Origin of the sequence: Ancylobacter crimeensis (assembly GCF_023016805.1) — a bacterium.
Classification (GTDB): domain Bacteria; phylum Pseudomonadota; class Alphaproteobacteria; order Rhizobiales; family Xanthobacteraceae; genus Ancylobacter; species Ancylobacter crimeensis.
Genome location: NZ_JALKCH010000012.1, coordinates 1 through 57,141, shown reverse-complemented (window position 1 = coordinate 57,141; position 57,141 = coordinate 1). Strand labels below are relative to the sequence as shown.

Sequence of the window (57,141 nt, the reverse complement as noted above, 5' to 3'; positions counted from 1 at the left end):
ATTGCGGGCGCATCAGCGCGGCGAGGACGAGCAGCCAGTAGAGGACGAGCGCGATCATCCGCCCGAGGCCGCGCCGGCTGATGCCCGCCCCCTCGCGCGTGTGTGCGCCCGACAGCTGCGCCAGCGCGGCGAAGAACGGCACGCGGACGGCCGGGCGCCGCGTCTCATGCGCCGGCAGCAGCCAGTAAACCAGCACGGGCGCCGGCAGCAGTGCGGCCAGCCAGGGAAAGGCGAAGGAAAGATCAGCAAAGGAGAGATCGGCAGGGAATAGATGCGCGAGGGACGGCATGGTCAGCCCTCCACCCGATGACGCTTGACCCAGCGCCGCCCCGCCGCGAGCAACGCGTTGTCGCTGCTTGCCCGCACGCCCGAGACCGACGCAGCGAAGCCGCCGGCCTCAGTGAAATCATTGGTGCCGCCGGTGCGGTCGAGGAAGGCCAGCCAGGCGCTGCCGGTCAAGGAGGCTACCGTCTGGCGCGGATAGGCGGCCAGCGCGGTGCGCTTCAGAACGTCCGAGATCGCTGCGGCATCGGCGCCCGACCCGAGGCCCGAGAGTTCGGCCAGTGCCGCGCGGCGATAGGCGTCGCGCCGCCAGTGCCGGATCCCCGCCGCGATCAGTATGAGGAGCGCCGCGAGCAGCGCGGCGGCGATCATCCACCAGCCGGCCGCCGGAGGCCACCACGGCACCGGCGGCGGCACCGCGATGTCGGCGAGACGGGAAAGGTCCGCCGCATCCTCCATCACCCGGCCCTCGCCTGATGGCCCGCCGCAACCTTCCGCGCCATCCGCCGGCCGAGCAACTCGCGGAACTGGTCGGCGGTGTCGCGCGCGGTCGAGAGCGGCAGCACGGGAATGGCGCGCTTGCGGGAGAAGCCGTCGATCGCCGCGCGGCGATCGACGAAGCTTGCGGCGAAGCGCTGCCGTAGATCGCGGGCGGAACTGTCGACCTCGACCTGCCGGCCGGCGTCGGTGGCGACGATGCGGCCGATATCCGGCAGCTTGGCCTCGAGCGGATCGAACACGAAGACGGTGAGCACGTCGTTATGGGCGGTGATCTCCGTCACCAGCCGCACCGTCTGCGCATCCGCCCCGGCGGCGTCGGTGATCAGCGTCAGCAGCCCGTCATGCGGCAGCAACTGGGGCACCTTGGCCACCGCGGCGTTGAGCAGCGCCGGATCGGAGGGACGTGGATCGCCGGCTTTGAGCGCCCCGTTATGGCGCACCAGCGCCTCGAACAGCGGGCCGATGGCGGCTTGGCGGGCGCGCGGGCGGATCTCGTCAATACCGTTCTCGGAGAAGACGATGCCGCCGATGCGGTCGCCGAGCGAGGTCACTCGCCACGCCGCCAGCGCCGCCGCCTCGGCCGCGACCACCGATTTCATCGCGTGGCGGCTGCCGAAGAACATGCCGAGCCGCTGGTCTACCAAGAGCAGCACCGGCCGGTCGCGCTCCTCAGTATAGACCCTGAGCTGCGGCTCGCCGAGCCGGGCGGTGGCGCGCCAGTCGATGGCGCGCACGTCGTCGCCCTCGTAATAGTGGCGCAGCTCCTCGAATTCGAGCCCGCGCCCCCGCAGCCGCGAGGCGTGCCGGCCGGCCAGCAGCGAATGGACGGGTTGCTTCGGCAGGAAGCTGAAGCCCTTGGCGCGATGGTTCAGCCGCAACAGTTCGTCGAGGCTGACATAGGCGCGGGCGTCAGAGGTACGGGCTTCTGGGGCATGGACTGGTCGCTGAGCGTTCCGTGCCATCGCCGCCCCCGCTACAACGCCACCGCCACTTGGCGGATCAGCTCGTCGATGATGTCGTCGGCATGCTTGCCATCCGCGCTCGCCTTATAGGTCAGCGAGACACGGTGGCGCAGGCAGTCATGCGCGACGGCCTGCACGTCCTCGGGGGTGACATAGTCGCGGCCCTGCAGCCAGGCATAGGCGCGGGCGGTGCGGTCGAGCGCCAGCGTGCCGCGCGGGCTGGCGCCGATGGCGATCCAGCCCGTCAGCTGGTCGCCGAATTCCTCCGGCCGGCGCGTCGCGGCGACCAGCGCGACGATGTAGCGCTCCACCGCCTCGACCATCTTCACCGTGTCGATCTCGCGGCGGGCATCGAAGATGACGCTCTGCGCAACCTTGGCCGGCGGCGCCTCGGCTGTCCCCGCCTGCTCGGCGCGCACGAGGCGCAGTACCTTCACCTCGTCCGCGTCGTTGGGATAGGTGATGCGCACATGCATGAGGAAGCGGTCCATCTGTGCCTCGGGCAGCGGATAGGTGCCCTCCTGCTCGATGGGATTCTGCGTCGCCAGCACCATGAACAGGTTGGGGAGCTGATAGCGCGTGCCGGAGACGGTGACCTGCCGCTCCTCCATCGCCTCCAGCAGCGCCGACTGCACCTTGGCCGGGGCGCGGTTGATCTCGTCGGCCAGCACGAGATTGCCGAAGATCGGCCCCTTGCGGAATTCGAAGCTGCCGGCGCCGCCGCCATCCGTGCGGTAGATCTCGCCGCCGGTGACGTCGGAGGGCAGCAGGTCCGGGGTGAACTGGATGCGGCTGAATTCGCTTTCCAGCGCCTGCGACAGGCTCTTGATGGCGCGGGTCTTGGCGAGGCCCGGCAGGCCCTCCAGCAAGACGTTGCCATTGGCGAGCAGGGCGATGATCAGCCGTTCGACCACGCGCTTCTGGCCGATGACGGCGGCGTTCACGCGGGCCTTTATCTCGCGGATGGAATCGAGCGCCGCCATGTCACTGCTTCTTCTCGAACGGGTAGACGACCTTCCAGTCGTTCTTCATGTCGACCACGAGCCAGCCGCGCCTGGAGGCTTCGTCCAGCGCCTTGTCGAGCCGGCCGACCTTTGAGTCGCGGTCATAGGCCCATTCGCGCACCGCATCGGTGTGGTGCACGATCAGGCCGAAGCGTGCACCGTTGTTCATTGTCGTCCATTGCAGCATCTGCTGGTCGCCGTCTGAATTGCCGGCGGCGAACACCGGGCGGCGGCCGATGAAGCGGTTGATGCCGACCGGCTTACCGGGGCCATCGTCGATGAACTCGACCTCCGGCAGCTTGCGCAGCACGGGCGTGTCGCCGTCGAGCACGAACTCGGTCTTGCCGGAGGAGCCGACCACCTGCTCGGGCGGGATGCCGTACACCGCTTCGGTGAAGGCGCTCATGAACTCGACGCCGCCGCCCGACACGATGTAGGTCTTGAAACCGCTGGCCCGGAGCGTGGCGAGCAGCTCCAGCATCGGCTGGAAGACGAGATCGGTATAAGGCCGGTCGAAGCGCGGATGCCGGGCGGTCTTCAGCCAGTCGCCCACCTCGGCATTGAACTCTGCGACGGTGAGCCCGGCATGGGTGAGCCCGATGATTTGCAACAGACCCTTCTCCCCGAGCGCGGCGAGCGCTTTGGGGTCGCCCGACAAGGCCGATTTGTAGGGCTCCTGTCCGGCCAGCGCCGGATTGGCCTTCGCCAGATCCTGCAGTCGGTCGAGCGCGAAGGCGAACTGGAAATACACCGGCTGTTCCGACCACAGTGTGCCGTCATTGTCGAATACGGCGATGCGCTCGTCGACCGGAATGAAATTCGGACTCCCCTCCTGCACAACCCCCTCGATGAAGGCCCGGATGGACTGCTTGGCCGGCCCTTCGTTCCAGGAGGGGAGCGGGTCGATGCCCTGGGCGAGGAGCTCCGCAGGCGGCGCGACGACGAGGAACGACATCAGCGCGGCGGCAAGAAAGCGGCGGCGCGACGTGATCATGCGCTCTGTCATGGCACGTTCCCGTCATCTGGCCGCCGCACGCAGCGGAATCCGATATGGCTCATCGAACTGTCGACCGGCTCGGCATGGCGGGCCGCCGGACGGTAGCGCCGGCAATAGCTCGGCGCGCACAGATGCGAGCCCCCCTTCACCACCCGACGCGGAATGCGGATCGTCCGATGTGTGGGATCGAAGCTCGCCTCCTCAGGCCCGCCGCGCGGGTTCTGCGGGATGCAGCAGGCCTCGTGCGCCTCTTCGGGGTGGCGGGTCGACCAGAAGTCGCTCGTCCATTCCCACACATTGCCGATCATGTCGTAAAGGCCGTAGCCGTTCGGCTGGTATGACTTCACCGGCGACGTACGCTCATAGCCGTCGAGCGCGAGGTTCTGGAACGGGAACTCGCCCTGCCAGGTGTTGGCCATTTGCCGGCCCTCCGGCGTGAAGTCCTCGCCCCAGGCATATTCCGCACCGTCGAGTCCGCCGCGCGCCGCGAATTCCCATTCCGCCTCGCTCGGCAGGTCCTTGCCAGCCCAGCGCGCATAGGCCAGCGCGTCGGCATAGGCGATGTGGACCACGGGATGTTGGTCGAGCTCCTTGATGGAACTGCCCGGCCCGTAGGGCCTGCGCCAGCTTGCGCGGAAGCAGAACGCCCACCAGTGCCGCCAGTCGCGCAGATCGACGGGATGGTCGGGCGGGGTGAACACCAGCGAACCGGCTTTCAGCATCTCCGGCTTCGCGCCAGGATAGTCCTTCGGATCTGGTGCGATCTCCGCCACGGTGACATGGCCGGTCGCCTCGACGAAGGCGCGGAACTGGGCATTGGTGACCGGCGTCGCATCGATGAAGAAGCCGTCGATCGAGACGCGGTGCGCCGGCTTCTCCTCCGGATAATGGCGGTCCGAGCCCATGCGGAACGTGCCGCCCGCGATCCACACCATTTCATCCGCGGCCGGCGACATCAGGTGTGTGCGCCGGCGATGATCCCGGTTCATGGCGGCCTCGTCACTTGATACTCGTTAGTGGGTAGGCTTCGCTTCGGTTACCGCCAGCGGGAAGGCGAGAGTGAAATATCCCGCCGTTCCCTCCAGTCGGTTCACCGCGCCGAATTCGCGATAGACCTTGATCCGGGCGGACACCGGCGTCTGCCCGACCTCGAAATTATAGGCGATGGTGCCACCGAGCGCAGTCACTCGTCCTTCATAGGGGCCAAGCCGCGCGCCGGGCCCGCTGTCGCCGGTAATCTGGTCGTAATGATAGCCGACGAGGCCGATCGAGAGCTGCTTGGTCAGCGCCTTGGTCGCGGCCCACTCGACATGGAACTCGGTGCCGGTGGTGTAGTTCGTCACGTCGTTGGTGCCGTTGAAGGTGAGGCCGGCGACGGCGGAGAGCTCAAGCCCGCTCGCCGCATCGAGCCAGGTCACCGCGCCCGAGATGTCGCCGGCCCAGCGGTGGAAGGCAAGGTTGGCGATCTCGCCCTCGCGATAGTCGCCGACTGGGACATTCAGCAGGCCGGTGATGTTCCAGTGCCAGTTGCCGGAGTGCCAGCCGAGTGCGGCGGAGAGCACGGGATCGCCGAACGCCAAGGCATCATCCGTCACCCGCCGCTCGACGGGGGCGAAATTGGCCGGCGACACCAGTATGTCGGCCGAAACGTCCGGCCGGCCGAACGGCACGATTAAGCCGAGCGCCAGATTGCCGCCGAGAATCTCCTGCGGCAAGACCCAACTGCCCGTCACGAAGTCGGCCCAGATAGTGGCGTCGACGTCGGCGGTGATCTGCCCCCCTGCAGGAAAGCGCTTATTACCGCCCGACGAGCCGCTGTAAAAATAGACGTCGTTCTGTAAGTAGACGCCGGGTGGCGGGATATAGCCAGCCATCGGCCCGCGTCCGCCGAGCAGGTAGAAGCCTATACCATTCTCAGCGGCAATTGCGGGTGCGATGCCGGCGCCCGAGAGCGTCGCGCCGGCGACGGCAATTCTCAGAGACTGATTGAGAAGTCTCCTGGCGCTGACAAAACGGGCCGTCATGGCCGGGCTTGTCCCGGCCATCCAGGTCTTTCTGTCATGCCCAGGCGGCGACAAAAACGTGGATCCCCGGGACAAACCCAGGGATGATGACGCTCCCGGACTTTCCGCTCCGGCTCTCAGGGTCAAACTAGCTGTTCCCGGCATAGGATCCCCAGCCTCCATGCCGACGGACGAGGACGCCCGCCGGCCGATATGTGCGCCACGTCAGTTCGGCGCGCCGGCTTTGGCGGCGTTCGCCTTGATCTTCTCCTCGATGTCCCGGCTGATCTGGTCGATGGTGAAGCTCGCCGATTCCTGGCTCGGCGGATACTCCAGAAAGGTCTCGAGAAATGCGCCAGCGCCCATCGATGCCTTGAATAGCAGATAGCCGTTTTTCGTCCCCCAGTCGTAATACTGGTCGGAGACGACGTCGGCCCGCTCGAATGGATCCATGCGCAGGTTGAACAGCTTTGGCACGCGATAGCAAGTGAGCGGCTCCATCCACACCTCGAAACCGCCCGGCTTTTTCTGCTCGCAAAACACGGCCTTCCAGTCGTCGAAGCGATAGGCGACGAGGTCGCCGCCGTCGTCGAAATAAACAAAGCTGTTGCGCGCGCTCTTGGGCTGTTGGCCGGTCAGGTAGGGAAGCTGGTTGTAGCCGTCGAGATGCACCTTGAACGTTTTGCTGCCGATCGGCGTGCCCTGCAGCAGCTTGTCCTTGATGTCCGGGTCGCCCGCTGCCGCCACAAGGGTCGGGAACCAGTCGAGGCCGGAGACCATCTCATTCGAAACCTCACCGGCCTTGACGTGTCCCGGCCAGCGGATCATCGCCGGCACGCGGAAGGCGCCTTCCCAGTTGGTATCCTTCTCCGAGCGGAACGGCGTCGTCGCCGCATCCGGCCACGACCATTGGTTGGGGCCGTTGTCGGTGGTGTAGATGACGATGGTGTTATCGGTGACGCCGAGTTCGTCGAGCTTTGCCAGCAGCTTCCCAACGTCGCCGTCATGCTCGATCATGCCGTCGGCATAGTCGTTGCCGGGCATGCCGCTCTGCCCCTGCATCGAGGGCCTGATATGGGTGAAGGCGTGCATGCGCGTCGTGTTCATCCAGGTGAAGAACGGCTTGCCTGCTTTGACCTGTCGTTCGATGAAATCCATCGCCGCTGCCGTCGTCTCGTCATCGATGGTCTCCATGCGCTTGGCGGTCAGCGGCCCAGTATCGTCTATCTTGCCGTCAGCCGAGGTCTTGAGGACGCCGCGCGGATTATAGGCCTTGATGAAGGCGGGATCGCCCTTGGGCCAATAAGGGCGCTCCGGCTCCTCCTCGGCATTGAGGTGGTAGAGATTGCCGAAAAACTCGTCGAAACCGTGCTCGGTCGGCAGATATTCGTCGCGATCGCCTAGATGATTCTTGCCGAATTGGCCGGTAGCATAACCGAGCGGCTTCAGGACCTGGGCGATCGTCACGTCGCGGTCCTGCAACCCGACCGTAGCGCCCGGCACGCCCACCTTGCACAGTCCGGTGCGCTTGCAGACCTGTCCGGTGATGAAGGTGGAACGTCCGGCAGTGCAGCTGTTCTCACCATAATAGTCGGTGAAGCGCACGCCTTCGCGGGCGATGCGGTCGATGTTCGGCGTTTTGTAGCCGACGATGCCGTCGCCATAGGCGCTGATATTGGTGAGGCCGACATCGTCGCCGAAGATAACGAGAATGTTCGGCTTCGCCGTCTGCGGTGGTGTGGCGGGCGCCTGCGCGGAGGCGACGCTGAATCCACCACACAGTCCCGCAGTAATGATGGCTGCCGAGGCGAGAAGTCTTTTGATCCGCATTCAACCCTCCCTGACCGTCAGAACGAAACGACGTAGTTCATGATCGCTTCCTGCCGCAGAACCACCTGGCGGATGATGTGGGTGGCGGCGACGTGGTCGGTGTAGATGGCGGCAGTGCCGGCGCTGCCAGCGGGCAGGCTTGCTGCCACCGTGGCGTCATCGAGTTTGACGCGGACGACGAAGGGCGACGTCTCTATCTCCTTTGGAGCCACGGCACTGCCGGATGGAGCAGCCTGCCCGCTCGCCACGGCCTGGAGCACCGTTTCCACCGTGCCGGTGACGATTTCGCCCGGAAGATATTTGAAAGCAATCTCCACCTTCTGGCCTGGTCTGATATAGCGTGCGTAGATCTGAGGAATCTCGGCAACCGTCACTGTCTCGGACGTGTCGATGAACGCCATCGCCGGAGTCAGTGAGAGGTTGGATACGCGGGCGCCCTTTCGGAGCGCGACATTGGTGACATAACCATCCGCTGGTGCGCGCACCGTGGTCTTGTCAAGATTCCATTGCGCGCTTTTGACCTGCGCTTTCAATTGTTCCACTTCGGCCTGACGCTGCTCGACATTGAACTCCGGGGTCGCCTGTCGGCGCGCGAGCTGTGTCATCTCGGCGAGCCGTGTCTCGGCAAGCGAGAGTTGTGCATTCAGCGTCTCAAGCTGAGCACGATAGGGTGTGTCGTCGATGCGGAAGAGAACGTCGCCCGCCTTGAGCGATGTATTGGGTGCCACTGGCACCTCGATCACCTCGCCGGCGACATCGGGCACGATGGCGACGGATTGCCTACCGATGATAGCAGCCCCTGCCGGTGCGCCCCAACCCATTGGAATGAACAGACCAATGAGCAGGAGCAATAGAATGAAGAGCGGGGAGATCTTCCAGAATAGATTGCCCGGTATGACCTTCAGCCATATCAGCGCCACGAGGATGGCAATGTAGCTGTTGAGCAGGAAGACGATCACGAGCGCGCCTCCGGCTTTGCCGCGGACCTGACTGGCGCGTCGACATAGGCCCAGATGAAAGCGAGCGGCCACAGCACCAATCCGAAGATCAGCGTCACCCAGCCTGCGACGGAGACCGCCTGTGCCCACGGATGCCCACGCCGGCGCGCGACGTACCCGGGGGCGAGTCCCATTACGATGAAAATCGCCACGCCCGATCCGATCGCGACAATGAGGACGAAGATGGCGAAGATGTCGATCAAGGACATAGTTTATGGCCTCCGCATTTCCGGGACGGCGATGCCCAGAACGGTAACATCGCTCGAGATCGAAACAGCGGCGTCTCCGCATTGGATCGTTGAATTCGTGGTTGGCGGACCCGCTCCCTGCCAGGTCCCACGCCGTCCAGACCGCCGCTGGGGCGGCAGGAGGCGCCACCAAGCGAACATATCCCTTCCGGCAGGGCGGACGGTGACGATGGGATGTGGTCGCCAATGTTGGCCGGAAGCAAGCACGTTCGTGAAACAGGCCGATCCACGGCCAAGCTGTCTGATCCGCCTACCGCTATCGGGCAGTGCAATGCAAAAATACGTTGCGGCAGCTCACTCATTTCAGCCACGGCCATTACACGGTCGGACCAATATGATGTATTAGTTTTGGTTTCCTATCAGCAGAATGTCCCAAAATTCGTGGTTCTGTTCCATTACGATCGCCTGCCCTTTTCGTGGACATGAGAGAGTGCCAAGCGGTACTATCTGCACCGCAAAAAATTGAAGATGTTGCAGCCCGATTATGGACGTGAAGCCGACGAGGGGGTCTGCCTTTGGCAGGCGCGAAACTTCAGATCGAGTGTGACGGCCGCATGGGACAAAAATATCCGATCAAGCCATCCAACAGTTCGGGCATGCCGAACCGGGAGAGCGCGGACCTCCCAATCTTGCGCTTCTCGACGCAGGGACACGGACCTCGCGACCAGTTTGACCGATGGCGTGAAACATTGGAGACGATCGTCGACGCAAGGCTGCCGCCGGAAGTGAAACCATCGGACGGATACAAGGCGGAAATCACGGCCGTCCATTTTGGCAATCTGATCTTCTCGGCGGAAAGCTTTGATGCCGTCGAGTACGAACTGACTGCCCGTGAAGCCCGCCGCGGCAAGGTCGATCACTGGTTGGTCACGCTCAACAAGCGCGGACGGTTCGTGAGCCGGATGGGCGACGATACGATGGAAAGCTCGCCGGGTACGATCGGTGTTCGCTCCCTGACGCGGCCGTTCAAGGGCTACGCTTCCACCGTCGACATGATCTTTCTTTATATCCCGCGCGATCTGCACCCAAGTCTCTCGGCATCCCTCGACGCTTTGAACAACACGGCTATGTCGGGCGGAATGCAGGTCTTGTTGCGCGAATTCCTGCTTCTCCTCGAACGACAGATACTGAACCTTGCGACCGACGAACTGCCGCGCGTCGCTCGCGCCCTGGATGCGATGCTGACGGCCTGTCTGGTTGCCTCGCCCGACGCACTCGCCGAGGCAAAGCCCGAACTGATGGCGACGTTACGGGGACGCGCTCGACGACATATCCGCGAGCACATCCGTTCGCCCACCCTCTCGCCGGACGAATTGTCCCGGGTTCTCGGGATTTCGCGGACTCAACTCTACCGCCTATTCGACGGAGAAGGCGGGATCGCGAGGCAAATCCGCGTCCAGCGTCTTCTCCTTGCGCGCGCTGCCCTCCTCGATCCATCGAACCTCCGGCCCATCTATCAGATAGCGCAGGAGTTCGGGTTCGGCTCGCAAACCGAGTTCGGACGGTCCTTCCGGCAGCATTTCGGGTGCACACCGATGGATGCTCGACGCTCGTCCGAAGCAGTTATCTCATCTGTCTCTTGCTCGCCTACGCAGAGCTTCACAGATTGGATGTTGAATCTGGGACGATAATTCAGAGTGCCTCATCCATATCGACGAAATAAAGTAATTTACTTCGATTCCGATGCAAAGTCGCCCTGTCTCCCAGCCTCATTCTATCGAGGCATCGTGCGAAGAGGAGAGCAGCATTACCCAACGCAACAAGCTCCGTGCCGCGGCCGTCTTCGGGATCGACATCGGCAAGAACACCTTCCCATCGTCGGGCTGGACGACACCGGGGCGCCGATCCAGCGCGCTACGTTCGGCGGGAGGCCCTGCTGCAGTTCTTCGAGCGCGCAGCGCAAACCGTGGTCGGGATGGAAGCCTGGCCCGGCTCTCAGGGCTCGCCTGCAAATTGAAGGCGTTGGGCCACACGGTGCACATCGTCCCGGCTAAGTTCGTGAAGAAGATCGTCTCAACGAATTTCCGCACCAACATGGACATCATTGACGTTGCCAAGGCGGTGGAGGGCCAGAAGGCGACCATCGCCTGCTTACCACTGTCGACCGGCTCGCACGATCCGTCGCGTTCGCGTGGCGTGGCCTACACGCCCGATAACCGCTTCGCTGCGATCACCGGCGCGCCGCCCAAGGCCGGCCAAAACTCCAGCATAGTGTGGATCATCGATCTTCAGGACAAAAAGGTCGCCGGTCGCGTGACCCAGATCGGCTCGGAGAGCTACATGATCGGCTATTTCAGCGCGCCTTAAGCAGCTTGGCGGATCCACGACGAAAAACCGCCTGCCCTCGCAAGGGGCAGTTCGTTTTGGATGGGTAGCTCTACCAGTGTGCTGGTTTTGGCAGATGAGACGCCCCCGCGGCGAGGCCATCGCTGAACACGGAAAAGTTGAACGCCGCTTCCACCATCAAACGGACGGATCACGCCGTCCGATTTCGCATTTCAGGAGGATCGATTGAATCCAGCGGCACACAGCGCTATGTTCTGATCCATGAGCGCGCAGACCAAACCCGTCGTGAAAGATGTTCCTGCGATCGAGGAGGCTGTTGTTCGTGCGCGGCCGATGCTTGATGCTGAGGCGTTCGCCAGGCGCGTGCTCAAGCGCTGGCCCAAGGTGATGGCGAAGCTCGGCGAATAATCCGTGCCAGGCCCTTTCTTCGTCACAGCCGCCGACGTCATTACCCTCAATCAGATCTTCGTTGAAACCACGGGCGAGCCCTTTCACATTCGCGATCGCGGTCTGCTCGAATCTGCGCTCGCCGTTCCGATCAACTGCGTTGCCTATAACGAGACCACGCATCTCGACCAGCTCGCTCTACACCTGGCACTTGACCTGAGACCCTTTTCTCCTCCGTTCTGAGGGAGAGTCCTGGGTTTCATTTCTGGCCTCAGGCGGCCTGTTTTTCCAGCGTTGATTTGAGGGCGAACTCGGCGGGCGTCATGTTGCCGAGGGCCGAGTGAGGTCTTTGGCGGTTGTAGTCCTCCTTCCATGAAGTGATGGCGCTGCGCGCCTCGACGAGCGTCGAGAACAGCGTGTCGTTGAGGCACTCGTCCCGGAAGCGTCCGTTGAAGCTCTCGACGAAGGCATTCTGCGTCGGCTTACCGGGAGCGATGTGGTGCCATTCGACGCCGGTCTCCTGGCACCAGCGCAGGATCGCCATCGAGGTGAACTCGGTGCCGTTGTCGGACACGATCGTCTCCGGCCGGCCACGCAGCCGAATGACATCATCCAGCTCGCGAGCCACGCGCAGGCCCGAGAGCGAGGTGTCGGCGACGAGCGCGAGGCACTCGCGCGTGTAATCGTCGACGATGGCGAGCACCCTGAAGCGGCGACCGTCCGTGATCGTGTCGGAGAGAAAATCGAGGCTCCAGCGCGCATTGGCGCGATCAGGCACGAGCATGGGCCTGCGCGTGCCCAGTGCCCGTTTGCGGCCGCCGCGCCGGCGCACCTGCAACTTCTCCTCGCGATAGAGCCGCCGCAGCTTCTTCTGGTTCATCACCATGCCCTGGCGGTCCAGCATGATGTGGATCCTGCGATAGCCGAACCGCCGGCGCTCTCCTGCCATGGCCTTCATCGCCTCGCGCAACAGGGCATCGTCCGGCCGGGCGCTCGTGTAGCGCACCGTCGAGCGGTCGATCGTCAAGGCCAGGCACGCCCGACGCTGGCTCACCGCATGCACCGTGCAGGCATGAGCCACCGCCTTCCGCTTCGCATCGGGCGTCACCATTTTTTTGCGGCGACATCCTTCAGGATCGCGTTGTCGAGCATCTGCTCGGCCAGCAGCTTCTTGAGGCGGGCGTTCTCATCCTCGAGGGTCTTCAGCCGGCGCGCATCCGACACGTCCATTCCGCCATACTTCGCCTTGAACTTGTAGAAGGTCGCCGAGGAGATGCCGTGCTTGCGGCAGACGTCTGCCGTCGCAGCTCCAGCCTCCTGCTCCTTCAGCATCCCGATGATCTGCTCTTCCGTGAACCGTGAGGGGCGCATCGTCCGTCTCCGTGAGTGACGGACTCTACTCAAATCTGGAGGAAGATCAGGGTCTCAGGTCACACTCGCCATTGCGCGCAATCATCCCTTCACGCAGGGTAACAAAAGCACCGCCTGGGGCGCCATGCTGCTGTTCTGGAAGCTGAACGGTCTCGAACTCGCCAATCAGGATCATCCCTATTACGCTGAGGTGTTCATAGGGGTGGTCACTGGCGAGGTTGATTCCGAGGCACTGCTCAGCCAGCTCATTCTGGTGGAGAGCCGGGACTGACACGCCTGCCGCGTTCCATGCGCTGATCTAGACACCAAACGCCCACAGCACCGCCGGAATGAGGTCGAGACCAGGCCTCTCCGGCGGTGTTTTCGTTCAGGTCCACTCCTCGATGATAGAAAACACCGATGTTTCCATAGAAGCGCTCTATGCAACATAGCGGTGTTTGAGTACCGTATCTGTCAACATGGGCGTCAACATAGCGGTGTTTAAGCACCACTAACGAGCCGAAACCAGCCGGAGCAGACCCTTCGGCATCAACATGACATAACCAGAACGGAGTTAATTCAACCTACCTAATTACCGATATGTTGACGTATGTTGACGTATGTTGACAAAAACAGCCCCAAAAAGTGTTTTTTGAAAAATCGTCAACATGAGACGGATTGGAATACCGTCACAACCGTGATCGAGACAAAGCGACATAGAAGCGCGCACAGCGTCGTTTCACGCTCACATGCTCACAGATAGCTCTAGATAGATGGACGACGCTCACAGCTCACCCCTGTCGATCTGACACTCACGCCACAAACGATTGAGAACGCACAAACCAGTCAGCGAGAGCGAGCGACCTGTCAGAGAGACGCACAGCGATCGTATGAGAGAACCTCTCGAGACCGGAGACGCGAGAGCGCGAGATGGTGTGATGGATGCGAGGTGAGAGGTGTGTGTGAACAGATGACGGTGAGAGCGACACCTTCGGCTTAGAGAGCCATACATGCAGGTGAGACGGTAGATAGACGAGACCGTAGATAGATGACGGTGCCGCGCCCTCGGAACGCCTACACAGCCCTCGCAGTCATGGCCTCTCTGGACATTCACCTCGCCCGGCAAAGTCCATCATGAACCGGAACAGGGGAACGGCTCGCTTCGGTCCTGCGCCTCTTCAGGCCCATGGAACCGGATCGTCGGCGCGTCCTATGTCCGCATCCTGCGCCGGAACCTCAACCAAGAACCCTTGAAACCAGAGGATTTCCCGAGACCGGAACCGAAACCTCTCGTCCGAGACCAGAACCTGTTCCTCATGAGAAAACGGGCACGCCTTCACCGCCGGAGAGTGTGCGATCCCGATCCGTCTCTCGTTAAATATAGATACTCTTTCTTTCTTAGTTTCTTTCTTAATTTAACGAGAGACGGACTTCCTCCAGGGACGGGAACGGACGCGGACAAGGTACGGGTACGGATTCTGGATGAGGATCTCTCCGGCGATGGAAGAGGATCCGGTTCGGGGAACGGACGCGGATGAGGCGTGAGGATCTGGATGAGGATCTGCCCATGGTTCTCTCGTGGTTCACTCCCATGGAACTCTCCGGTCTCGTGCGGCGCGTCCGCATCCATGGGTCTCCGAGACGCCCCGTGGTCTCCCATGGCTCTCCGCAAGAACACATCTTCATGGTGACGGCTACGGGTTCGGTTTCTGGTGCCGGATCCCGGCTTAGTCCCAGATTGGACGGTAAAACGATAATAACAAACCTGAAAACGGCCGTTACGAGCCTGATTTCATCCATGCGTGAGCTGTCGTAATCTCTAAACATCAACGAAACGTTGATCGCGAAACACAAGCGCAACGCATAGGAACAGACAATGAACAACGAAGTTCTCTCCGCCTCCGACCTGCTCGCGATCGAAGACACGATCGCCGCCCTCGAGACCGAGATCGCGACCCTTCCGGTCCAACCGGAGAGCGAGACCGAGGTCCAGGTCCAGAGCGAGACCCGGAACGCCGCGAAGAAGCCGCGCCGCAAGACCACCGAGGCGAAGACCGCGGTACCCGTCGAGAGCGACGAGAGCGAGACGACCACCGAGGCGCTGCCCACCCTGCCCGTCCATGTGCCCGGTGACCTGAAGGAGATGATGGGCAACGCCAATCCCTCGCTGATCGCCGCCAAGATCACCGACACCGCCTACGCCCTCGAGACCCGCGCCGCCTTCGAGAAGGCGAAGAACCCCGCCAACGAGAAGATGCAGGCCAATCTCGCCTCCTACCGCAAGCGCATGACCAGCGAGATCGCCGCGCGGGTCATGATCGCCACCGACGTCGATCCCGAATTCGTCAATCGCGAGATCAGCACGGGCAGCCGCTTCAACGTCTACCCGTTGTCGATTTGGATGCTCAGGATCGGGCTCACGCCAGCCGGTTGCGGAATAGCCACGCGGCGAGCGGAAGTGTGATCGCGGCGACGGCGAGCAGCGGCACGAAATTGAAGGCGACATCCGCAAACGTCGCGCCTTCGAGGTAGACCCGGCGCACGAGGTCGACGCCGAAGCGCAGCGGATTGACATAGGTGACGACCTGCAGGATTGCGGGCATGTTGCGCACGGGTGTCAGCAGACCGGACATCCGCCCTGACATGCGCAGAATGACTGCGAGATGACTCTTGGCCGTAATGTCACCGTCATAGGCGGCCGAAACCGCTTCCAGCAGCTTGTCCCAGACCCCCGCGGCCCTCCAGCGCACGAAACGGTTGTAGAGGGTTGTGCGCGGTCCATAGCGCTCCGGCACATCCCGCCACGGCGCACCGGTGCGGAACCGCCAGAGGATGCCGTTGATCACCCGGCGGTCATCCACCCGCGCCACCCCGCGCACCTTGTTCGGCAGTAGCGGCGCGATAATCGCCCATTCCTCGTCAGTCAGCTCGTGGCGGCGCATCTGTTCGGCTCCCAGTTCGCGGAGCTTGAATCACGACACGCTCAGGCCCCCAAATTTATGGGGCCACTGCCTAGACGATCGTGTTGCGAATGCCGTTGGCCGACTTGCCCCGTGCGGGCAGTGTCGGCTTGCCCACTGCTTATGGGCAGCGAGACGCGCACACCAAATCGAAGTCCTAGAAGAACGGCGATGGGTGATGGGAATGCCTTTGCTGCCCCGGACGATCCGGGAGCGGATCCTCCGCCATCGGGACTCCATACCTGTAATCGGAAGCGGATATCCGGCGCTGACTGGAAGCCAGCACCGAACCACGGTGATCCGGTCCGTTTACACGGAGAATGCCCCTGATCGCCGTGGTCTGGACGCGGGACGAGCGACCAAGTCGGACTACGACCGCTTGGCTGCGGATCTCGCCGCAATCGGGCGGCCGAGGAGGGTAGCGAGGAACTGGACGAGGTGGTCGACGCGGACGACGTCATTTGATCGCCCACCCTACCCCGGGGGAGCCGGTGCTGTCCGTCGTTGCTATGACCAGTTTCGCGAGAAAGTTATAGCTCGCCGGCTTGGTCTCTCTGTGCTATGACCATATTGGTGGAAATGGTCACAACACGATGAAGCTGCTCGATCACAGCTACCGTACGCTCTACTCGGAACTCGCGCAGCGCACGCTGGACGCGCAGTTCTCGTCCGAGTTTTCCATCGAAGGCCGCTTTGTCAGCATGGAAAGCCGGAGCCGGCGCTACTGGTACTTTGATCTGGCGAAACCGGGAGGAGGCAAGCAGAGACGCTATGTCGGCCCCGTCGACGACCCTGAGATCAGTGCGCGGGTGGAGCACTTTGCCGATCTGAAGGCCGATCATCGCGCCCGTCGCAAGCTGGTCTCGACCCTCATCCGCGAGGCCTATCTGCCACGGCCCGATCCGCTTGCCGGCGATATCATCCAGGCTCTCGCAACGGCAGGGTTCTTCCGGCTGCGCGGGGTGCTGGTCGGAACCGTGGCGTTCCAATGCTACGCTGCTGTTCTCGGGGTGCGGCTGCCCAATACGGCGCTACAGACGGGCGATACCGACTTTGCCCAATTCCATTCGATCTCCGTTGCCGTCGAGGACGCAATGCCTCCGGTGCTGGATGTGCTTCGGGCAGTCGACGCGACATTTCGGGAAATCCCTCATCCGGCCGACGGTCGCGCTTCGACCCAGTTCGCGACCCGCTCTGGCTACAAGGTCGAGTTCCTGACGCCCAACACCGGTTCTGCCGAGTATGACGGGCGGCCTGCCGCCATGCCCGCTCTCGGTGGTGCAGCCGCGCAGCCGCTGCGCTTCCTCGACTTCTTGATCTACCAGCCGGTGCGCGCCGTCCTTCTGCATGGTTCCGGCGTGCCTATTCTCGTCCCTGCTCCCGAGCGGTTCGCCATCCACAAACTGATCGTCAGTGTGCGGCGGCGGACCGACAATGACGGTACGGCCAAGAGTGACAAGGACCGAGACCAAGCGGTCACCTTGATGGTCGCCATGATCGAGACCCGTCAAAGCGAAGCCCTCGCCGAGGCTTATATGGAGGCTTGGGATCGTGGCCCGGCGTGGCGCGACGCCATCGGTGCCAGCCTTCGGGCTTTGAGCGAGGATGCGCGCGCCCAGCTGATTGCCCCTCTCGCGGCTGCTATTCGTGCGCTCGGCGCCGATCCGGTAAGCTATGATCTGCCTGTTTGATACCGTAACTATGTCCGGGATATCGACACCGAGCTTCTGGAGCTGACCCTTCTCGGACTCTCAACGGGTCCGGTTTCTGGCTGTACGACTTGTCTGTCCCACGGGACCGTCTCTCCCACCGCGCGAGACCCGGTCCGCCTCAGGCCTACCGACGATCAGGTGATGGTGCCGATGACCTGAGACCAAATTGTCCTCCAGTCTGAGGGAGAGGCCTGGGTTTCATTGATCCGAGACCATTTTCTGGACCGCCGTAGGCTGGAGTTTCCGGCCAGTTTCACGGCGTTGGACTGGCAGCACCGCCGGAGTTCTGCAACGTAATCGGAGGCTTATGCCCGATGGCACCGTGCGGCCGATCGTGGTTGTAGTATCTGAGCCAATCCTCCATCTTTTCCCGTGCGTCGGCAAGGGTCAGGAACCGATGTGTGTTCAGGCACTTGCTTCGGAAGCGGCAATTGAACGCCTCGATGAAGGCGTTGTCGGTGGGCTTGCCCAGATCGCGCCAGAGGAGGTCGCGGCCATCCATTCTGCCGCTCATGAACTGCTGTCGGGCGTATGGACGGAAAAGGACGGTACGACGCGTCCCATGCGTCAGTCCGACATCATGGTGGTCGCACACTGTTGATTTCCGTCGAGAAGTGACCCTGGATTTTCACTGAGAAGTGACCCGGGCTGATGGTGGTCTTGGGTCATGTGGCGGTCAAGTTTCGCGGCTTGTCCCTGGTGGGTTTGGGTGGCTCTGCCGAGCTGTTCTTGAAGCGGAAGCTGTTGTTACCGGTCTCGAGGATATGGCAGTGATCCTGTCTCTGGTCCTCCAGCATGACGAGGAGGTCGTGCTCACCGCCGTTGAACTCGCCTTGCAAGCCGGGGTGCCGACCAAGACCCACATCCTCAACCTGCTGTACCGGCTGATCGACGACGCGCCGCTGAGCACGCCCACGATTCCAGCCCCTGCCGCCCTTACGCTGACCACCAAGCCTCAGGCCAATGTGAAGCGTTATGACGCCCTGCGCCGCGCCAGGGAGACACACCATGCCTCATGATCCGGCCAGCGGAGCTCTCGTCATCATGCTGAGAAGCCTCAAGATGTATGGTATGGCGCAAGCCGTCACCGAACTCACCGAACAGGGGTCTCCCACCTTCGAGACCGCCATGCCGATCTCGTCATTCTCGATGCGCTCGGCTACCTCCCATTCAGCCCCTCGGGCGGCGCCTTGCTGTAGCAACAAAATACCAACAAACTGCGATGCTGCCCCAACAGCGCTTTGCCAAGGATTGCTGCGCCTTGTCGCCAAGCTCGGCAATGGCGGCCGCAGCAGTAACCCGAGGAACTGCCCGCGCGCAGGCGCAGCACCATGTCGAGGTGGTTGCCTGGATCGCGGGCAATGTCCTGGAGAGCCTTGGCGCTGCCGACACGAGGTTTCAGACGGCGCACACGAAGGCACGCCTTAAGATTGGTCAGTCCCTGCCCATTATCTGAAGAGCGCGATCCAATTATCGGTGCGCCCTCAGACAAGTCTGCATGCATGCCGGCCGGCTAAGACTCTTCTCCAGTGGATGCGCCTCGCGACGGAGGCCCCAACAACCAAAGGAGAAGGACCCGTGGCCCCTGTTCCCGGTACCATGTCCCCCCGCCCCCGGAAGGTCATGTCGGCACTGTTCGCTCTTCTCGGCCTGTCGGTCGCCGCGACCGGCGCGCTGACCGGCCTGACGGTGAAGGCCGACGCCGCCAGCCCCGCCGCCTGCGAGGCGCTTCAGGCGAAATATTCCTCACTCAAGGGCAAGACGCTGGTCAACGCCATCAACCCGCACACTCCGGGCTATGAGACGATCGATCCCAGCGACCCGACCAAATATATCGGCTTCGACGTCGATCTGGGCGAGGCGCTCGGCGACTGCCTCGGCTTCAAGCTGACCTACAAGCCCGTCACCTTCGCCTCGCTGCTGACCACGCTGGAAGCCGGGCAGGCCGACATCGTGATCTCCGACATCTACGCCACCAAGGAGCGCGCCAAGGCGGCCGACTTCATCACCTATCTCAAGGTGTTCGACGGCGTTCTGGTGGCCAAGGGCAACCCGAAGAAGATCGACGGCATCAACCTGTCGCTGTGCGGCGCGGTGGCGGCCGAGAACACCGGCTATGTCGAGGTGCCGCTGATCCAGGCGCTCGAGGCCGAGTGCAAGAAGGCCGGCAAGACGGCACCGGAAATCCAGCTCTACGACAACAACGCCAACTGCATCCAGGCGATCCTGTCCGGCCGCGCCGACACCTACATCAACGACGTCAACACCGTCGACGGCGCCGTGAAGGCCTATCCCGACAAGCTCGACAAGGCGACGGCGGTCATGCTGCCCTATTCGGTCGGCATCGCAGTGCCGCGCGGCAACACCGAGTTCCGCGACGCGATCATGGCGGCGCTCATCGAGCTGCAGAAGAGCGGGATTCAGGCCGAGCTGATGAAGAAGTGGAACCTGCCGACCGACCAGCTCGAAACGCCGAAGCTCGTCCTCGCCGACTGAGGCGCCGCCGGGCGCGGGCTCTCCCCATGCTCCTCCATCCTGTACCGGCGGCGTCCGCGCCGTCGCCACTTCCCGCACGCGCGCCGCCGCCGACCACGTCCCGCACGCGCCGCCCCGAAGGACGCCGATGGACCTTTTCATCCATTACCTGACCATGCCCTACCTCGTCGGCGGGGTCGGCTTCACCCTGCTGATCACCCTGCTCGGCCTCATGGGCGGCCTCGTCATGGGCCTCGTCCTCGCGGCCATGCAACTGAGCCGCTTCCGTAGCCTCGCCGTCGTGGCCCGCGGCTATTCCATCATCTTCCGCGGCACGCCACTGATCCTGCAGATGGTGTTCTGCTACAACGCGCTGCCGATGATCGGCATCAAGCTCTCGGCCATCTCCGCCGCCTCGCTGGCGCTGGCGCTGAACGAGGCGCCCTTCATCGCCGAGATCCTGCGCGCCAACGTGCTCGGCGTGGATCGCGGGCAGGTCAGTGCGGGCCAAGCGCTCGGCATGACCCCCGCCGCCATCATGCGCCGGATCATCGCCCCGCAGGCGATCCGCTCGATGGTGCCGGCGCTCGGCAACGAGGCGGTGAGCGCGCTCAAGAATTCCTCGCTCGCCTCGGTGGTGGCCGTCCAGGAGCTGACCCTGCGCTCCACCCAGCTCGCCTCCGCGACCTTCGACTTCTTCTCGGTCTTCTTCGCCTCGGGCCTCGTCTATCTGGTCCTGACCGGGGCGATCGCGGTGATCCAGATCGTCGTCGAGATGCTGCTGGATCTCGACCGCCCGCCTCCGCGCGAGCAGTTCGCCCGCTTCTTCCGCATCCTGCTGCCGGGCCGCAATGCCGCGCCGGACACGACGCCGGCCGCCGCCCCGGCACCGGCGGACGTTCTGGAGGAGGCTGCCGCCGAGCCGCTGCCGCCGGCCTCGGCCAAGGTCCTCGCCTCAGCCCATGAGGACCGCGCGGCCCGCGCCGCCCGGCTCGCCGGCAATGTCGCAGCCGTCGAGGTCACCGGCCTGCGCAAGGCCTATGGCCCGACCGTGGTGCTGGACGGCATCGATCTCACCGTGCGGGCCGGCGAGGTCGTCGCGCTGCTCGGGCCGTCGGGCTCGGGCAAATCCACCCTGCTGCGCTGCATCAACCGGCTGGAGAGCTGGGAGGACGGCAGCATCAAGGTCGGCGGATGCTCGCTGAACGTCACGGATGAAGGGCACGCCCTCGCCCCGCGCGCCATCGCCCAGATGCGGGCGAGCGTCGGGGTCGGCATGGTGTTCCAGCAGTTCAACCTGTTCGGTCATCTCACGGCGAAGGAAAACATCGCCGGCCCGCTGCGCTGGGTGCAGGGACTGTCCCGCATGGAGGCCGACCGGCGCGCCCGCGAGCTGCTCGAACGGGTGGGTCTTTCCCACCGCGCCGACGCCCTGCCCCGCCACCTGTCCGGCGGCCAGCTGCAGCGCGTCGCCATCGCCCGCGCGGTGGCGCCCAATCCCAGCGTCCTGCTGCTCGACGAGCCGACGTCGGCACTCGACCCCGAACTGGTCGGCGAGGTGCTCGAAGTCATCCGCCGCCTCGCAGTGGAAGACGGCCTCGCCATGGTCATCTCCACCCACCAGCTCCGCTTCGCCGGCGAGGTGGCCGACCGCATCGTCTTCCTCTCCGGCGGATCGATCATCGAGGACGGCCCGGCCGAACAGGTGCTGACCGCCCCCAGGCACCCGCTGACCGCCCGCTTCCTCAACAAGATGGAGAGCGAATAGGCGCCCCGGCCGCCCCGCTCCCCGCATCGTCACCGTCATTTCCGAGGTTCGCCATGACCGACAAGCCCAGCACCACGCATCACCTGCCGGCCACCCCCGACACCGTGCACTGGGGCTATTTCAGCCGGACGCTTTCGCCGGTGCTGACCATCGCGTCGGGAGAGAGCGTCAGCATCGAAAGCATCACCCACCACGCCAATGACGATTACGAGCGGATGATCGCGGGAGACGCGGCGGCGGAGGAGATCTTCCGCTGGACGCGCGACGCCAAGACCATGCGCCGGCGCGGCGCCGGGTCGACCGAGGGGCCGTTCACCCACGGCAATGGCGAGGGCCTCGGCGTACACCTGCTGACCGGCCCGATCGCGGTCGAAGGCGCGGAGCCGGGCGACATCATCGAGGTGCGGGTGCTCGACATGTGGCCGCGCCCGAGCGCCAATCCGGCCTATGCCGGACGCTTCTTCGGCTCCAATCCCTCGGCGAACTGGGGCTTCCAGTACAACGACCTGATCACCGAGCCGAAGCAGCGCGAGGTCGTCACGCTCTACGAGCTCGACATGACGGAGCGCAGCGTCTCGGCGCTCTATTCCTATCTCTGGACGCCGCAGACCGACCCGGACGGGATCGTGCATCCGACGATCGACTATCCCGGCGTGCGCGTCGACCATTCCACCGTGACCAAGCAGGACGGCGTGCTCGCCGGGATCAAGGTGCCCGCGCGCCTGCATTTCGGCACCATGGGCCTCGCTCCGGCGGAAGCCGATTTCGTCTCGACGATTCCGCCGAACTACACCGGCGGCAACATGGATGACTGGCGCATCGCCAAGGGCGCGACGATGTATTATCCGGTCGCGGTCGAGGGCGGGCTGTTCTCCTGCGGCGACGCCCATGCCACCCAAGGCGACAGCGAGCTTTCCGGCACCGCGGTCGAGATTTCGCTCACCGGCGCCTTCCAGTTCATCCTGCACAAGAAGGCCGACCTGCCCGGCACCGTGCTGGAGGGGCTCACCCACCCGTTGCTCGAAACGCCCGACCTGTGGTCGGTCTACGGCTTCAGCGTGCCCAACTACCTCTCCGAGCTCGGCCCCGATCCGCAGCAGGCGATCCTGTCGCGCGGCAGCCTCGACGACGCCATGCGCGATGCGTTCCGCAAGCTGCGCCGCTTCCTGATGACCGTGCACGGGCTCAGCGAGGACGAGGCGATCTCGCTGATGTCGATCGCCGCCGATTTCGCCGTCACGCAGGTTGTCGACGCCAATTGGGGCGTCACCGGATCGATCCGCCGAAGCCTGTTCAAGGGCAGGCAGGGCGCCGTCCGATAGCCCGCGAGGGATGCCCCATCGCGGGTCCATCGGGGCGCTCCAGCGGGCGCCCGTCGGGTGCCGGTGAGGGTTGCCCTGACGGCATGGTTGTTGCTTCATCGAGCCCCGTCGCTTACGGGGTTCGATGCGATGACCTTGCAACCCTTCTCGAGCGAATCCTATTCCGAGGACGTCCGCCCCGCGGCGTGGCTGGAACTGCTGGGCGGCTTCGGCCTCGCCGCGGGCCAGCCGCGGGGCGGAATGCCTATCCACGCCACGGCGCTGTCGCGGCTGTCCTCGGTCGGCGTGCGCTTCGGACGCCTCGCCGCCGGGCCGCAGACCATCGCCGCCAGCCCGCAGCGCGCGGACCTGCCGCTGCTGCTGGTGCCGCTCGACGGCGGCGCCGCCCTGCGGACGTGCGAGGAGCAGCAGATCCTGTCGGCCGGCCAGGCCGTGCTGCTGCCGCGCGAGGGCGACTGGCAGATCACCTTCGCGCGGGAGATGCGCATCCTCGCGCTCTCCGTGCCGGGGGATGCGTTCCTCGGCCGAAAGGTCGCCCCGTTCAGCCTGCGGAGCCCGCGCACCTTCGGCCCCGACGGGCTGGCCGGCATCCTGACCCGCACCCTGCAGGCGAGCGCGGACACGCTCGACCGCCTCCCGGACGGCGAATGGGAATCGCTCGCCCGCTCGCTCGCCGAATGGCTGCTCTCCCTCGTGACGGAGGCCGCCGCCACCAGCGCCGACACCTCGGCCAGCAAGGCCGCGCTGCTCCAGCGCATCTACCGCACCATCGAGGCGCGGTTGACGCAGGAGGACATCTCGGTCGCCGACATCGCCCGCAGCGAAGGCATTTCGGAGCGCTACCTGCAGAAGGTGCTCGGCGAGGGCGGCGACAATTTCAGCCACTATGTCCGCGAGCGCCGGCTGCAGCGGGCCTGGCACGACCTCGCCAACCCGGCCGAAGCGGCGGTTCCGATTTCCGACGTCGCCTATCGCTACGGTTTCGCCGACAGCGCCCATTTCAGCCGCCTGTTCCGCGAACGCTTCGGCATGCCGCCGCGCGAATTTCGCCGCCGCGAGAGCGAGATCCATGCCGTCGCACCGGCGGCGAGCGGCCAGCGCGGCTGGCCGCAGGAGGCACTGGCGCAGCTGCGCGCGCGCCAGGGCAAACCCGGCCAGAGCAAGCCCGGCCAGAGCCCGTCCGCCGCCCGGCGCCACGCCGGCCCGCCCGTCGACAGCCCGGCGGACGAGCCCTCGCGCCATCATCTCGCGGCTCATGCCGGCAGCGTGCACTGGGGCTATTTCAGCCGTTCGCTCGCCCCTGTCATGGCCATCGGCTCGGGCGACGTGGTCACGGTCGAGACGCTCACCCAGCACGCCTCGGACGATCCCGAGCGGATGATCGCGGGCGATGCGGGTGCGGAGAGCGTGTTCCACTGGACCGCGACGGAGAAGAGCGTCGAGCGCCGCGGCGCCGGCCCGCTCGATGCCTCGATCTACGGGCGCGGTGCCGGCGAGGGCTTCGGCGTGCATATCTGCACCGGCCCCATCGCGGTGCGCGGCGCGCAGCCCGGCGACGTGCTGGAGGTGCGCATCCTCGACATCGCGCCGCGTCCCTCGCAGAATCCGGCCTTTCGCGGACGGGTGTTCGGCTCCAGCGTCGCGGCGTGGTGGGGCTACCATTATTCGGAATTCCTCACCGAGCCGAAGCCGCGCGAGACGGTCACGATCTACGAGATCGTCGCCGATGCGGAGGAGCCCTATGCGGAGGCGGTGCATGCCTATCGCTGGGAGCCGCAGACCGACCCCTATGGGGTGCGGCACCAGACCTACGACTATCCCGGCGTGAAGGTCGCGCCGGGCTCCGTGACCCGCCGCATTCCCACGCTGGACGGCATCCGCATTCCGCTCCGGCTGCATTTCGGCGTGATCGCGGTGGCGCCGCGCGAGGCGGAACTGGTGGATTCGGTGCCGCCCGCCTATTTCGGCGGCAATCTCGACAATTGGAGGCTCGGCAAGGACGCCGCGGTCTATCTTCCCGTCTCGGTGCCCGGCGCGCTGCTCTCGATCGGCGATCCCCATGCGGCCCAGGGCGACGGCGAACTGTCCGGCACCGCGATCGAATGCTCGATGACCGGCACCTTCCGGGTCGTGCTGCATCGCAAGGCCGAGCTGGCGGCGACCGGGATGGGCGCGCTCCTCGGCGATCTCACCTATCCGCTCATCGAGACGCCGGAGGAATGGGTGCTGACCGGCTTCAGCCACCCCAACTACCTCGCCGAGTTCGGCGCCCACGGCCAGAGCGAGGTCTACGCCAAGTCCTCGCTCGACCTCGCCATGAAGGACGCCTTCCGCAAGGTCCGGCGCTTCCTGATGACGACCAAGGGGCTGACCGAGGACGAGGCGATCGCGCTGATGTCGGCGGCGGTCGATTTCGGCATCACCCAGGTCGTGGACGGCAATTGGGGCGTCCATGCCATCGTCCGAAAGCGGCTCTTCGGCGATGGGGGGCTCGACGGCGGCCGCTGACCGGGGCCGCGCGCGCCCGTCAGTGCGAGATCATCCAGGGCCGGGCGGAGGGGAAGCTCTTCGCGCCGGACGGCGAGGAGGCGGTCCGGCTCTTCTTGGTCTTCATGCCGCCCGAACAGCAGGAACAGCCCGCGGCGTGCTTCTGCCGCTCCTGTTTCGCCCGGTACTCGTCCGTCGAGAGGGGCGCGTGGCGCGCCTGTTCGTTGGTGGCGTGCGCGGTGAAGCTCGCGCGGGACATCGCCGAGAAATGCGGCGCAGTGAGCAGGACGCGCGGGGCGGATGCGCCGCAATCGGGGCAGGGCTGCGGGGCCTGGTATTCGCTCATCGGCCGCAGCGCGGTGAAGTCGCCGCAGGTGTCGCACAGATATTCATAGACGGGCATCGGATCTCTCCACGCGGGATGCGCGAAAGCGGGACCGGCGATACCGGTCCCGCCGCCGGACGTTTGCAGGGGGTCAGAGGTCCGGCGAAAGCGGCATGTCGACGGAACCGTCGATGAATTTCTGCGGACCCGCGGCGCAGGGCTTGATGTCGAAATCGAAGATCTCCGTCGGCAGCCACAGCGTCGCGCAGGAATTGGGGATGTCGACCACGCCGGAGAAGTGCCCCTGGACGGGGGCGACGCCGAGGATGGAGTGCGCCTGCGCGCCCGAATAGCCGAACTTCTTGAGGTATTCGATGGCGTTCAGGCAGGCCTGCCGATAGGCGACATTGGCGTCGAGATAGTACTGCTTGCCCTCCTCGTCGACCGAGATGCCCTCGAAGATCAGGTAGTCCTTGTAGTTCGGCGTGATCGGCGAGGGCTTGAAGATCGGGTTCTTGATCCCGTATTTCGCCATGCCGTCCTTGATGAGGTCCACCTTGATGTGCAGCCACGCGCCGAACATCTCGATGGCGCCGCAGAAGGTGATCTCGCCGTCGCCCTGCGAGAAGTGCATGTCGCCCATGGAAAGGCCGGCCCCGTCGACATAGACGGGGAAATAGATCTTCGAGCCGCGCGACAGATCCTTGATGTCGCAATTGCCGCCATGCTCGCGCGGCGGCACGGTGCGCGCGCCCTCGGCCGCGACCTTGGCGAAGGCGTCGCCGCCCTTGGCCAGCTTGCCGAGATGGGCGGTCTTGGGGGCGGGCGGATTGGCGAGCGGCGGCACGCGGGTCGGGTTGGTGTCGATCAGCGCCTGCTCGCGCGCATTCCAGGTGTCGAGCAGCGACTGGCTGGGCAGCGTGCCGATCAGGCCGGGATGGATCAGCCCGGCGAAGCCGACGCCCGGCACGTGGCGCGAGCGGGTGAACATGCCCTCATAGTGCCAGATCGACTTCTGGGCGAGCGGGAAGTGGTCGGTAAGGAAGCCGCCGCCGTTCTTCTTCGAGAAGAAGCCGTTGAAGCCCCATTCGTGGCCCTTCAGCGTGCCGGCGTCGAGGATGTCGACCACCAGCAGGTCGCCCGGCACCGCCCCCTTCACCCCGATCGGGCCCGAGAGATAATGCACGGTGGACAGGTCGACGTCGCGGATGTCGTCGGCGGAATCGTTGTTTTTGATGGCGCCGCCGGTCCAGTCGACCGTCTCGACGATGAAGTCGGCACCCGGCTCGACCCAGGTGGCGATCGGGATGTCGGGATGCCAGCGATTGTGCAGGAACTCGTTTTCGGTGGCGGGCTTCGACAGGTCGACCGAGATGAGTGTTTCAGGCATGGCGAACTCCGTTCCCCTTGGACTTCGTATGGTTGGTGTCGGTGCGGCCGGCCCGCGCGGGCCGGTGACGTCAGACGGACAGGAAGCGGGCGACCCGCGCCTCGTCGATCGCGGCGCGCGGGCTCTCGTGGACGATCTCGCCGTTCTCGATGACCAGCACCCGGTCGGCGATGTCGAGCGCGAAGGACAGCACCTGCTCGGAGACGACGATGGACAGGCCGCGCTCGTCGCGGATGCGCCTGAGCGTGCGCGCCATCTCGCGGATGATGGAGGGCTGGATGCCCTCGGTCGGCTCGTCGAGCAGCAGCACCTTGGGCCGCGTCGCGAGGGCGCGGGCGATGGCCAACTGCTGCTGCTGGCCGCCGGAGAGGTTGCCGCCGCGCCGCCCCTTCATCTCCAGCAGCACCGGGAACAGCTCGTAGAGATCGCCCGGCACGCTCCGGCCGCCATGGACGATGAGGCCGGTCTCGATGTTCTCCTTCACCGTCATGGTGGGGAAGATCATGCGGCCCTGCGGCACATAGGCGATTCCGCGGGCGACCCGCTCATAGCTCCTGAGCGCCGTGACATCGGTGCCGTCGATGGCGACCGCGCCGCTGCGGGTCGGGACGATGCCCATGAGCGACTTCATGAGCGTGGTCTTGCCCATGCCGTTGCGGCCCATGATGGCGACGATCTCGTTCGGCGCGACGGTGAAGTCCAGCCCGTGCAGGACTTCGCTCTGGCCGTAGGAGACGACGAGGCGTGAGACGTCGAGCATGCGCGTCCTCCCTCAATGCCCGAGATAAACCTCGATGACCTTCGGGTCCGCCTGGACCTTCGCCATCGGGCCTTCGGAGAGGATCTTGCCCTGGTGCAGCACCGTGACCTTGTGGGCGATGTCCTCGACGAACTTCATGTCGTGCTCGATGACGATGACCGAGCGGTCGCGGATGATGGTGTGCAGCAGTTCCGCGGTCTTCTTGCGCTCCGACACGCTCATGCCGGCGACGGGTTCGTCCAGCATGAGAAGCTCGGGGTCCTGGATCAGCAGCATGCCGATCTCCAGCCACTGCTTCTGGCCGTGGGAGAGATATTCGGCCCGCTCGTTGAGCCGGTCGGCGAGGAAGATGGTAGAGGCCACCTCCTCCACCCGCTCGCGCACCGCCGCGTCGCGCCGGAAGGTGAGGGCGCCGAGGACGTTGCGGCCCTTCGGGTAGGAGATTTCGAGATTCTCGAACACCGTCAGGTCGTCATAGATCGACGGCGTCTGGAACTTGCGGCCGACGCCGGCGAGCACGATGTCGTGCTCCTTCAGCCGGGTCAGCTCGCGCCCCTTGAAGCGGATGGAGCCGAAGGTCGCGCGGGTCCGCCCGCAGATCAGGTCGAGCACCGTGGTCTTGCCGGCGCCGTTGGGGCCGATGATGACGCGGATCTCGTTCTGGTCGACATAGAAGGACAGGTCGTCCACCGCCTTGAACCCGTCGAAGGAGACGGTCAGCCCCTCGACCGCCAGCGCGAAGTCGGGGTTCATCTGGTCACTGATAACGTGCGCGCTCATCTGCGTGCCCTCCCTCATTCCGCGGCCACGGGCGCGGCGCCGGGATCCGTCGGCTTGGTGCCGGACAGGAAGCCGAGGCGCGGCGCCACATAGGTCTGCCAGATGCCGGCCAGGCCGTTCGGGAAGGCGAGCACCACGGCGATGAAGAGCCCGCCGAGGCCGAGCAGCCAGAGTTCGGGAAAGCTTTCGGAGAAGGAGGTCTTGGCCCAGTTGACCAGCAGCGTCCCGTACACCGCGCCGAGGATCGAGAGCCGGCCGCCGACGGCGCAATAGATCACCATCTCGATCGAGGGCACGATGCCGACGAAGGAGGGCGACATGAAACCGACCTGGAGCGTGAACATGGCCCCGCCGATCGCGGAGAGCGCGGCCGCCAGACAGAAGACGAACACCTTGAAGTTCGCGACGTCGTAGCCCGAGAAGCGGACCCGGTCCTCCTTGTCGCGCATGGCGACGAGGATGCGGCCGAGCTTGGAGGACTTCACGTAATAGGCGAGCAGGATGCAGGCGAACAGCAGGGCGACGCAGACGAAGTAGAGCACCGTCTTGGCGGCGTCGGTGCGGATGTCCCAGCCGTGCAGCGTGCGCAGGTCGGTGATGCCGTTGATGCCGCCGGTATAACCCTGCTGGCCGACGATCAGGATCGTCAGCACCGCCGCGATCGCCTGGGTGATGATGGCGAAATAGACGCCGCCGACCCGCCGCTTGAACATCGCGAAGCCGATGATGAAGGCGAACAGGGCCGGCACCGCGACGATGGCGACGAGGGTCAGCGGAAAGCTGTGGAACGGCTTCCAGAAGAAGGGCAGCTCGGTGATCTGGTTCCAGTCCATGAAGTCCGGGATGCCGGGCGTCGACTGGATCTTGGTGTTCTCGACGCTGGAGGCTTCCAGCTTGAGATACATCGCCATGCAATAGCCGCCGAGGCCGAAGAACACCCCCTGCCCGAGCGACAGGATCCCGGCATAGCCCCAGCAGAGCACTAGCCCGAGGGCGACGAAGGCGTAGGTCAGATATTTGCCGACGAACTGGAGGCGGAAGCTGTCCAGCGTCAGCGGCAGGACGACGACGAGCAGGATGGCCAGCACCACGATGCCGACGACGTCCTTGCGGGCCAGGAAGAAGGAGCGGCCGATATGGGTCATGGGGGCCTCCTCAGCGCCGGACCTTGATCACGAACAGGCCCTGCGGCCGGAGCATCAGGATGATGATGACGCCGAGCAGGGTGAGGACCTTGGCCATGGAGCCCGACAGGAAGAATTCCATGGTCGACTGCGCCTGCGAGATGGTGAAGGCCGAGGCGATGGTGCCGATCAGGCTCTGCGCGCCGCCGAAGACCACGACGAGGAACGTGTCCACGATGTAGAGCTGCCCGGCGGTCGGGCCGGTGGAGCCGATCATGGTGAAGGCCGAGCCGGCCACGCCGGCGATGCCGCAGCCGAGCCCGAAGGTGAGCCGGTCCACGCGCTCGGTGTTGATGCCCACCGCGCCGGCCATGGTGCGGTTCTGCACCACCGCGCGCACCTGCTTGCCCCAGCTCGACCGGTACATCAGCAGCGCGACGGCGATGGTGATGGCGATCGTCAGCCCCATCACGAACAGGCCGTTGATCTGCACCTCGATGGCGTCGGTGAGATTGAGCGAGCCCATCATCCAGCCCGGCAGCTCCACGCCCACCTCGCGCGGGCCGAAGACCGAGCGGTAGACCTGCTGCAGGATGAGGCTGAGGCCCCAGGTGGCGAGCAGCGTGTCGAGCGGGCGCTTGTAGAGGTGCCGGATCATCAGCCATTCCACCGCCATTCCCAGCGCCCCGGAGGCGATGAAGGCGAGGATCATGGCGATGAAGAAATAGATGCCGAACAGCGACGGCAGATAGTTGAGAAAGAACTGCGAGGTGAAATAGGTGACATAGGCACCGAGGATCATGAACTCGCCATGGGCCATGTTGATCACGCCCATCTGCCCGAAGATGATGGCCAGTCCGAGCGCCATCAGCAGGAAGACCGAGAACAGGATCAGGCCGGCGAAACCCTGCATCACGAAGATCGAGCCGAGTTCGGTCAGCGAATAGTCTGAGAACATGATGGATCCCCCTGGTGCCCCGGCGCTGATGCCCGCACCCGTGTCACTCCCGCGGCCGCGGCCGGCCGCGCCTCGAAGACGAGCGTTCCCGCCGGCCGCGCGCGATGTCGCGGCCGGCGGAACGTCCGGCCAAGGGCCTTCGGATCACTGGTAGCCCTTCGGGAAGGGGTTCGGCTCGATCAGGTCGGGCGTCTCGAACACGACCTTGAACTGGCCGTCGGTCTGCGCCATGCCGACCCGCGTGCGCGACCACAGATGGTGGTTCGGGTGGATCTTGACGTAGCCCTCGGGCGCCTTGGTGAACTCGATGCCGGGCGAGGCCTCGGCGATCTTGTCGATGTCGAAGGAGCCGGCCTTCTCGACCGCCATCTTCCACAGCCACGGGCCGAGATAGGCGGCCTGCGTCACGTCGCCAATCACCGTCTTCTCGCCCCACATCTTCTTGAAGGCGGCGACGAATTCCTTGTTGTTCGGATTGTCGAGCGACTGGAAGTACTTCATGCAGCTATAGGCGCCGGCGATGTTCTCGCCGCCGATGCCGTCGATCTCGTCTTCCGTGACGGAGATCGTCAGCAGCGTCTGCTTGGAAAGGTCGATGCCGGCGGCCTTGAGCTGCTTGTAGAAGGCGACGTTCGACCCGCCGACGATGATGGCGTAGATCACGTCCGGCTTCTTCAGCTTGATCTTGTTGATCACCGAGTTGAACTGGGTGTGGCCGAGCGGGAAATATTCCTCGCCGACGACGCTCGTCCCCTCCATGAAGTTCTCGATGTGCTTCCGCGCGATCTTGTTGGAGGTACGCGGCCAGATATAGTCCGACCCGAGCAGGTAGAACGTCTTGGCGCCCTTGGTCTTGTTCACCCAGTTGAGGCCGGCGATGATCTGCTGCGTCGCTTCCTGTCCGGTATAGATCACGTTCTTGGACTGCTCCAGCCCTTCATAGAAGGTCGGGTAGTAGAGCATGCCGTTATACTGTTCGAACACCGGCAGAACCGCCTTGCGCGAGGCCGACGTCCAGCAGCCGAACACCGAGGCGCACTTGTCGTTGACCAGCAGCTTCTTCGCCTTCTCGGCGAAGGTCGGCCAGTCGGAGGCGCCGTCTTCCTGGATGAACTTGATCTTGCGGCCGAGCACGCCGCCGCTGGCGTTGATCTGGTCGATCGCCAGCTTCTCGGCCTGCACCGAGCCGGTCTCCGAGATCGCCATGGTGCCGGTCACGGAATGCAGGATGCCGACCGTGACCTCGCTGTCCGTCACCGCAAGACCGGTGGTGTTCACCTGCGCGGTCGGCGGCGTATCGGCCAGCGCCATGCGCGGGAACAGCGATGTCGTTCCAAGCAGAGACGCCGCGGGCAGGAGCGACATTCCCTGGATGAACGTACGACGGGTAGAGGAAAACTTTTTCGGAAAATCATCGTTCGAAGACATGACATCCCCCTCCACGGGTTTGACGTGGCCAAGACAGGTTCTTGATTTTGGCTGCACCTTTCCGGCGTTGGGGATGATCGTGCGGATGTCGCTGCGTCGCAGCAATACGTCGATTGACGTATAGAGATTCGCCAGCGGCGATCGCACAGTAGGTTTCGATGGGGATGCTGCGCGCCGCGCGACGGCGGACAGTGTAGCTATCGTCGAGTTGTGCTCGCGCGCGCGATCATCCCGACAGTTATAACCGGAGCCATCGACTGCCGCATTTTTTGGCAAGCGGCAAACGATCAAGGCAGATAAAGGACTTGAACTCGATTTTTCTTGTACGTTCCTTGCATTCGGCGTGAAGTCGGCAAACAGTCTTCATGCTGCGGCGGGGCAGCGAGGGTTTTGTTGCGGCGCGTTGCGGAGATCGGCCTTCGGGCCGTCCCGGCGGGCGCGGGCATGTGGCAGGCGTCGGGGTGGTGCAGAGGGATCCGGTACGGGAGCAGCCACGCATGGCGGGCGAACAGAAGATCATTCGCGTCCGCCGGCGCTACAATCAGTGGGTGGTCAACGAGACCCTCGAGGATTACGCGCTCCGCTTCACCGCCAAGAGCGCACGCCGCTGGTCGCCGCTGCGCGTGGCCAACACGGCGCTGGGCGCCATATCCTTTCTCGCGCTGGAGGCGATCGGCGGCGCGGTGACGCTCGCCTACGGCTTCCCGAACGCGGTGGCCGCCATCCTCGCCGTGTGCGCCATCATCTTCGCCGCCGGCCTGCCGATCAGCTACTACGCCGCCAAGTTCGGCGTCGACATCGACCTGCTGACCCGCGGCGCCGGCTTCGGCTATATCGGCTCTACCCTGACGTCGCTGATCTACGCGTCCTTCACCTATCTGTTCTTCGCCATCGAGGCGGCGATCATGGCGCTGGCGCTGGAGATGTGCTTCGGCGTGCCGCTGATGGCGGGCTACTTCGTCAGCGCGCTGGTCGTCATTCCCCTCGTCACCCACGGCATAACCTTCATCAGCCGGTTCCAACTCTGGACCCAGCCGCTGTGGGTGGCGCTGAACATCCTGCCGTTCCTGTTCATCGCCTGGAAGCATGGCGGCGACCTTTCCGGCTGGAGCAGCTTCACGGGCCGTTTCGGCTCCCCGGACGGGGCCTTCGACCCGCTGCTGTTCGGCGCCGCGACGACGGTGGTGTTCGCGCTGGTGGCGCAGATCGGAGAGCAGGTCGATTTCCTGCGCTTCCTGCCGCGTCGGGCTCCGGGCGCGGATGCGCGCAGGCGCGAACTGGCCTGGTGGACGGCGCTGCTGGCGGCGGGGCCGGGCTGGATCATCCCCGGCGGCCTGAAGATGCTCGGCGGCTCCTTCCTCGCCTATTTCGCGCTGAGCCACGGCGTGCCCCTCGCCCATGCCGCCGAGCCGACGCAGATGTATCTGCTCGCCTTCGAAACCATGCTGCCGCCCAAGGCCGCCCTCGTCCTGACCGGCATCTTCGTGATCCTCGCCCAGCTCAAGATCAACGTGACGAATTCCTATGCGGGGTCGATCGCCTGGTCGAACTTCTTCTCGCGGCTCACCCATTCGCATCCCGGCCGGGTGGTCTGGCTGGTCTTCAACGTCACCATCGCCCTGCTGCTGATGGCGCTCGGCGTCTACAAGGCGCTGGAACAGATCCTCGGCCTCTACGCCATCGTGGCGGTGGCTTGGGTCGCGGCGCTGGTGGCCGATCTTGTCGTCAACAAGCCGCTGGACCTCAGCCCGCCGGGCATCGAGTTCAAGCGCGCCCATCTCTACGACATCAACCCGGTCGGGGTCGGCGCGGTCGCGGCCGGCACGGTGGTGGCGATGATCGCCTTCGCCGGCCTGCTCGGCACGACCCTCCAGGCCTTCGCGCCCTTCGTCGCGCTCGGCGTCTCCTTCACCACCGCACCGGCGATCGCCGTCGCCACGCGCGGGCGCTATTACCTCGCCCGCCGCGCCCAGCACAGCTGGCAGGGCAAGGCGACGCTCCGGTGCTGCATCTGTGAGCATCGCTTCGAGCCGGAAGACATGGCCCATTGCCCGGTCTATTCGGGGCCCATCTGCTCGCTGTGCTGCTCGCTCGACGCGCGCTGCCACGACCGCTGCAAGGAGGAGGCGCGCTTCCCCGACCAGATCCTCGCGGTGCTCCGGGCCACGCTGCCCGGCTGGATGGTGGCGGGCATTAATTCGCGCATCGGGCACTATATCGGCGTGCTCTCGCTGCTCGCTTTGCTGATCGGGGCGATCCTCGCGCTGATCTATTTCCAGGCGACCTTCGGCCCGGCGGCGCAGCGCGAGGTGATCGGCTCGACGCTGTTCACCCTCTATTTCATCCTGCTCATCATCGCCGGCGTCGCCGCGTGGCTGTTCGTCCTCGCGCAGGAAAGCCGGCGCGTGGCCCAGGAGGAAAGCACGCGGCAGACCGCGCTGCTGTTCCGCGAGATCGCCGCCCACAAGCGCACCGACGCCAAGCTGCAGAAGGCCAAGGAGGTGGCCGAGGCCGCCAACCTCGCCAAGAGCCGCTATGTCGTCGGCATCAGCCACGAGTTGCGCACGCCGCTGAACGCCATCCTCGGCTATGCCCAACTGCTGGAGCGCGACACCTCCATCCCCGCGCACCGGCGCGACGCGATCCGGGTGATGCGCCGCTCGGCCGAACACCTGTCGGGGCTGATCGACGGCCTGCTGGACATATCGAAGATCGAGGCGGGGCGGCTCTATCTGTCGCGCGACGAGGTCCGCATCTCCGACTTCCTCGACCAGATCGTGGACATGTTCCGCCTTCAGGCCACGGCGAAGGGGCTCGACTTCATCCATGCACGGCCGGAACTGATGCCGGCCGTCGTCGTAATCGACGAGAAGCGCACCCGCCAGATCCTCATCAACCTGCTGTCGAACGCGATCAAGTTCACCAGTTCCGGCAGCGTGGCGCTGAGGATGAGCTACCGCAACCAGGTAGCCGACTTCACCGTGGAGGATACCGGCATCGGCATTCCCTCCCCTGATCATGCCCGGATCTTCGAGCCCTTCGAACGCGGCGAGCGCGCCGGCACTTACACGACGAACGGCATCGGGCTCGGCCTCACCATCACCCGGCTGCTCACCGAGATCATGGGCGGCGACATCTCCCTGACCTCCGCCCCCGGCGCCGGCACCACCTTCCGGGTGCGGTTGATGCTGTCGGAGGTCGCCCATCCTTCGCTGGCGGGGCCGATCGAAAGCCGACGCATCGGCGGCTATGCGGGCCGGCGCCGTACCGTGGTGGTGGCGGACGACGACGACGCCCATCGCGAGCTGATGCACGAGCTGCTCATGCCGCTCGGCTTCACCGTCATCGCGGCGAGCGACGGCGTCGCGGCGCTCGACCTGGTGCGGCAATGGGATCCCGACCTCCTGCTGCTCGACATCTCGATGCCGCGCCTCGACGGCTGGGAAGTGGCGCGCCAGCTTCGCGATGAAGGCTTCGGCCGGCTGCGCATCCTCATGATCTCGGCCAATGCCGGCGAGATGGGCGCCGGCACGCAGGCCGGCCATCACGACGACCACATGGTGAAACCGGTGGACCTGCGGGTTCTCATCGAGAAGATGCAAGCCCTCCTCGACCTCGAATGGATCGAGGATGCGCCATCGGCGGTACGCAGCGAGCCGTTGGCCCCGATGGGTCGCCCGCCCTCGCTCGGCCATATCGACGACCTGATGAAGCTCGGCGAGATCGGCTATGTGCGCGGCATCCAGGCCAAGCTGAACGAGATCGAGGCTCTCTCGCCCGATCACCGCGCCTTCGTCGCCCAAATGCGCGACGTCATGGAGGCGTTCGACTTCAAGAGGTACATGTCGGTGCTGGAGGCACTGCGCGGCCATGATGCATAGCGTTGAGCGCCGTGACATCGTCCTGGTGGTGGACGATTCCCCCGAGACCCTGAGCGTCCTCACCGACGCGCTGGAGGCCGCCGGCGTGACCGTGCTGGTGGCGCGGGAGGGCGCGGGCGCCCTCGCCCTCGTCGACCGCATCACGCCCGACGTCATCCTGATGGACGCCATCATGCCGGGCATGGACGGTTTCGAGACCTGCCGCCTGCTCAAGCGCAACGGCTCGCTCGCCCATGTCCCGGTGATCTTCATGACCGGGCTTTCGGAAACCGAGCAGATCGTGAAGGGTCTCGAATCCGGCGGCGTCGACTACGTCACCAAGCCGATCCGGCCGGACGAGCTCATCGCGCGGATGCGCGTGCATCTCGCCAATGCCCGGCAGACCCATAGCGCGCGCGCCGCGCTGGACGCGTCGGGGCGCTTCCTGCTCTCCGCGACGTCCGGGGGGCGGGTGCTGTGGAGCACGCCAAAGGCGGGCGACCTGCTCGCGAGCATCGCCACCGCGACGCCGGGGGACAGCTTCCTGCTGCCGCCGCCCGTGCTCGCATGGCTCGGGGCGCGCCGGCGCGATCCCTCGATCACCGAGCCCGGCTCGCTCGACCTGCCGGTCCCCGACAGCCCGCGCACCGTCAGGATCTCCTATGTCGGCCAGATCGGCGCCGACGAATTGCTGCTGCGCATCGTCGAGGACAGCGGCCAGCCGCCCGAACAACTCCTGCGCGCGCGCCTCGGCCTAACCCTCAGGGAGGCCGAGGTACTGCTCTGGCTGGCGCGGGGCAAGTCGAACCGCGACATCGCCGAGATCCTCGCCCTGTCGCCTCGCACCGTGAACAAGCATCTCGAACAGGTCTACGCCAAGATCGGGGTCGAGAACCGAGCCGCGGCGACGGCGCTTGCGATCAAGGCCCTCGCTTCGCTCTGAGAGCGCGGCGGCCCCGCTCGGCTCCAAGCTGAAGTGGTGGCATCAGCCTTCACGCAACGTGCGCGGCAGGTCGGCCGCCCAAAGCAAGCCCGAGATGGTGGATGATCTGATCGAGCCGGGATGTGCGCCGGGACCACGGCAGCAGCGCCTCGTTATCGAAGCGCTCCGTGAAGATGCGGCGAGGGCACAGCACCGCATCGCAATGAAAGCGTCGTGCCCGAATAAGGAGATAGACCGGCCTGCCGGAAAGCGGCAGATCTGCCAGTTGCCGGGCATAGCGGCTGTGAACGCGCATCGAGGCTGCCCCGCATCCCGGGCAACAACTCGTCGCGCTGGACGCACGGAGGCAGATCCGGATGCCGGAACCCGCGTCAATCACTTCATCGACAACAAACCCGGGCGGCATCAGCTCCGAGACCTGTAAATGTTGACCCATGGCATTGATTCTCCATGTGAACCACTGCCAGCCAGACGCTCAACTCCATCAAAAGTGAGTCAGAGACCTTATTCCACGCCGCTTCACACTATTGGTGGTTCCGCCGTTTCGTACGGCTGTTCCTGGTCCGACGATCCATGATCTGGCGCTGATGATCGACCGTGAACGCGCCGGGTGAGAGGTCAGCCCTTCCGGCGGTATTTTCGACAGCCAGACGGTCAAGGCGCCCGCGCCCGGGGCCGAACGTAGCTTCGATGGCGCGAAGAAGACGGTTGGTCGCAGGCGCCACATTTGCTGTCGTTACGGACGGGCGCCTGCTCATGGTCAATCTGACACCGGCGGCCATCTCAGACAGCGCCGGGGCGCAACAGATCCTAGACGCCATTCGTAAACGCTGGCCCTGGCTCAAGAAACTCTTCGCGGAAAACGCCTATGATCGAGGAAGCTCATGGACAAGGCCGCTTATCTCGACTTCTTCATCGAGATCATCAAGCGCATCGAGACCGAGCCTGCTTTCAAGGTTCTGCCACCCCACTGGGTTGTCGAACGCACCTTCGGCTGGATGATACGCTGGCGGCGACTAGTGCGCGACTATGAAACTCGTATCGACGTATCCAAGGCTATGATCCACGTCGCAATGGGCGGCCTCGTCCTCCGACGTATCACTCATTAAGAGTTCCCAACCGGACTCTTGGAAGCCTCATTGGACTTCCGTTCGTTCGGCTTGTGGGCGCTCTTCATATCCGTCTCTTTAAAGTCGTTGCCTTTGAACAGGAGCGGTTCGCCCGTGGCCTTCGCGAGAGCATAGGAAAGCAATCGCCGTAGTTCAGGCCAGCCTTGTGCCGGCCTTTTCCGAAATCGAGAAATGCCTGGCGGGCCAGCTCGCCATGTTCGACCGTGACCGGCTCGACCATGACCCCGGCGCGTCGAAAGAACGCTTCCGCCTGTCGCAGGCCTTCCGGGCCGAGCTGGTTTTCAACCACCATCGACAGCTCGACGTAACTCGCCACGCTGATCCGGCAGTCGTCGGCATCATGAATAAGCTGCGCGAAGGCTTCCGCCTCCGGCTCGCGGTAAAGGATCGCGACCATGGCCGACGTGCCGATAATCATTTCGGCAGGCCATTATCATCGTAGAGCATCTCGGCATGGTCTGCGTAAGGCCGCTTCACGTGCGCGGCGGCCCGATCGGCGATAGCCAGCAGCTCTTGCACGCTGGCGTTGCCTTTCCGCTGCTCGATCTTGGCATAACGTTCGCGCAAAGCCTCGGTGACGACGCGTGTCATGCTCTCGCCCGTGGCACGGGAGATAGCTTGCGCGAGGCGGTGCGCTTCGGGATCTTTGACATTGAGGCTCATGGATACCTCCGGATCTACCAAAATTCTATATTTCTACCATTCTGCCGTGTCGCGCGCGTCGTGCCAAGCGGCGATCTGTTGTCCGCGTCGCGAACCGATGTACGAACCTTATGGAATTCAGGGCTCCGTTATGGTCTTGCGTTCGCCGCCCGGCCGGGTTCCTTGCCACCGGTAGCCGCCACCTTGGCGATCCCCCTACGCCGGCCACAATGTCGGTCTCTTCTGCCGCTGCGCTGAACGCCTGTCGGACCGGGGACGTCGAGGCGTCGCCATTCATCACTTCCAGCGCGGCGTCGCGTGTATCGTGGTGGTATTGGCTTTCGGCATGGGGCTTCCACCATCCGAGCGCAGGAGGAAGGAAGCCGTACACCGAGATCCGTCAGTGTGTGCCGAACCAGATCGCTTTCGGACTCCGTCACGTTAGGTCCCCGTGGAACGGTTCCGGGGTCGGGGGACGGTTCGCTCCCGCACGGGCACCCAAGAACGGCGACGGATCGCGGGGTCAGATTTTGAGGTCGGGTTCTGTGGCTCCAGCTCCGCCCTGCCCTTCCCGATCCCTGCCATGCGCCGCGCATGATGACCTGCGCGCTGTCGGTCTCGTCACCGCTATAACGCCTTAAAGCACCTGATGTGATCCCATCGCATCGCGCGCTACTGTGCATTGATGAAGAAACAGAACAGAACACGCATAAATCGTGCAGTTCATCTCCGTCGAAATATGGACAATATCGGATACTGACAAAACAATGGAGACTGGAATATGAGCAAAAGTGAGCTGCTTCGCAAGATCACCGACATGTATCGCGATGGATATGACGATCCTGCTGATCGATTGGAGCCGCCGGATCTCGTCGGTGATGTGTCTCGTGGCAGGCACGGACGGGCATCACGCAGGAAACTGGACGAGATGCTCGCCTTCATGTTGCATCACGGCGTGATCACGCAGGCGGATGTGGCAGGTGTACGAGGGGAACGCCCCCACCCGCCAGGTGCGCCAGATCTCTGCTGATCCCAAACGGCATTGCCCCGTGCGGGCAGTGTCGGCTTGCCCGCTGCTTATGGGCAGCGAGACGCGCATACCAAATCGAAGTCCTAGAAGAACGGCGGTGGGCGATGGGGATACCTTCGCTGCCCCGGACAATCCGGGAGCGGATCCTCCGCCGTCTGAACTCCGTTACCTGTGATCGGCGCCGAATATCCCGCGCCGGCTGGAAACCAGCGCCGAACCACGGTGATCTGTCCCCGTCCACACGAAGAATGCCCCTGATTGCCGTGGGCTGGACGAGGGAACAGGTTTCAGCGGATCTCTGGCTCGCATCAGAGGCGGTTCGATGCGACGAAGATGGACGTTCTGGAGCTTCTCCTCGGTCATGGCCGGCGTCTCGCCGCCTGCCGCGGCATCGTCCAACGCCTATTCTGAATCAGCCAGTGTCGACCGATTCATCGCGCTGATCGGTCGACCCGTTAGGTTTGCAGTGTTTCGTCGATGAAACGCGCGGACAGCTGGATTCCGGTTGGACAGAGGGTGCTCACCGAGGGCGTCGGCGGGTGCGGGCGGGTATCGAGTGCGAACCGTTCCTGGACCTTGACCGTACAGTATGACGCGGAAGGGCGGGCAGGAAGAGCAGGTTCCAAGGGCGGAGCCAGTTCGGGTTCGGCACGTCGTCCGGCTGGACAATATGAACCCCATCCACGTCAGCGGCCTCCGACCCGATACGCTCCCTCGCCGCTGTCCCAACTCGATCGATGCACGGCTTGGTCAAGCCGCCACGCGCACAGCTCCGTCCCGCCCAGCGCACCCGGTAGCGGCGTCACGCATGGCTTCGACGAAGATCTGATTGAGGGTAATGACGTCGGCGGCTGTGCTGAAGAAAGGGCTTGGCACGGATTATTCGCCAAGCTTCGCCATCACTTTTGGCCAGCGCTTGAGCACGCGCCTAGCAAACGCCTCGACGTCAACCGTCGGCCGCGCACGAACGACAGGCTCCTCGATCGAAGGAGTATCTTTCACGACGGATCTGGTCTGCACGCTCATGGCGCGGAACATAGCGCTCTGTGCCGTTGGATTCAATCGATCCTCCCCAAATGCGAAACCGGACGGCGTGATCCGTCCGGTTTGATGGTGGAAGTGGCGGTTCAACTTGTCCGCCTCGCTCAGGTCGAGCGTGTCCGGCTCGGCTGGCGCCGCACCCTGCGCCTGATCCCCGGTCATGGTGCGTGCCCTTCAAAGCCGCACGGCCGCTCATACGCGACCTTATGAATGGCGAAATTGAGTTGCATATCGGTGAGGATGCAACCGTAATTGAGGCAATCGAGCGAGAGGTACAGCGTCGTCCCAATAGGAGCCCTGCCGGCGAGCACCGCACCTTTGTATGGAACTGGCGCAGCTGCGCTTGGATCGTTGAACCATCGTCGAGCCCTCCCAGTTGAAGGGCTTACTGATTCGATTAGAATGAAAAGAGAACAAATATCCCTTCGTTCCTCCGGAATTTCTCCCGGAATTTAGTCGAAACACCAATCTAAATATTTGAGATAATTCACGAATTTTAATTGGTGCGGACGACGGGACTCGAACCCGTAAGCCTTTGAAGGCGCAAGATTTTAAGTCTCGTGCGGCTACCAGTTTCGCCACGTCCGCCCTGACCGCCGGACGAACTGGCGTGCAGGATATTGTCATTTTCTCATCCGTAACGCCCATCCGCCTGCGGCGCGACACAACATCTCGCGCCGCAGCGGCCGTCTCTCAGAACAGTCCCCAGATCGCGCCGGCCTCGTCGACATGGATGTTCTCGGCCGCAGGGGTGCGGGGCAGGCCCGGCATGGTCATCACGTCGCCGCACAATGCCACCACGAAGCCGGCGCCGGCGGAGAGCCGCACCTCCCGCACAGGCAGAATGAAGCCTTCCGGCGCGCCGCGCAGCGTGGGGTCGGCGGTGAAGCTGTAGGGTGTCTTGGCCATGCAGACCGGAAGTCCGCCATAGCCGCGTGCCTCGAACTCGGCGAGCCGGGCCAACGCCGCGGGATCGAACACCACCGAGCCGGCGCGATAGATGCGCCGCGCCACCGTCTCGATCTTCTCGGCCAGCGAAAGCTCGTCGGCGTAAAGCGGGCGATAGCCGGAGGGCTGCCCGGCGAGTTCTATGACGGTTTCGGCGAGTTCCGCCGCTCCGGCGCCGCCCTGCGCCCAGTGCGAGCACAGATGCACCCGCGCCCCGACCGCCCGGCACGCCTCCTCGACCGCCGCAATCTCGGCCGGCGTGTCGGACGTGAAGCGGTTGATGGCGACCACCGCCGGCAGGCCGAATGTCGCCATGTTCTCCAGATGCCGGCGCAGATTGGCGGCTCCTGCGCTCACCGCGGCGATGTTCTCCATGCCGAGATCCTTCTGGGCGACGCCGCCATGCATCTTCAGCGCACGCACGGTCGCCACCACCACGACCGCGGACGGTCTGAGATTCGCCTGCCGGCACTTGATGTCGAGGAACTTCTCGGCCCCGAGATCTGCGCCGAAACCGGCTTCCGTCACCACGTAGTCGGCAAGGCCGAGCGCGGCGCGGGTAGCGATCACCGAATTGCAGCCATGGGCGATGTTGGCGAAGGGCCCGCCATGGATCAACACCGGCGTGCCTTCCAGCGTCTGCACCAGATTGGGCTGGAAGGCGTCGCGCAGCAGCGCCGTCATGGCACCCGTCACCTTCAGGTCGGCGGCGGTGATCGGCGTGCGGGCGAAGGTCTGCGCCACCACGATGCGGCCGAGCCGCTCCTCGAGGTCGACCAGCGAGCGGGCGAGGCAGAAGATCGCCATGACCTCGCTCGCCACCGTGATGTCGAAACCGTCTTCGCGCGGGAAGCCGTTGCCCGGCCCGCCGAGGCCGACGGTCACCTTGCGCAGCGCGCGGTCGTTCAGGTCCACCACGCGCCGCCAGGAGACGCGGCGCACGTCGATATCGAGCGCATTGCCCCAATAGACGTGGTTGTCGATCGCAGCGGCGAGCAGATTGTGCGCGGCGGTGATGGCGTGGAAATCACCGGTGAAATGCAGGTTGATCTCGTCCATGGGGATCACCTGCGCGCGTCCGCCGCCGGTGGCCCCGCCCTTCGCCCCGAAGACCGGCCCGAGGCTCGGCTCGCGCAGCGCGATCGCGGTCTTCTTTCCGGCACGGGCCAGCGCGTCGCCAAGGCCGATGGTCGTGGTGGTCTTGCCCTCGCCCGCCGGGGTCGGGTTGATGGCGGTGACCAGAATCAGCTTGCCGCGCGGATCGGCCTCCGCCTTCTGGGCGAGTGCGAGCGCGACCTTTCCCTTGAAGGGGCCGTAGCGATAGAGGTCCGCATCCGCGATTCCCAGGCTCCCGGCGATCTCTGCGATGGGCCTCGGCGTCACCGAGGCCGCGATGGCGGCGTCGCTGTTGGGGTCGATGGTCCGCGCCGCGCGCTGCATGATATGCCGTCCCTCACCGTATGAGTCCCCTCGATAGCCGCTCCGCATGGCGCGTTTCAAGAGCGGCTACGGGAGTACGCATCACTCCGTGCAGGCCTCGCTCAGGGACAGGCCTTACGCGGCGCGCGTGCGCTCCGCGAGGCAGGCGACGAGGATCATGCCGCCGATGACCGCCAGATGCTCGACGAAGAAGTAGAATTCGATCTGCGCCTCGTCGCCCTGCATGGTCCAGAAATGGTGGACGATCGGGATGGTCAGCGCGGTGAAGACGGCCAGCGCCCCCGCCGCGAGCCATGTGGCGCGGTTGAGGAGGATCAGCACCGATCCGGCGAGTTGGGTGATGATCGTCAGCACCGCGAACACCGCCGGCGGATGCAGCCCGAAATGCGCCATCTCGGCCTGCGCGGCGGTGAAGTCGAGCGCCTTGGAGATGCCGCTACCGAGAAACATGAAGACCAGCAGCAGCCGGCCGATGAATGCGGTGATGGATGAACGTAGAATGGTCGAGACGACGGCGGCCATGGTCATTCCCCCCGGAAAGGCCTGTCGCCCACAGGATGCGGACGTGCGGTACTAAGCTATTCCAGGTGGAAAATCGAGAGGATGGGCCGCTCAGGCCACGCCGTCGCGGATCGGCGGCTGGAAGCTCAGGCCCATGTCCCAGGGGAAGTAGATCCAGGTGTCCTGGCTCACCTCGGTGATGAAGGTGTCGATCACCGGCCGGCCGAGCGGCTTGGCGTAGACGGTCGCGAAATGCGCCTTCGGCACCATGTCGCGCACGAGGCGCGCGGTCTTGCCGGAATCCACCAGATCATCGATCACGAGCAGCCCCTGCCCGCCCTCGCCGGCGATGGCGAGCACGCGCTCGGCGATGGGCTTCAGCACCTGCATGTCGCCCTGGGTCTGGTAGTCGTGATAGCTCGCGATGCAGACCGTCTCGATCAGCCGCGTGCCGAGTTCGCGCGCGACGATCGCCGCCGGCACCAGCCCGCCGCGGGTGATGCAGACGATCCCCTCGAACGGCCCCGCCCCCGCCAGCCGCCAGGCAAGGGCGCGCGCATCGCGGTGGAACTGGTCCCAGGAGACGGGAAAGGCCTTCTGCTGGCGAGGATCGGACATTGGCGGGCACATCCAGGATTGATCGAGCGCGCAGCTTTAGATGAGTTCTCGCGCGAGTTGAACGTGTTTTGCGACGCGAAACGCGGATGCGGGCGACTCGGGATCGCCCTGCCGCCGTTTCAAGGCAGCTCAGGATCGCCCTTGCCGCCGTGCCTCCTCGGCGACCATGGCACGCACTGCCGCGGTCGCCGCGGCCAGCCGCTCAGGATCGCGGGCGCGCACCACCAGATTGGCGTTCGGCCTCCCGTCATCGGCGATGAAGGGGTAGCTGCCGATGGAGACATCCGGGAAGGCCGCCGCGATCGCCGCAAGCGGGCCGCCGATGTCGCCTTCCTTCGCATTGGCCGGCACGGTTTCGGAGAGCATCCGCGCGCCGGTGGCGAGTTGCGGGGCCACCTCGTCCAGCATCGCCTGCATGATGGTGGGCACGCCGGCCATCACGATGACATTGCCGATGCGGAACCCCGGCGCCTTGGACACCTTGTTCACCACAAGAGTCGCGCCATCGGGAATCCGCGCCATGCGCAGCCGGGCCTCATTGAGATCGGCCTCGGGGATGCGCTCCAGCAGCATGGCACGCGCCTGCGGGTTCACGTCGATTCCCACGCCGAACGCCTTGGCGATGGAATCGGCGGTGATGTCGTCATGGGTCGGCCCGATGCCGCCGGTGGTGAACACATAGGTGTAGCGCGCGCGCAGAGCGTTCACCGCTCCCACGATCTCGGCCTCGATATCCGGCACGATGCGCACCTCGGCGAGGTCGATGCCGATGGCCGTGAGGTAGTCCGCGATATAGCCGATGTTCCGGTCCTTGGTGCGGCCGGACAGAATCTCGTCGCCGATGACGAGGAGGGCCGCCGTCACCACGCCGGGCTGCGGCGCCTCGCCCTTGGTCATTTCGTCTGCCATCCCGATTCCTCCCGCGTGCTGCGCCGAACCATGCAATAGCGACGCCGCGAATCAACGCAAGCCACGCCGCCCGGAGCGGCAGGGCGCCTCAACAATAGGCACCCGCCACCGTTTCGCACCGCCGGACGTCATTTTGGTGCTGGTCCTTTGCACGCCCTCTTCCTCTGGCACGCGGTTTGTAGCTAACGTGAGCCAGCAGGGGAGTAGAAGCGCAGCGATGACCGTGGCGTTCGATGAAATGACCAATCCGGACGGTTCGATCCGTCCAGCCTATGCCGCCCTGTCCCGCTGGCTCAAAGAGGTCCCGCCGGACGTCCTCGATTATCGCCGCAAGGAAGCCGAGTTCATTTTCCGCCGCATCGGCATCACCTTCGCGGTCTATGGCGACAGCGATGCGCAGGAGCGGCTGATTCCGTTCGACATCATCCCGCGCATCCTCACCAATCTGGAATGGCAGCGGCTCTCGCGCGGGCTCGAGCAGCGGGTGAAGGCCCTGAACCTCTACCTGCGCGACATCTATTCGAAACGCGAGATCCTGCGCGCCGGCATCGTGCCGGAGGATCTGGTCTACCAGAACCCGGCCTTCCGCCCGGAGATGAATGGCCAGAAGGTGCCGCACGACCTTTATGTGCACATCGCCGGCATCGACGTGGTGCGCATCGACGCCGATACGTTCTACGTGCTGGAAGACAATGCCCGCACGCCCTCCGGCGTCTCCTACATGCTGGAAGACCGCGAGATCATGATGCGGCTCTTCCCGGAGTTGTTCGCCGACAACCGCGTCGCCCCGGTGGAGAACTATACCGACGAATTGCTGGCGACGCTGAAATCGCTCGCCCCCGCCACCTCCAGCAACGACCCCGTCGTAGTGGTGCTGACCCCCGGCATCTACAATTCGGCCTATTACGAACACTCCTTCCTCGCCGACCGGCTGGGTGTCGAGCTGGTGGAGGGACGCGATCTCTTCATCAAGAACGACGTCGTCTACATGCGCACGACCGAGGGGCCGAAGCGGGTCGACGTGATCTATCGCCGGCTGGACGACGATTTCATCGACCCTCTCGCCTTCCGGCCGGACAGCGTGCTCGGCGTGCCGGGGCTGATGAGCGCCTATCACGCCGGAAACGTCACGCTCACCAACGCGGTCGGAACCGGCGTCGCCGACGACAAGGCCGTCTACAGCTACATGCCGGAGATCGTTAAGTTCTATCTCGGCGAGGAGCCGCTGCTGAAGAATGTGCCGACCTGGCGCTGCCGCGAGGCCGACCACCTGAAATACGTCCTCGACCACCTGAACGAGCTGGTGGTGAAGGAAGTCCACGGCTCCGGCGGCTATGGCATGCTGATCGGCCCGCGCGCCGACAAGGCACAGATCGAGCTGTTCCGCGCAAAACTGAAGCAGGATCCGGGCAACTTCATCGCCCAGCCGACGCTGGCGCTCTCCACCTGCCCGACCTTCGTGGACGAGGGCATCGCGCCGCGCCATGTCGACCTGCGGCCCTTCGTGCTCACGGGCGCGGACCGCACCCGCATCGTGCCGGGCGGCCTCACCCGCGTCGCGTTGCAGGCCGGCTCGCTGGTGGTGAACTCCAGCCAGGGCGGCGGCACCAAGGACACATGGGTGCTCGATGACTGAAGCCGTGATGACCGGCGCCCGGATGAGCCGGGCATCGAAAACGAGGCGTGCCGGAGAGGCGCGGGAGCGGGCGGAGCCGGAACCGTCCCGCTTTTGCCCGTCGGCGACGCCATGAACATCGCCGGAGCGGATTCCGCACCGCGCTGACAGGTTGAGGCAACTGGGACTGAGGGGGATCAGATGCCGTTCGACACATCGCTGGTCCAGCTGGCGGAACTCGCCGGCGGTGCCGCATCGAGCCTGCCGCCGGGACTGGTGAACTGGCTCGCCTTCACGGCGGCCTCGGCCGTGCTGCTCGTCATCCCCGGCCCCACCATCCTGCTGGTCGTCTCCTATGCGCTCGGTCAGGGGCGCCGCGTCGCCTTTCCCGTGGCGGCCGGCGTCGCGCTTGGCGACTTCACCGCCATGACGCTGTCCATGCTCGGCCTCGGGGCACTGCTGGCGACCTCGGCGGCCCTGTTCACCGGGCTGAAATGGGTCGGCGCGGCCTATCTCATCTGGCTCGGCATCAAGCTCTGGCGCTCGGCGGGCACCGCCGCGATCCCCGCGAGCCGGACCTCGCAGAGACCGCTCGCCATGATGGCGCATGCCTGGCTGGTGACCGCGCTGAACCCCAAGAGCCTCACCTTCTTCATCGCCTTCCTGCCGCAGTTCCTCGACCCGACGCGAAACCTCATCTCCCAGATGGTCCTGTTCGAGGCCACCTTCCTCGTCCTCGCCAGCCTGAATGCCTTTGCCTATGCCCTTGCCGCCGGTCGGCTGAGGGGGCGGCTCGCGCGCGACAGCGCGTCGCGGGATCGCGCCCTTGGCGTTCTGAACCGCGCGGGAGGGTCGCTCCTGATCGGCGCCGGGGTCGCGACCCTTGCGTGGCGTCACGCCAAATAGACTGGAATCCCATGCTCTCTCGCACCGCCGACAATCTCTACTGGCTCGCCCGCTACATGGAGCGCGCGGAGTGCCTCGCCCGCATTCTCGACGTGACCCAGCGGCTCGCGCAGCTTCCCGCCGCCTATGGCGGCTCGACCAATGAGTGGACCTCCGCTCTGCTGACCGCAGGCTGCGACGAGCTGTTCAAGCAGGTCCACGGCGACGAGGTGAACGAGGCGAATGTGGTCGCCTTCCTCGCCTTCGCGCCGGAGAATCCCTCCTCGATCCGCAACTGCTTCGAGATCGCCCGCACCAATGCCCGCTCGGTGCGCACTGCCCTCACCATCGAGATGTGGGAGACCATCAACTCCGCCTGGCTGGAGCTGAAGCGCTACTCCACCAAGAGCATGACCCGCGAGGAGCTGGCCCGCTTCCTCTCCTTCGTGAAGGAGACCTCGCTGCGCTTCGATGGCGCCGCCTACCGCACCATGCTGCGCAACGACGCGTTCTGGTTCTCGCGGGTGGGCATGTATGTCGAGCGCGCCGACAACACCGCCCGCATCCTCGATGTGAAATATCACGTGCTGCTGCCGGAGCAGGAGCATGTCGGTGGACCGCTCGACTATTTCCAGTGGGCCTCGATCCTGCGCTCGGTCTCGGCACTGACCTCCTTCCACTGGGTCTATCGCGAGAGCGTGAAGCCCTGGCTGGTGGCGGACCTGCTCATCCTCAATGCGCAGATGCCGCGCTCGCTCACCAGTTGCTACCAGAACATCTCGCGCTATCTCGATGATCTGGCGGCCTATTACGGCCGTCAGGGCGCCTCCCAGCGCCTTGCCCGCACCAGCCTGACCAAGCTCGGCAACAGCCGGATGGACGACGTGTTCCAGATGGGCCTGCACGAGTACATCGACGCCTTCATCACCGACAACAACCGCCTCGGCGGCGCCATCACCGAGCAATATCTGCTGTAGGAGAACCCCGCACCCGGCTGAACGCACCTCTCGAAGAGACCCGCCTCCGACCTGCGGGATCGGAGGCAACGAACCTGCCGCATCCTCGGGCCAAGGTGCCTCCTCATGCGCATCCGCGTGAACCATCAGACGATCTACCGCTACGATCCGCCGGCGCATGGCGCCATCCAGATCCTGCGGCTCACCCCGCGCAATCATGACGGGCAATATGTCGTCGCCTGGCGCATCGACGTGTCCGAGAGTTGCCGGCTGCAGGCCCATGACGACGCCTTCGGCAACATCACCCACACCTTCGCGATCGATGGCCCGATCGAGGAATTGCGGGTACTGGTGGAGGGCGAGGTCGAGACGCAGGACACCTCCGGCGTGGTGCGCGGCACGGTGGAGCGCTTTCACCCCTCGCTCTTCCTGCGCCAGACCGAACTGACCGAGACCAGCGAAGCCATCCGCGCCTTCGCCATGGAGGCCGCCGGCGATGCCGGGGTGGACCGCCTCGAGCGCCTGCACACGCTGATGGGCGCGTTGGGCGACGCGATGACCTATGATCCCGACCCCACGCACGCATCGACCACGGCGGTGGAGGCGTTCGAGCTGAAGCGGGGCGTGTGCCAGGACTTCGCGCACATCTTTACCGGCGCTGCCCGGCAGCTCGGCATACCGGCGCGCTATGTCAGCGGCTACCTGGTCGGCGACGGGGCGGAGGATGGCAGCGATGCCGGCCACCAGGCCGGGCATGCCTGGGCGGAGGCTTATGTCGACGGCCTCGGCTGGATCGGCTTCGACGCCGCCAACTGCCTGTGCCCGACCGACGCCTATGTGCGCGTAGCGACCGGGCTGGACTATCTCGGCGCCGCGCCCGTGCGCGGCAATCGCTATGGCGGCGGCGAGGAAAAGCTTTCCGTTGCGCTCACCGTGGACCAGTCGAGCCGGCAGGTCCAGGGCTGAGCCATTTTCCGGCCACCGCTGCCGCGTCGCAACGTCGCGCAGAGGAGGGTGCGCCGACGAAATTCCGGGCCGCGCGGTTTCCCGTCGCGAAACCGCGCTATAAGGGCGCCGGACTCAAGACACTGGCAAGAAACTGGGGCGTGCGCCGATGACCTATTGCTGCGGTATCCTCGTTCGCGACGGACTGGTGATGATCGCGGATACCCGCACCAATGCCGGTCTCGACAACGTGTCCACCTTCCGCAAGCTCCACATTTTCGAAGAGCCGGGCCGGCACGTGATGGCGCTCGCCACCGCGGGCAATCTCTCCATCTCGCAAGCGGTGATCTCGACCCTGCAGGAGGGCCTCGAAGATCCCGAAACCGGCGAGAAGAGGACGCTGTCCGAGGTCAGCAGCATGTTCCGCGGGGCTGAGCTGGTCGGTGCCGCAATCCGCCACGTCCACAAGCTTTACGGCGAGGGTCTCAAGGAATCCGATATCCGGTTCGACGTGTCCTTCCTGTTCGGCGGACAGGTGAATGGCGGGCGGATGCGGCTGTTCATGATGTATGCGGCCGGCAACTTCATCGAGTGCACCAGCGACACCCCCTTCCTTCAGATCGGCGAGCATAAATACGGCAAGCCGGTGCTGGACCGCTCCATCACCTACGACATCGACCTCTACGATGCGATGAAATCGGGTCTGGTCTCGATGGATTCGACCATGCGCTCCAATATCGGTGTCGGCATGCCGATCGACGTGCTGGTGGCGCGCCGGGATGCGGCCCAGTCCGAACTGGTTCATCGGATCGAGCCCGGGGAGCCCTATTTCCACGACCTGCGCGAGCGCTGGTCGGCCGCGCTGCGCGCCGCGCATATGTCGATCCCCCGCCCGCCTTACGGGCGAGGCAAATAGAGCTCAGGTAATCGACAGGTGATCTGATACGAAGAAAGCCCGAGCAACGCAGCGTCGCCCGGGCTTTCTTTCCGTCTCGCTTGCGCGGATGGCAGATACCATCAGGTCAGCAAGTAGAGAATGATGATGATCGGAATCGGAATACCGATAAGCCACATTAGGATAGCGGGCATTTTCCGGTCCTTTCGAAGAGAATGACTGTCTTCTGCCAGAATAACGTCGGATGTTGCCGGTAAGTTCCCACGGGCCCTTCCCTCTCGTCCGCACAGCCGAGGAAACGCCAATGAACCAGGCCGCCACCCCCTCCCCGCGCATTGCCCTCGTTACGGGTGCCGGCACCGGCATCGGCAAGGCGACCGCCCTTGCCCTCGCCGGGGCCGGCTTCACCCTTGTGCTGACCGGACGTCGGCCCGAACCGCTGCAGGCGCTCGCGGCCGAGATCGGTGGCGATACGCTCGTGGTGCCGGCTGATGTGAGTGATCCCGCCTCGGTGGACGCGCTGTTCGCCGCGGTGGCGCAGCGCTTCGGCCGGCTGGACGTGCTGTTCAACAATGCCGGTGGCTGGTCGCCGGCACGCCCCATCGAGGACGTGCCGTTTGAAATCTGGCAGCAGGTGGTCGCGGTGAACCTCACCGGCGTGTTCCTCTGCACGCAGGCCGCCATCCGGCTGATGAAGGCGCAGCACCCCAAGGGCGGGCGCATCATCAACAATGGCTCGATCTCCGCCCACGCCCCGCGCCCCAATGCGGCGCCCTACACCGCGACCAAGCACGCGGTGACCGGCCTCACCCGGCAGGTCGCGCTGGAAGGACGCGCCCATTCCATCGCCTGCGGGCAGATCGACATCGGGAATGCCGAAACCGACATGACCGCCGGCATGAAGACCGGTGTTCCCCAGCCGAACGGGCAGATCATGGTCGAGCCGACCTTCGACGCCGCCCATGCCGGCCGCGCGGTCGCCTATATGGCGAGCCTGCCGCTCGACGCGAATGTGTTGTTCATGACGGTGATGGCAACCAACGCGCCGCTCGTCGGCCGCGGCTGACGCACACCGCCGTCAACTCGGTGGCGTCTCCGGGGTGTCGGCGGGAACCGGCGCCATGGGCGGCGTCCCGCCCAATATGTCCGGGCGCTGGCTGGGCCTCTGCCGTCGCAGCATGGCGCGCTCCCGCTTCGCAGCCGCGTGGTAGCGCTCCGGCAGGGCATCGACGAGTTCATCGAACGCCGCTTCGTCGCCGATCCAGTCGAGCCAACGGCCCCTGTCGTCGATGAAGCCCACCTGAATGGGCGGGCGCTCCTCGACGGGATCATTCGAGGGAAACAGCGCATCGAGCAGCCATTGCATGTTGAGCGGGGCATAGGGCTTGCCGTCCTCGTCCAGGCCCTTTGCCATCCGCCGCAACACGCCGAGATGGACATATTCGTTGATCGGCCGGGCGTGGGGCGCCAGCGCGGCGAGCCGCACCTCTCCCGGGTCTTTCGGCCGCTGCTGCGCGATGACGCGGATCTGCGGGCGGGACCGATCGCGTGCGTAGAGAAGTCCCGTCCGCGATTCATGGATCTTCGCCGCCGGATCCGGCTTGAGCGTGTCTACCGCCCCCGGCCTCAGGACCAGCCGGAAACCGTGCTCGCTGCCGAGAGCGTCGATGCGATCGAGCATCCAGCGCAAGGTCGCAGCCCCGACGCCGCCATCCTCATAGCCTCCGCCGATGTCCGAATGGACGCCGGGAAACCAGACCTGCTCCACCACCTTGTTGTTGGCGTGGAAGGGCCGCTCCCAGAGCGCCGGCGGAAACGCCGAGCGCTTCTCGTCGACCGCGAGGGCCTGAAGCGAAACCGAGACGGCGGAAGACAGCCGGGTGTCGTGGAACCGGAACCGGCTGCGACCGATGGCATTGAGGTATTCGAGCGGAATACCGAGCGTGCCGACCGTATCGAACACCCCGAGGAGCGCGACCTTCACCTCGTCATGGCAGAACGCGCTCAGCGCCACGCCCTCGGCCGGAAAGCGGTTCTTCGGGTCGGTGCGATAATTGGCCCAGCTCCGTGCTTCCAACTCCGGCGTGCAGTGATCCCGCTGCAACAGGCCGCTGGCGCCGATATAGCCGGCAAGGCTGCGCGCCGTGAACGCCCCGCGCGAAAAGCCGAAGACAAGAATCTCGTCGCCGGGCTCGTAGAACTGGCACAGGAAGCGATAGGCCTGTCGCACATTGGTGCCGAGCCCCAGGCCCAGCGAGCCGCCGAGCAGCTTTTCCACCGTATCGGATCCGGTCCCCACGCCGGGATCGTAATAGATCCGTTGCTCAACGGGCGCAGAGCCGTCGCCCTGGTCGAGGATGCCGGGCTGGATCATATCGCGCAGCCGCACGACATTGGTGATCGCCAGGCCCCTGTCGTCGTTCCATGTGCCGTCGAGGCACAGGATGAGACGCCGCCGCGTCGAAGGCGCCCCGCATGCCGCCGCCACGCCCATGGACACCTCCCCCGAGATCCACCAACGAGATCCACCAACCCGCACCCGCGCGAACCTTACGCCCCCGCCGGATGAGTGGCCATCGTCAGAAGACCGCGAGCGCGCCCTGAAACAGCAGCCAGCTCAGCAGTCCCATTACACCGAGGCTGACGAGCGAGGCGAAGAGGCCTGCGATGATGAAGGCACCGTCGCGCTCCACGAGGCCGAGGCCGAGGATGCACACCGCGATCCCGGGCGGCAGATTGCCGAAGATCGGGATCGGCAGCATCAGCAGAAGCCCCAGCACCACGACCACGAGCCCGACCACGGTGCGCGCCGTGACGCCGGAGAAGAAGGCGTGGCGCGGCTTGGAATAGGCCTCGAAGCGCTTCACCCAGGGCAGCGCGCGGCCGATGATCTTTTCCAGCAGATCGCGCGAGAGGGTGCGCCGCGCCATCCAGCCCGGCAGCCACAATTCGTCGCGCCCCAGCGCCATCTGGACCCCGACGAGGCACAGCACCAAGCCGCACAGCACCGGAATGCCAGGCGGCATCGGCAGGCAATTGGGAATGCCGAACAGCAGCACCGTCAAGCCGAAGGCACGGTTGCGCAGCGCGCGCACGAGTTCGCCGAGCGAAATCCGCTGCGCCGAATGTGCCGTCACAATCGCCGAGAGAAGCTCGGACGTGCGAGGACTGCGATGATCCACGTCGCTGCTCAATGCCCCGTCTGCCAAGCGGGGACAGCCGACCGGCGCCCCGTTGCGTCCGCCCTATAGCACGGTAATCGCGGCAAGGTGAGGGCCGCCCGTGGGGATGGGGATGACGGGGCGCAGGTGGCGGCGCAGCAGGGCGACGCAATCCACCCGCTCAGTTGAGCCGGAAGATGCCGTCCACGGCGCGCAGCTCCGCCGGACTCACGAGGCGCGAATGCGCCACCGTCACCGAATGGAGCGGCCCCTCCAGCTCGCGTCGCCAGAACGTGAGAAAGCGGTTCAGCTCGGGAAATTGCGGGCACAAATCGTAATGCTGCCAGAGATAGGTCTGCAGCAGCGAGGGGTGGTCGGGCAGCCGGTAGAGGATGTGGGCAGTGGTCAGCCCATAACCCGCAAGCTGCTTCACGAAGTCCCGCGACACCGCGAGGGCGTTGCCCCCCGCAGCCATTGCATGCCCGGCACCGCCCTTCTGCACCATGCCCGTCCTCCCGCTCGTGGAAACGAATCCGGCCTTGGTGAAAGGCTCGCTCAGTATGCGTGGGACGGCAAGCTGAAAAAATGGAATTCTCGTTCAATATCAAAGCACTGGCAGCATGGATGACAGAGTGCTGTCAGCTTGCATGGCCGGCGCCTTTTCGGTTGACGTGCCTCGGCCGGCACATGCTGGCACTCACTTCCCCTGACTGCCAAAAATTTTCGCCCGCCCCCTTGCGGCTGCCGGGGGTGCCGCCTAGATGTCGCGGCGTCGCGCTGCTCACGAAAGCGAGAGCCTTTTGGTCCCGAGGGCGCGGCAAGGAAGCTATTGGATCCTTACCAAGACATTCTGGAGAGATGCGATGAAATTCCGTCCTCTGCATGACCGCGTCGTCGTCAAGCGGATCGAAGCAGAACAGAAGACCGCGGGCGGCATCATCATCCCCGACACCGCCAAGGAAAAGCCCTCGCAGGGCGAAGTCGTCGCCGCGGGTCCGGGTGCGCGTGATGAGGCCGGCAAGCTCCTTCCGCTCGACGTGAAGGCCGGCGACCGCGTGCTGTTCGGCAAGTGGTCGGGCACCGAGGTGAAGATCGACGGCGTCGACTACCTGATCATGAAGGAGTCCGACATCCTCGGCATCCTCGAGGCGACCGACACCGCCCAGAAGGCCGCGTGATCCCGCTCATTCACCGACACGAAGCCCTGAACGCTTCTCCGGAGTACTGAAATGGCTGCCAAGGAAGTAAAATTCTCCTCCGACGCGCGCGACAAGATGCTGCGCGGCGTCGACATCCTCGCCAATGCGGTGAAGGTCACGCTTGGCCCGAAGGGTCGCAACGTCGTGATCGAGAAGAGCTTCGGCGCTCCCCGCATCACCAAGGACGGCGTGTCCGTGGCGAAGGAGATCGAGCTCGAGGACAAGTTCGAGAACATGGGCGCCCAGATGGTGCGCGAAGTGGCCTCGAAGACCAATGACCTCGCCGGCGACGGCACCACCACCGCCACCGTGCTCGCCCAGTCCATCGTGAAGGAAGGCGCCAAGGCGGTTGCCGCCGGCATGAACCCGATGGACCTGAAGCGCGGCATCGACCTCGCGGTCGAGGCCATCGTGGCGGACCTCAAGAAGAACTCGAAGAAGGTCACCTCCAACGAGGAGATCGCGCAGGTCGGCACCATTTCGGCGAACGGCGACAGCGATGTCGGCAAGTTCCTCGCCGAGGCGATGCAGAAGGTCGGCAATGAGGGCGTGATCACGGTCGAGGAAGCCAAGACCGCCGACACCGAGCTCGACGTCGTCGAGGGCATGCAGTTCGACCGCGGCTACCTCTCCCCCTACTTCATCACCAACGCCGAGAAGATGCGCGTGGAGTTCGAGGATCCCTACATCCTCATCCACGAGAAGAAGCTGTCGGGCCTCCAGGAGCTGCTGCCGGTTCTCGAGGCGGTCGTCCAGACCTCCAAGCCGCTCCTGATCATCGCCGAGGACGTCGAGGGCGAAGCCCTTGCCACCCTCGTGGTGAACAAGCTGCGCGGCGGCCTGAAGGTCGCGGCGGTGAAGGCCCCCGGCTTCGGTGACCGTCGCAAGGCCATGCTGCAGGACATCGCGATCCTGACCGGCGGCGAGGCGATCTCCGACGACCTCGGCATCAAGCTCGACACCGTGACCCTCGCCATGCTCGGCCGCGCCAAGAAGGTCGTGATCGAGAAGGAGAACACCACGATCGTCGACGGCGCCGGCTCCAAGACCGACATCGAAGGCCGCATCGGGCAGATCAAGGCGCAGATCGAGGAGACCACCTCGGACTACGACCGTGAGAAGCTCCAGGAGCGTCTGGCCAAGCTCGCGGGTGGCGTCGCGGTGATCCGCGTCGGCGGCGCGACCGAGGTCGAGGTGAAGGAGAAGAAGGACCGCGTGGACGATGCCCTGCACGCCACCCGCGCGGCGGTCGAGGAAGGCGTCCTGCCGGGCGGCGGCGTTGCGCTGCTGCGTTCGGTGAAGGCGCTGGAAGGCCTCGCCACCCAGAACTCCGACCAGAAGACCGGCGTCGAGATCGTCCGCAAGGCGATCCAGTCCCCGGCCCGCCAGATCGCGTCGAACGCGGGCGAAGACGGTTCGCTGATCGTCGGCAAGATCCTTGAGCAGAACGACTACGCCTATGGCTTCAACTCGCAGACCGGCGAGTATGTCGACATGTTCAAGGCCGGCGTCATCGACCCGACCAAGGTGCTGCGCTCGGCTCTTCAGAACGCCGCGTCGGTCGCCTCGCTGCTCATCACCACCGAGGCGATGATCGCCGAGGTGCCGAAGAAGGGTGGCGCCGCAGCCCCGGCCATGCCGGGCGGCGGCATGGGCGGCATGGACTTCTGAGGTCCGTAGAGGAGCCGCCCGGCTCCCCGCTCAAGATCGAAGCCGGCAACAACCGGCTTCGCGGGCGGCGGCATGGGCGGCAATATCGGCGGCATGGACTTCTGATCGAAGTCCGGCAAAGCCGGATATGCAGAAGGGCGCGGCGAAAGCCGCGCCTTTTTTGCTCGCGCAAGGCGGTATTATAATAACATACACGAATGCTCGTGATCCCGGCCGGAGCGCAGCGCAGAGCCGGGATCGTGAAGGATCGGACGCGGTGCCCAGCCGGAGCTCAGGTGCCCGGCTTCCGGCGTCTCGGGGCGCGCGAACGGCTGCTCGCGCATCGGAAGATTTGTTTTAGGAATATATTCCTTGACATATGCCCCCCCTCGCGCCATCCTTCCCTCACTCGTCCCGCCTCAGAAGGTCACGCCGG

Annotated in this window: 50 protein-coding genes, 1 tRNA gene and 6 pseudogenes (1 of these 57 only partly in view); 24 read left to right on the top strand and 33 right to left on the bottom strand. The window is 64.9% G+C overall.

What is annotated here, in order from left to right; translation table 11 throughout:
• From MWN34_RS16705 to MWN34_RS16660, 10 genes are all read right to left on the bottom strand, one after another.
• Positions 1-289: the 5' portion of a VWA domain-containing protein gene (locus MWN34_RS16705; protein ID WP_247030450.1), read on the bottom strand. The gene continues 752 nt to the left of window position 1, outside the view; only the first 289 of its 1,041 coding nucleotides appear in the window; the start codon lies at positions 287-289; its stop codon lies off the left edge, out of view.
• A gap of 2 nt (positions 290-291) precedes the next feature.
• Positions 292-741, bottom strand: a complete 450-nt coding sequence (locus tag MWN34_RS16700; RefSeq protein WP_247030449.1) for a DUF4381 domain-containing protein — start codon at positions 739-741, stop codon at positions 292-294.
• Entirely contained in the window at positions 741-1,745 is a 1,005-nt protein-coding gene (locus MWN34_RS16695) for a DUF58 domain-containing protein (protein ID WP_247030448.1), read from the bottom strand. Before MWN34_RS16695 ends, MWN34_RS16700 begins: the two co-directional genes overlap by 1 nt.
• An 11-nt stretch (positions 1,746-1,756) precedes the next feature.
• A complete protein-coding gene (locus MWN34_RS16690; RefSeq protein WP_247030447.1) occupies positions 1,757-2,728 on the bottom strand; it encodes an AAA family ATPase in 972 nt (323 codons plus the stop codon).
• Between the two features lies 1 nt (position 2,729).
• Positions 2,730-3,755, bottom strand: a complete 1,026-nt coding sequence (locus MWN34_RS16685) for an HAD family hydrolase (RefSeq protein ID WP_247030446.1) — start codon at positions 3,753-3,755, stop codon at positions 2,730-2,732.
• On the bottom strand, positions 3,752-4,735 hold the full coding sequence (locus MWN34_RS16680; RefSeq protein WP_247030445.1) for a formylglycine-generating enzyme family protein: 984 nt from the start codon (positions 4,733-4,735) through the stop codon (positions 3,752-3,754). Before MWN34_RS16680 ends, MWN34_RS16685 begins: the two co-directional genes overlap by 4 nt.
• A 24-nt stretch (positions 4,736-4,759) precedes the next feature.
• Positions 4,760-5,770 (bottom strand): SphA family protein, encoded by a 1,011-nt coding sequence (locus MWN34_RS16675; RefSeq protein ID WP_247030444.1) that lies wholly within the window; start codon positions 5,768-5,770, stop codon positions 4,760-4,762.
• 204 nt (positions 5,771-5,974) lie between these two features.
• Positions 5,975-7,579: an arylsulfatase gene (locus MWN34_RS16670; RefSeq protein WP_247030443.1), complete on the bottom strand. Its 1,605-nt coding sequence runs from the start codon at positions 7,577-7,579 to the stop codon at positions 5,975-5,977.
• A gap of 17 nt (positions 7,580-7,596) precedes the next feature.
• Complete coding sequence (locus tag MWN34_RS16665) at positions 7,597-8,538, bottom strand: HlyD family secretion protein (protein WP_247030442.1); 942 nt, start codon at positions 8,536-8,538, stop codon at positions 7,597-7,599.
• Entirely contained in the window at positions 8,535-8,786 is a 252-nt protein-coding gene (locus tag MWN34_RS16660) for a DUF3302 domain-containing protein (protein WP_247030441.1), read from the bottom strand. Before MWN34_RS16660 ends, MWN34_RS16665 begins: the two co-directional genes overlap by 4 nt.
• A gap of 554 nt (positions 8,787-9,340) precedes the next feature.
• Between MWN34_RS16660 and MWN34_RS16655 the strand changes: the two genes are divergently transcribed.
• The 4 genes from MWN34_RS16655 to MWN34_RS16640 all read left to right on the top strand — a co-directional run bounded on the left by MWN34_RS16655 (position 9,341) and on the right by MWN34_RS16640 (position 11,741).
• Positions 9,341-10,456, top strand: a complete 1,116-nt coding sequence (locus tag MWN34_RS16655) for a helix-turn-helix domain-containing protein (protein ID WP_247030440.1) — start codon at positions 9,341-9,343, stop codon at positions 10,454-10,456.
• 367 nt (positions 10,457-10,823) lie between these two features.
• Positions 10,824-11,132, top strand: a complete 309-nt coding sequence (locus MWN34_RS16650; RefSeq protein WP_247030439.1) for a hypothetical protein — start codon at positions 10,824-10,826, stop codon at positions 11,130-11,132.
• A 240-nt stretch (positions 11,133-11,372) separates the two neighbouring features.
• Complete coding sequence (locus MWN34_RS16645; protein WP_247030438.1) at positions 11,373-11,519, top strand: hypothetical protein; 147 nt, start codon at positions 11,373-11,375, stop codon at positions 11,517-11,519.
• Between the two features lie 3 nt (positions 11,520-11,522).
• Positions 11,523-11,741: a hypothetical protein gene (locus MWN34_RS16640; RefSeq protein WP_247030437.1), complete on the top strand. Its 219-nt coding sequence runs from the start codon at positions 11,523-11,525 to the stop codon at positions 11,739-11,741.
• A gap of 28 nt (positions 11,742-11,769) precedes the next feature.
• Here MWN34_RS16640 and MWN34_RS16635 read toward each other — a convergent pair.
• A protein-coding gene (locus MWN34_RS16635) for an IS3 family transposase (protein ID WP_425532136.1) occupies positions 11,770-12,869 on the bottom strand; the annotation gives its coding sequence in 2 pieces (ribosomal slippage) (positions 11,770-12,620 and positions 12,620-12,869; 1,101 coding nt in all).
• 124 nt (positions 12,870-12,993) lie between these two features.
• On the opposite strand from MWN34_RS16635, the gene MWN34_RS16630 reads away from it, so the two are divergent.
• Both MWN34_RS16630 and MWN34_RS16625 read left to right on the top strand, forming a co-directional pair.
• Complete coding sequence (locus MWN34_RS16630) at positions 12,994-13,140, top strand: hypothetical protein (RefSeq protein WP_247030435.1); 147 nt, start codon at positions 12,994-12,996, stop codon at positions 13,138-13,140.
• Between the two features lie 1,584 nt (positions 13,141-14,724).
• Positions 14,725-15,312, top strand: coding sequence for a hypothetical protein (locus MWN34_RS16625; RefSeq protein ID WP_247030434.1), 588 nt, complete (start codon positions 14,725-14,727; stop codon positions 15,310-15,312).
• A gap of 214 nt (positions 15,313-15,526) precedes the next feature.
• Here the strand turns inward: MWN34_RS16625 and MWN34_RS16620 are convergent.
• Positions 15,527-15,790, bottom strand: a pseudogene (locus tag MWN34_RS16620) (IS5 family transposase); the annotation flags it as partial.
• Positions 15,791-16,401: 611 nt separating this feature from the next.
• Between MWN34_RS16620 and MWN34_RS16615 the strand changes: the two are divergent.
• Positions 16,402-17,499 carry a nucleotidyltransferase family protein gene (locus MWN34_RS16615; protein WP_247030433.1) on the top strand — a complete coding sequence of 366 codons (1,098 nt, stop codon included), beginning with the start codon at positions 16,402-16,404 and terminating at the stop codon, positions 17,497-17,499.
• Positions 17,500-17,773: 274 nt separating this feature from the next.
• Here the strand turns inward: MWN34_RS16615 and MWN34_RS16610 are convergent.
• Positions 17,774-17,989, bottom strand: a pseudogene (locus MWN34_RS16610) (integrase core domain-containing protein); the annotation flags it as partial.
• A gap of 283 nt (positions 17,990-18,272) precedes the next feature.
• Here MWN34_RS16610 and MWN34_RS16600 point away from each other — a divergent pair.
• From MWN34_RS16600 to MWN34_RS16575, 5 genes and pseudogenes are all read left to right on the top strand, one after another.
• Positions 18,273-18,539, top strand: a pseudogene (locus MWN34_RS16600) (IS21 family transposase); the annotation flags it as partial.
• Positions 18,540-19,143: 604 nt separating this feature from the next.
• A complete protein-coding gene (locus MWN34_RS16590; RefSeq protein WP_247030432.1) occupies positions 19,144-20,016 on the top strand; it encodes an ABC transporter substrate-binding protein in 873 nt (290 codons plus the stop codon).
• A 127-nt stretch (positions 20,017-20,143) separates the two neighbouring features.
• Complete coding sequence (locus tag MWN34_RS16585) at positions 20,144-21,763, top strand: amino acid ABC transporter permease/ATP-binding protein (RefSeq protein WP_247030431.1); 1,620 nt, start codon at positions 20,144-20,146, stop codon at positions 21,761-21,763.
• 53 nt (positions 21,764-21,816) lie between these two features.
• Positions 21,817-23,085 (top strand): acetamidase/formamidase family protein, encoded by a 1,269-nt coding sequence (locus MWN34_RS16580; RefSeq protein WP_247030430.1) that lies wholly within the window; start codon positions 21,817-21,819, stop codon positions 23,083-23,085.
• Positions 23,086-23,214: 129 nt separating this feature from the next.
• The gene (locus MWN34_RS16575) at positions 23,215-25,593 is read left to right on the top strand and encodes an acetamidase/formamidase family protein (protein WP_247030429.1); all 2,379 of its coding nucleotides are present in this window, start codon (positions 23,215-23,217) and stop codon (positions 25,591-25,593) included.
• A 19-nt stretch (positions 25,594-25,612) separates the two neighbouring features.
• On the opposite strand, the gene MWN34_RS16570 is transcribed toward MWN34_RS16575, so the two are convergent.
• From MWN34_RS16570 to urtA, 7 genes are all read right to left on the bottom strand, one after another.
• Entirely contained in the window at positions 25,613-25,975 is a 363-nt protein-coding gene (locus tag MWN34_RS16570) for an FmdB family zinc ribbon protein (RefSeq protein WP_247030428.1), read from the bottom strand.
• Positions 25,976-26,048: 73 nt separating this feature from the next.
• A complete protein-coding gene (gene fmdA / locus MWN34_RS16565; RefSeq protein WP_247030427.1) occupies positions 26,049-27,287 on the bottom strand; it encodes a formamidase in 1,239 nt (412 codons plus the stop codon).
• 70 nt (positions 27,288-27,357) lie between these two features.
• On the bottom strand, positions 27,358-28,047 hold the full coding sequence (gene urtE, locus MWN34_RS16560; protein ID WP_247030426.1) for an urea ABC transporter ATP-binding subunit UrtE: 690 nt from the start codon (positions 28,045-28,047) through the stop codon (positions 27,358-27,360).
• Between the two features lie 12 nt (positions 28,048-28,059).
• Complete coding sequence (gene urtD / locus MWN34_RS16555) at positions 28,060-28,827, bottom strand: urea ABC transporter ATP-binding protein UrtD (RefSeq protein WP_247030425.1); 768 nt, start codon at positions 28,825-28,827, stop codon at positions 28,060-28,062.
• Positions 28,828-28,841: 14 nt separating this feature from the next.
• Positions 28,842-29,972: an urea ABC transporter permease subunit UrtC gene (gene urtC, locus MWN34_RS16550; RefSeq protein ID WP_247030424.1), complete on the bottom strand. Its 1,131-nt coding sequence runs from the start codon at positions 29,970-29,972 to the stop codon at positions 28,842-28,844.
• Positions 29,973-29,982: 10 nt separating this feature from the next.
• Complete coding sequence (urtB, locus tag MWN34_RS16545; RefSeq protein WP_247030423.1) at positions 29,983-30,909, bottom strand: urea ABC transporter permease subunit UrtB; 927 nt, start codon at positions 30,907-30,909, stop codon at positions 29,983-29,985.
• 144 nt (positions 30,910-31,053) lie between these two features.
• Complete coding sequence (gene urtA, locus MWN34_RS16540) at positions 31,054-32,337, bottom strand: urea ABC transporter substrate-binding protein (protein WP_247030422.1); 1,284 nt, start codon at positions 32,335-32,337, stop codon at positions 31,054-31,056.
• 497 nt (positions 32,338-32,834) lie between these two features.
• Between urtA and MWN34_RS16535 the strand changes: the two genes are divergently transcribed.
• Positions 32,835-36,218 carry a hybrid sensor histidine kinase/response regulator gene (locus MWN34_RS16535; protein ID WP_247030421.1) on the top strand — a complete coding sequence of 1,128 codons (3,384 nt, stop codon included), beginning with the start codon at positions 32,835-32,837 and terminating at the stop codon, positions 36,216-36,218.
• Positions 36,208-37,140 (top strand): response regulator transcription factor, encoded by a 933-nt coding sequence (locus MWN34_RS16530; protein WP_247030420.1) that lies wholly within the window; start codon positions 36,208-36,210, stop codon positions 37,138-37,140. The genes MWN34_RS16535 and MWN34_RS16530 overlap by 11 nt, the downstream gene beginning before the upstream one ends.
• 49 nt (positions 37,141-37,189) lie before the next feature.
• On the opposite strand, the gene MWN34_RS16525 is transcribed toward MWN34_RS16530, so the two are convergent.
• Entirely contained in the window at positions 37,190-37,576 is a 387-nt protein-coding gene (locus tag MWN34_RS16525) for a transposase family protein (protein ID WP_247030419.1), read from the bottom strand.
• Positions 37,577-37,650: 74 nt separating this feature from the next.
• Here MWN34_RS16525 and MWN34_RS16520 point away from each other — a divergent pair.
• A pseudogene (locus MWN34_RS16520) lies at positions 37,651-38,249 on the top strand (transposase); the annotation flags it as partial.
• On the opposite strand, the pseudogene MWN34_RS16515 reads toward MWN34_RS16520, so the two are convergent.
• A pseudogene (locus tag MWN34_RS16515) lies at positions 38,246-38,688 on the bottom strand (type II toxin-antitoxin system VapC family toxin). The pseudogenes MWN34_RS16520 and MWN34_RS16515 overlap by 4 nt on opposite strands.
• On the bottom strand, positions 38,685-38,933 hold the full coding sequence (locus tag MWN34_RS16510) for a type II toxin-antitoxin system VapB family antitoxin (protein ID WP_247030418.1): 249 nt from the start codon (positions 38,931-38,933) through the stop codon (positions 38,685-38,687). Before MWN34_RS16510 ends, MWN34_RS16515 begins: the two are co-directional and overlap by 4 nt.
• Before the next feature lie 760 nt (positions 38,934-39,693).
• Here MWN34_RS16510 and MWN34_RS16505 point away from each other — a divergent pair.
• The gene (locus MWN34_RS16505) at positions 39,694-39,942 is read left to right on the top strand and encodes a hypothetical protein (RefSeq protein WP_247030417.1); all 249 of its coding nucleotides are present in this window, start codon (positions 39,694-39,696) and stop codon (positions 39,940-39,942) included.
• 530 nt (positions 39,943-40,472) lie between these two features.
• Here the strand turns inward: MWN34_RS16505 and MWN34_RS16500 are convergent.
• The 7 genes and pseudogenes from MWN34_RS16500 to MWN34_RS16470 all read right to left on the bottom strand — a co-directional run.
• Positions 40,473-40,748: pseudogene (locus MWN34_RS16500) on the bottom strand (hypothetical protein); the annotation flags it as partial.
• A 73-nt stretch (positions 40,749-40,821) separates the two neighbouring features.
• Entirely contained in the window at positions 40,822-41,145 is a 324-nt protein-coding gene (locus tag MWN34_RS16495) for a hypothetical protein (RefSeq protein ID WP_247030416.1), read from the bottom strand.
• A gap of 339 nt (positions 41,146-41,484) precedes the next feature.
• Positions 41,485-41,571 (bottom strand) — tRNA-Leu (locus MWN34_RS16490).
• 105 nt (positions 41,572-41,676) lie between these two features.
• Positions 41,677-43,371, bottom strand: a complete 1,695-nt coding sequence (locus MWN34_RS16485) for a formate--tetrahydrofolate ligase (protein WP_247030415.1) — start codon at positions 43,369-43,371, stop codon at positions 41,677-41,679.
• 114 nt (positions 43,372-43,485) lie between these two features.
• Positions 43,486-43,893, bottom strand: coding sequence for a DoxX family protein (locus MWN34_RS16480; RefSeq protein ID WP_247030414.1), 408 nt, complete (start codon positions 43,891-43,893; stop codon positions 43,486-43,488).
• Between the two features lie 90 nt (positions 43,894-43,983).
• Positions 43,984-44,490 carry a xanthine phosphoribosyltransferase gene (gene gpt / locus MWN34_RS16475; RefSeq protein ID WP_247030413.1) on the bottom strand — a complete coding sequence of 169 codons (507 nt, stop codon included), beginning with the start codon at positions 44,488-44,490 and terminating at the stop codon, positions 43,984-43,986.
• A 129-nt stretch (positions 44,491-44,619) separates the two neighbouring features.
• Complete coding sequence (locus MWN34_RS16470) at positions 44,620-45,399, bottom strand: competence/damage-inducible protein A (protein ID WP_247030412.1); 780 nt, start codon at positions 45,397-45,399, stop codon at positions 44,620-44,622.
• A 217-nt stretch (positions 45,400-45,616) separates the two neighbouring features.
• Between MWN34_RS16470 and MWN34_RS16465 the strand changes: the two genes are divergently transcribed.
• The 6 genes from MWN34_RS16465 (at position 45,617) to MWN34_RS16440 (ending at position 51,761) form a co-directional block, all read left to right on the top strand.
• A complete protein-coding gene (locus MWN34_RS16465) occupies positions 45,617-47,035 on the top strand; it encodes a circularly permuted type 2 ATP-grasp protein (RefSeq protein ID WP_247030411.1) in 1,419 nt (472 codons plus the stop codon).
• A 180-nt stretch (positions 47,036-47,215) separates the two neighbouring features.
• Positions 47,216-47,920: a LysE family translocator gene (locus tag MWN34_RS16460; RefSeq protein ID WP_247030410.1), complete on the top strand. Its 705-nt coding sequence runs from the start codon at positions 47,216-47,218 to the stop codon at positions 47,918-47,920.
• 11 nt (positions 47,921-47,931) lie between these two features.
• Entirely contained in the window at positions 47,932-48,876 is a 945-nt protein-coding gene (locus MWN34_RS16455; protein WP_247030409.1) for an alpha-E domain-containing protein, read from the top strand.
• 105 nt (positions 48,877-48,981) lie between these two features.
• Positions 48,982-49,821, top strand: coding sequence for a transglutaminase family protein (locus tag MWN34_RS16450; RefSeq protein WP_247030408.1), 840 nt, complete (start codon positions 48,982-48,984; stop codon positions 49,819-49,821).
• A gap of 148 nt (positions 49,822-49,969) precedes the next feature.
• Positions 49,970-50,716: a proteasome-type protease gene (locus tag MWN34_RS16445; protein ID WP_247030407.1), complete on the top strand. Its 747-nt coding sequence runs from the start codon at positions 49,970-49,972 to the stop codon at positions 50,714-50,716.
• A 283-nt stretch (positions 50,717-50,999) separates the two neighbouring features.
• A complete protein-coding gene (locus MWN34_RS16440) occupies positions 51,000-51,761 on the top strand; it encodes an SDR family oxidoreductase (RefSeq protein WP_247030406.1) in 762 nt (253 codons plus the stop codon).
• A gap of 12 nt (positions 51,762-51,773) precedes the next feature.
• Here MWN34_RS16440 and MWN34_RS16435 read toward each other — a convergent pair whose 3' ends face one another.
• The 3 genes from MWN34_RS16435 to MWN34_RS16425 form a co-directional block, all read right to left on the bottom strand.
• Positions 51,774-53,189 (bottom strand): DUF2235 domain-containing protein, encoded by a 1,416-nt coding sequence (locus MWN34_RS16435; protein WP_247030405.1) that lies wholly within the window; start codon positions 53,187-53,189, stop codon positions 51,774-51,776.
• An 85-nt stretch (positions 53,190-53,274) separates the two neighbouring features.
• Positions 53,275-53,877 carry an exopolysaccharide biosynthesis protein gene (locus tag MWN34_RS16430; protein WP_343311941.1) on the bottom strand — a complete coding sequence of 201 codons (603 nt, stop codon included), beginning with the start codon at positions 53,875-53,877 and terminating at the stop codon, positions 53,275-53,277.
• A gap of 160 nt (positions 53,878-54,037) precedes the next feature.
• The gene (locus MWN34_RS16425; protein WP_247030403.1) at positions 54,038-54,361 is read right to left on the bottom strand and encodes an usg protein; all 324 of its coding nucleotides are present in this window, start codon (positions 54,359-54,361) and stop codon (positions 54,038-54,040) included.
• A 358-nt stretch (positions 54,362-54,719) separates the two neighbouring features.
• On the opposite strand from MWN34_RS16425, the gene groES reads away from it, so the two are divergent.
• Positions 54,720-55,034, top strand: coding sequence for a co-chaperone GroES (gene groES / locus MWN34_RS16420; protein WP_247030402.1), 315 nt, complete (start codon positions 54,720-54,722; stop codon positions 55,032-55,034).
• A gap of 51 nt (positions 55,035-55,085) precedes the next feature.
• Positions 55,086-56,726, top strand: coding sequence for a chaperonin GroEL (gene groL / locus MWN34_RS16415; protein ID WP_247030401.1), 1,641 nt, complete (start codon positions 55,086-55,088; stop codon positions 56,724-56,726).
• Positions 56,727-57,141 lie beyond the last annotated feature (415 nt).

Coding starts and splice junctions, on each gene's coding strand:
- MWN34_RS16510 (WP_247030418.1), bottom strand. CDS start 38,933: ATGAGCCTCAATGTCAAAGATCCCGAAGCGCACCGCCTCGCGCAAGCT.
- MWN34_RS16690 (WP_247030447.1), bottom strand. CDS start 2,728: ATGGCGGCGCTCGATTCCATCCGCGAGATAAAGGCCCGCGTGAACGCC.
- urtA (WP_247030422.1), bottom strand. CDS start 32,337: ATGTCTTCGAACGATGATTTTCCGAAAAAGTTTTCCTCTACCCGTCGT.
- MWN34_RS16485 (WP_247030415.1), bottom strand. CDS start 43,371: ATGCAGCGCGCGGCGCGGACCATCGACCCCAACAGCGACGCCGCCATC.
- MWN34_RS16525 (WP_247030419.1), bottom strand. CDS start 37,576: ATGGGTCAACATTTACAGGTCTCGGAGCTGATGCCGCCCGGGTTTGTT.
- urtB (WP_247030423.1), bottom strand. CDS start 30,909: ATGTTCTCAGACTATTCGCTGACCGAACTCGGCTCGATCTTCGTGATG.
- MWN34_RS16680 (WP_247030445.1), bottom strand. CDS start 4,735: ATGAACCGGGATCATCGCCGGCGCACACACCTGATGTCGCCGGCCGCG.
- fmdA (WP_247030427.1), bottom strand. CDS start 27,287: ATGCCTGAAACACTCATCTCGGTCGACCTGTCGAAGCCCGCCACCGAA.
- MWN34_RS16465 (WP_247030411.1), top strand. CDS start 45,617: ATGACCGTGGCGTTCGATGAAATGACCAATCCGGACGGTTCGATCCGT.
- MWN34_RS16670 (WP_247030443.1), bottom strand. CDS start 7,579: ATGCGGATCAAAAGACTTCTCGCCTCGGCAGCCATCATTACTGCGGGA.
- MWN34_RS16445 (WP_247030407.1), top strand. CDS start 49,970: ATGACCTATTGCTGCGGTATCCTCGTTCGCGACGGACTGGTGATGATC.
- urtC (WP_247030424.1), bottom strand. CDS start 29,972: ATGACCCATATCGGCCGCTCCTTCTTCCTGGCCCGCAAGGACGTCGTC.
- MWN34_RS16580 (WP_247030430.1), top strand. CDS start 21,817: ATGACCGACAAGCCCAGCACCACGCATCACCTGCCGGCCACCCCCGAC.
- MWN34_RS16685 (WP_247030446.1), bottom strand. CDS start 3,755: ATGACAGAGCGCATGATCACGTCGCGCCGCCGCTTTCTTGCCGCCGCG.
- MWN34_RS16660 (WP_247030441.1), bottom strand. CDS start 8,786: ATGTCCTTGATCGACATCTTCGCCATCTTCGTCCTCATTGTCGCGATC.
- MWN34_RS16615 (WP_247030433.1), top strand. CDS start 16,402: ATGAAGCTGCTCGATCACAGCTACCGTACGCTCTACTCGGAACTCGCG.
- MWN34_RS16425 (WP_247030403.1), bottom strand. CDS start 54,361: ATGGTGCAGAAGGGCGGTGCCGGGCATGCAATGGCTGCGGGGGGCAAC.
- MWN34_RS16440 (WP_247030406.1), top strand. CDS start 51,000: ATGAACCAGGCCGCCACCCCCTCCCCGCGCATTGCCCTCGTTACGGGT.
- urtD (WP_247030425.1), bottom strand. CDS start 28,827: ATGAGCGCGCACGTTATCAGTGACCAGATGAACCCCGACTTCGCGCTG.
- MWN34_RS16535 (WP_247030421.1), top strand. CDS start 32,835: ATGGCGGGCGAACAGAAGATCATTCGCGTCCGCCGGCGCTACAATCAG.
- MWN34_RS16570 (WP_247030428.1), bottom strand. CDS start 25,975: ATGCCCGTCTATGAATATCTGTGCGACACCTGCGGCGACTTCACCGCG.
- MWN34_RS16470 (WP_247030412.1), bottom strand. CDS start 45,399: ATGGCAGACGAAATGACCAAGGGCGAGGCGCCGCAGCCCGGCGTGGTG.
- MWN34_RS16585 (WP_247030431.1), top strand. CDS start 20,144: ATGGACCTTTTCATCCATTACCTGACCATGCCCTACCTCGTCGGCGGG.
- MWN34_RS16675 (WP_247030444.1), bottom strand. CDS start 5,770: ATGACGGCCCGTTTTGTCAGCGCCAGGAGACTTCTCAATCAGTCTCTG.
- groES (WP_247030402.1), top strand. CDS start 54,720: ATGAAATTCCGTCCTCTGCATGACCGCGTCGTCGTCAAGCGGATCGAA.
- groL (WP_247030401.1), top strand. CDS start 55,086: ATGGCTGCCAAGGAAGTAAAATTCTCCTCCGACGCGCGCGACAAGATG.
- MWN34_RS16530 (WP_247030420.1), top strand. CDS start 36,208: ATGATGCATAGCGTTGAGCGCCGTGACATCGTCCTGGTGGTGGACGAT.
- gpt (WP_247030413.1), bottom strand. CDS start 44,490: ATGTCCGATCCTCGCCAGCAGAAGGCCTTTCCCGTCTCCTGGGACCAG.
- MWN34_RS16695 (WP_247030448.1), bottom strand. CDS start 1,745: ATGGCACGGAACGCTCAGCGACCAGTCCATGCCCCAGAAGCCCGTACC.
- MWN34_RS16645 (WP_247030438.1), top strand. CDS start 11,373: ATGAGCGCGCAGACCAAACCCGTCGTGAAAGATGTTCCTGCGATCGAG.
- MWN34_RS16505 (WP_247030417.1), top strand. CDS start 39,694: ATGAGCAAAAGTGAGCTGCTTCGCAAGATCACCGACATGTATCGCGAT.
- MWN34_RS16700 (WP_247030449.1), bottom strand. CDS start 741: ATGGAGGATGCGGCGGACCTTTCCCGTCTCGCCGACATCGCGGTGCCG.
- MWN34_RS16625 (WP_247030434.1), top strand. CDS start 14,725: ATGAACAACGAAGTTCTCTCCGCCTCCGACCTGCTCGCGATCGAAGAC.
- MWN34_RS16435 (WP_247030405.1), bottom strand. CDS start 53,189: ATGGGCGTGGCGGCGGCATGCGGGGCGCCTTCGACGCGGCGGCGTCTC.
- MWN34_RS16495 (WP_247030416.1), bottom strand. CDS start 41,145: ATGACCGGGGATCAGGCGCAGGGTGCGGCGCCAGCCGAGCCGGACACG.
- urtE (WP_247030426.1), bottom strand. CDS start 28,047: ATGCTCGACGTCTCACGCCTCGTCGTCTCCTACGGCCAGAGCGAAGTC.
- MWN34_RS16460 (WP_247030410.1), top strand. CDS start 47,216: ATGCCGTTCGACACATCGCTGGTCCAGCTGGCGGAACTCGCCGGCGGT.
- MWN34_RS16480 (WP_247030414.1), bottom strand. CDS start 43,893: ATGGCCGCCGTCGTCTCGACCATTCTACGTTCATCCATCACCGCATTC.
- MWN34_RS16450 (WP_247030408.1), top strand. CDS start 48,982: ATGCGCATCCGCGTGAACCATCAGACGATCTACCGCTACGATCCGCCG.
- MWN34_RS16455 (WP_247030409.1), top strand. CDS start 47,932: ATGCTCTCTCGCACCGCCGACAATCTCTACTGGCTCGCCCGCTACATG.
- MWN34_RS16575 (WP_247030429.1), top strand. CDS start 23,215: ATGACCTTGCAACCCTTCTCGAGCGAATCCTATTCCGAGGACGTCCGC.
- MWN34_RS16590 (WP_247030432.1), top strand. CDS start 19,144: ATGTCGGCACTGTTCGCTCTTCTCGGCCTGTCGGTCGCCGCGACCGGC.
- MWN34_RS16630 (WP_247030435.1), top strand. CDS start 12,994: ATGCTGCTGTTCTGGAAGCTGAACGGTCTCGAACTCGCCAATCAGGAT.